The following is a 56201-nucleotide window of genomic DNA, read 5'->3' on the forward strand; positions in this document are numbered from 1 at the left end:
AGCCGGAGACCCCGACGCCGCCCCGGCCCGAGCCGGAGCCACAACCGGAGCCGCCCGTTGTCCCGCCGCAACCGGATGAGTCCCCGCCGCCGACCCCGGTGGAGCAGCCGGTCGAGCGCCCCCAAGAGGTGCCGCAGCCCCCTCCCGAGGCCATCGCCACCCCCGCGCCCATGGAAATCCCCGATGATCTGCCCGCCGCTGCTCCGCGCGCGGGCTTTCTCGGTCGGCTTCTGGGGCGCGGCGAAGAGCGGGTCGTCACCCGCCGCGCGCTCGACGATGACATGTTGGAGCGCCTCGAAGAGCTGCTCATCACCGCCGACATGGGCGTCGAGACCGCGATGCGTGTGACCGCCAATATGGCCGAGGGGCGGATGGGCAAGCGGCTGTCGTCACAGGAAATCAAGGAATTGCTGGCGCATGAGATTGCCCGGATCATGGAGCCGGTGGCGCGCCCGATGCCGATCTATGCCAAGCGACCGCAGGTGGTGCTGGTGGTCGGCGTGAACGGGTCGGGCAAGACCACGACCATCGGCAAGCTTGCCAGCCAGTTCAAGGCCGCCGGAAAATCGGTGGTGATCGCGGCGGGCGACACGTTTCGCGCGGCGGCGGTCGAGCAGTTGCAGATCTGGGGCGAGCGCGCGGGCGTGCCGGTGCTGACAGCACCCGAAGGGTCGGACCCGGCGAGCCTTGCCTTTGACGCCATGACCAAGGCCGAGGCCGATGGCGCGGACCTTTTGATGATCGACACGGCGGGCCGCTTGCAGAACCGGGCCGACCTGATGGAAGAGCTGTCCAAGATTGTGCGCGTGATCCGCAAGAAGGACCCGGATGCGCCGCATAATACGCTGTTGGTGCTCGATGCCACGACCGGGCAGAACGCATTGAGCCAGGTTGAGATTTTCCAGAAGCTCGCCGATGTCTCGGGCCTGGTGATGACCAAGCTCGACGGCACCGCGCGGGGCGGTGTGCTGGTGGCTTTGGCTGACAAATTTGGCCTGCCGATCCACGCCATCGGTGTGGGCGAGCAGATCGACGATCTGGCGCCCTTTGATCCCGAGGAATTTGCCGCCGCGCTGACCGGTCTTGATGCGTGATGGCCGTTGGACCGGCCCGGGGCCGTGCTATTTTTCGACCAGCCGGATCACGTAGAGCACAAGCAGAACGATCCCCGTTGCCATCGCGGCCAACGGCATCTGCCCCGAGCCGCAGGCCAGGCCGATCGCGCCTGCCATCCACATGGACGCGCCCGTGGTGATATTGTGCACTTGGCCGCCCGAGGTGAAAATGGTTCCGGCGGCCAGAAAGGCGACCCCGGCGGTCACCGCTTCGATCAGGCGCAGCGGATCGACCCGCATCGCGTCCTCTGCGCCGAACGGCAGCGCGGCGAGTTGCTGGCTGACCAGAATGAAGAGACAGGCCGCCATAGACACCAGCATGTGCGTGCGCAGGCCCGCTGGCTTGTGCTTGCTCTCACGCTCGGCCCCGATCACGGCCCCGAGGGCGAGCGCCGCCAAAAGCCGGGTGGCGGCAACGAGCGGTGGCACGGCGCTGAATGTGCCCGAAAGCTCGTCAATAATGGTGTCCACCACGTGTTGTTCCATGCTGTCTGCCCCTCATTTTGTAGCTTACCCTAGCACGATCCTGCGCGGCGTCGCGAGACGCGTGGCATGAGCGACTGGCTGATCTCGTTGGAGGGCACCGAGGCGGGGCGGCACCTTGCCATGGTGCTGGCGCTGGCCGCCGCATTTTTGCACGCGGTCTTTGGCGCATTGCAGAAAGGTCGGCACGATCCGTGGCTGAGCCGGGGGGCGATCGACCTCAGTTACTGCTTCATGGCTGCGCCCTTCGCGCTATTCGTCGTGCCCTGGCCCGAGGCGCAAATGTGGCCGATCTTTGCAGGCGCGGTGGTGATTCACGTTGTCTACAAGATATTGCAGGCGATGGCCTACACCAAGGGCGCCTATACGGTCGTCTATCCGGTGGTGCGCGGCACCGGGCCGCTTTTCACCGTGATCGGCGCGTGGCTGATTTTCGGCGAGTTGTTCACGCCGCTGCAATGGGCGGGGGTGGCGGTGCTGCTCTGTGGCATTTACGGGCTTGCGGTCTATAACCTGCGCACGCTGACGCTGGATCGCGAGACCATGCCGCTTGCGCTTGGCCTTGCCGTGGCGACGGGACTGTTCGTGGCGCTCTATACCACCTATGACGCTTACGGCATCCGCGCGGCAGCCGATCCCTTTACCTTTCTGGCGTGGTTCTTCTTTCTCGACGGGATGAGCATCCTGCCGATTGCCGGGCTGCGGTGGCGCAACATGGCGGCGCGGCCCGCGATTGGCCCGCTGGTATTGCGAGGCGTGGCGGGCGGGCTGGTGGCGTTCTTTTCCTTCGGCTCGATCATGCTGGCCACGCGGCTCGACAAGGTGGGCGAGGCGGCAGTATTGCGCGAGACCTCGACCGTCTTTGCCGCCCTCATTGGCTGGCTGGTGCTCAAGGAGACCGTGGGGCCGCGCCGGATCGCGCTGATGGGGTTGATTGCCACCGGGGCGGTCATAGTTGAATTCGGCGGATGAACGCGCGACAAGCGCGCAGAACAACAGGCAAGGCGAGTGCGATGACAGAGAAAACCCCGCCCAAATGGGTCAAACCGGTTCTTGAGTTCGGGCCGATACTGGCCTTTTTCGCCGCGTATATGTGGCTCAAGGATCGCAGTTTTGCAATTGGTGGCACCGAGTATGACGGGTTCATCGTTGTCACCGCCGGGTTCATTCCGGTCTTTCTGGTCTCGATGGCGCTGTTGTGGAAGCTGACGGGGCATCTGTCACGGATGCAGATCATGACGGCGGTGCTGATCGTGGTCTTTGGCGGGTTGAGCGTATGGTTCAACGACCCGCGCTTTTTCAAGATGAAGCCGACGATGATCTACCTGCTGTTCGGCGGGGTGCTCGGGATTGGCCTCTTGCGCGGGCAGTCCTGGTTGCAGGTCGTGATGGAGGGCGTGATGCCGCTGACCGATCAGGGCTGGATGATCCTGACGCGGCGGCTGATGCTGTTTTTCTTTGGCCTGGCTGTGTTGAACGAGGCGATCTGGCGCACGCAGAGCGAGGAAATCTGGGTCTATTTCAAGACTTTCGGGCTGACGGCGGCGATCTTTGTGTTCTTCATGTCGCAGGGCAGCCTGTTTCGTGATCATGGCACGGAAGAGGACGACAAGGGGGCGTGAGAGAAGCGGCCTTGAGCTGCCGTTCGTTCGACAGACCCGGCGCGGAACAAGGCCGAAGGCCGCCGCGCCATCGGTCATGCCGGAGGCATGCTTTCAGCATGACCCGCCCCCACGGACTGGCGATTTGTCTAAGTCAGCGCATCGATTAGAGTTTTTCGGATTTGGCTGATATAAAGCGCCCTGAAGCAGCGTTGGATCGCCAGCCCGCGGCCTGGCAATGGCGCGGCTCATGGTAACGGCAGAAACAGGCCACAGCGCCCCCGTGCTCTCACTTTTTCGCCGTCGGGTCGCGCCGTTTGTCGGCATGCAGCGCGCGGCCGCGTTGCACGCCATCCCGCGCGCCCACGACCTCCAGCCAGCGGGCGAAATGCGGCTTGTCGTCGAGCGTCTGCTGCTGCCCTTCCCATAGCGAACACCAGCCCCAGAGCGACATATCGGCGATGGAATAGAAATCACCCGCCACATATTCGTTATTCGCCAACCGCCGGTCCAGCACACCATAGAGCCGCGCGACTTCGCCCCGGTAGCGGTCCTTGGCATAGGGGATGTCTTTGGGCGCGAATTTCAGGAAATGATGCGCTTGGCCTGCCATCGGCCCGATACCGCCCATTTGCCACATCAGCCACTCCTCGACGGCGATGCGCTCTCGCTCGGTCTCGCCATAAAAGCGCCCGGTCTTGCGCGCCAGATATTGCAGGATCGCCCCCGATTCGAAGATGTTGATCGGGGTGCCATCGGGGCCATCGGGATCAGTGATCGCGGGGATGCGGTTGTTGGGTGACACGGCCAGAAATGCGGGTGCGTGCTGCTCGCCCTCGCCGATGTTGATCAGATGACAGCGATAGGGCAGGCCCATTTCCTCGAGCGCGATGGAGATTTTCCAGCCGTTCGGGGTGGGCCAGTAATAAAGGTCGATCGGGGCCTGCATGGCGTCCTCCTGCCTGTTCCGTCAGCACGTCAGGATGACAGTTTTCGCCCCGATGGCAAGGGCAGGCGCATCTCTGGCAGCGACATCAGGCGCGACCAGCGGGGGGCGGGGCGGTCGGGCAGGGCGGCGCGCAATTGTGCCAATGGCAACTGCTCGGTATTGCGCAGCAGCTTTTGATACATCGGAAACACACCGGGCCGGGTGTAGGGCGACCAGTGACAAATCCGGGCCGTGGGGTTGGCCACCTCGAAACCTGCGCGTCTCAGGGCGCGGAGCGTGCCGGGATGATCCATTTGCAGGTTGAGCACATTCGGGCCTTTTGGCAGGGCAAGCCCGAGGCTGCGGTCGCCGCGGGCCGGTGCGGGAATGAGGCATTCCAGAAGGAAATCGTAGAAATCGTTCTCGCGGCTGGTGACGTTGATCACTTCGGCGCTGCGGCCCGCCGGGGTTTCGAGTGCCTCGGCGGCGCGGCGTCCGAACTCGGCGCCGGCCAGCAGGATGAGCCGCCCGAGCGTGCCGGCCTGAAGGTGGGGCAACGCGGACAGCACCACGCGTGCGCCCAGCGAATGCGCCACAGCGTGAATCGGTCGGGCCGGTGCCAAGCGGCGGATCAACGTGACAAGCTGGGCGAGCCGTTCGCCCGCGCGCGCCGCCTCGGCATAGGCCTGCCAGAGGGTGCCGCGCGCGTGCCAGCCAAAGCTGATGCCAAGCCCTTCATCGCGGGTCTCCTGGCCGAATCCGAGGCCGGCGGGCCAACTGATCACCTTGAAGCACTCGCGTTCTGGCGAGAGCGAGAGAATGTGCCGGTGCGGGCATTCATGGGCATGGCCGGGTGCGTATTTGAAGCCGTGAATCATCAGGATCACCGGGCCTTTGCCAACCAGTAGATCCGGCAGCATCTCGCCCAGAGTTCCCGGCAGGTCATGCAATTCGGGTGCGTCTGTCCCGGCATCGACATGAATGAGCGGCATGCCCCTGATCCCCACTACATCTTGTGGATGGGATGTAGGGACGACATACGAAGCCATGGTGACGTTTCCGTTAAACCTGCGTGACAGTGTTGACGAAACCCGCCCGCAGGAGTAAGCGACCCGCGTGGCGATTTGTTACCGGATTGCGGGCCACGTAAAACACAACCGCTAAAGAGGTCAGGAGAAAGCCCCCTTTCGCTTGGCCGCGTCGGGGCTTTTTTTATGGGCGAATGCGCCCGGAGGACGGGATATGAGCGACAGTTGGCAGAAACGCACCAAGCTGGTGCATGGCGGCACGCGGCGCAGCCAGTATAATGAGGTGAGCGAGGCGATCTTTCTCACGCAAGGATTTGTCTACGAGAGCGCCGAGGCGGCCGAGGCGCGGTTCATCAAGGCGGGTGACGACGAGTTCATCTATGCCCGCTACGGCAACCCGACCGTGGCGATGTTCGAGGACCGGATTGCCGGTCTCGAAGGCACCGAGGACGGCTTTGCCACGGCAAGCGGCATGGCGGCGGTGTCGGGCGCGCTGACGTCGATGCTGCGGGCGGGCGATCACGTGGTGTCGGCGCGGGCGCTCTTCGGCTCGTGTCTTTATGTGCTGGAAGAGGTGCTGACGCGCTTCGGCGTCGAGGTCACGTTTGTCGATGGCACCGATATCGAGCAGTGGCGCGCTGCGATCCGGCCCGACACCAGGGCGGTGTTCTTCGAGACGATTTCCAACCCGACGCTCGCCGTGGTCGATATCGGCGCGGTGGCCGAACTGGCCCATGCTGTAGGCGCGACGGTCATCGTCGACAACGTCTTTGCCACGCCGGTCTTTTCGCGCGCGGTGGAGCAGGGCGCGGATGTGGTAATCTATTCCGCGACCAAGCATATTGACGGGCAGGGGCGCGCGCTGGGCGGTGTGATCCTTGGTACGCGCGAGTTCATCCGTGGCACGGTCGAGCCCTACATGAAACATACCGGCGGCTCGATGTCGCCGTTTACCGCCTGGGTCATGCTCAAGGGGCTGGAGACCATTGACCTGCGGGTGCGCGCGCAGAGCGCGACCGCACTCAGGATCGCGGAGGCGCTGCACGGCGATCCGCGTCTGGCGCGGGTGATCTATCCGGGCCATCCGAGCCATGCACAGCATGATCTTGTGACGGATCAGATGGGGGAGGGCGGCACTGTTCTTGCGCTCGACCTCAAGGGCGGGCAGGAGGCCGCGTTCCGGTTTTTGAATGCGCTGGAGATCGTGATCATCTCGAACAACCTCGGCGATGCAAAATCCATCGTGACGCATCCGGCAACGACCACTCATCAGCGTCTACCGGCGGAACAAAAGGCCGCGCTCGGAATCACGTCCGGTCTGGTGCGGTTCAGTGTTGGGCTTGAAGATGCCGATGACCTGATCGCCGATCTTGAGCGCGCGCTTGCCGCGTCGGAGTGACCGCCCAAAAGTTTTCAGTCGTTTCCGTAGCTTGGAATGATCCGTTTTGCCGTTTTTGTCGTAAATCCCTACGATAATGGCAATTTCTGCAGAAACGCCTTATGTAAGGGTTTGGCAGAGCGGATAGGGAACCGTTGTGATGAATGTGCATCCGTCAGAGATGAAGCCCGTGCCGGACCGGGACGAGGCCCGCGAAGCGCTTGCGCTGTTGCGCGACTGGGCGCGTGCCGCGTCGCCCGAAGAGGTGGCCGACCTCGATCCGGCCATCGCGCGCCTGCTGCCATCGGGTGAGCTGTCGAACTATCCTGTGCTGACGCGGGACTACCCCGAAGATTTCGCGGTGGACGCGGCCTACCGGGCGAGCCTGCCGGATCTGCAGAATGGGCCGGCGTCGCTCATTCGGGGCACCAAGCAACAGTTGCAGCATGTCGGGATCTCCAACTTTCGCTTGCCGATCCGGTACCACACGCGTGACGAAAGCGATCTTACGCTGGAGACGTCCGTGACCGGCACGGTCAGTCTGGAAGCGGGCAAGAAGGGCATCAACATGTCCCGGATCATGCGCAGCTTTTACAAACATGCGGAAAAGACCTTCAGTCTTGAGGTCATGGAAGCGGCGCTGGCGGATTATATCGCCGATCTGGACAGTGTTGATGCGCGGTTGCAAATGCGGCTGTCCTATCCGGCGCGGGTGCAATCGCTTCGGTCGGGTCTGGCGGGGTTTCAATACTATGACATCGCGCTGGAATTGGTCGAGCAGGCCGGCGTCAAGCGCAAGTTCATGCATCTCGATTATGTCTATTCCTCGACCTGCCCCTGCTCGCTGGAACTGAGCGAGCATGCGCGCGCCGCGCGCGGTCAACTGGCCACGCCGCACTCGCAGCGTTCGGTTGCGCGCATTTCGGTGGAACTGATCGAGGGTGATTGCCTGTGGTTCGAGGATCTCATCGAACTGGCCCGCCGCGCGGTGCCGACCGAAACGCAAGTGATGGTCAAGCGCGAGGACGAGCAAGCCTTTGCGGAGTTGAACGCGGCCAATCCGATCTTTGTCGAGGACGCCGCGCGCCTGTTCTGCGCGCAATTGCTGGCCGATCCGCGGATCGGCGATTTTCGGGTGGTGGCGAGCCATCAGGAGAGTTTGCACAGTCATGATGCGGTCAGCATCCTGACAGAAGGCGAGACGTTTGCGGCGCACAGCCTCGATCCGAAACTCTTTCAGACATTGGTGCATGGTCGGTAGCCTCGGTTTCGGGCAGATTGCGCAGATTTTGAGCAAGGTTCCGCGCGGCGCCTGTAATTTGATTTGACCTTTGGTCACTTTGCTGCGACGCGGCATGAAGAGCGTTATGCTCCTGTCATCTGCCTGTGGTAGCCGCAGGCTCGCACTTGTTGAAGAGGACGAAACCATGCTTGCTCCTGACCTTCCGCTCAAATTGTCCGCTGCCGGGATCCGATTGACCGGGTACATGATTGAAAAACAGTTGCGCGTGGCGCAGGTGTTTGGCGAGGCGGCGTTGAAGTCGGGGCCGTTCGCGCATGGGTTTGGCGCTGCGGCGTCCACGACCAAACCGAAAGCGGCGACAGCCAAGCCGCGCAGCACAACGCCGGTTAAACGGACACCGGCCAAACGGGCGACATCCAGCGCTCAAAAGACAGCGACAGCAACGCAGAGCCCGGCACCGGCAGCCACGCCAAAAGCGGCACCGGCGACCAGGAAAAGCACGTCTGCACGTGCGAAGACCGAAAGCTCTGTCTCGAAGAGCACGGCCAGCACCCCGAAGCGCACCGCAGCGGCCCCGAAGAATGCGGCCGCCCCGGCCAAGACGGCAACGACGGCGCCCAAAAGCGCGACGCCCGCGACTGAAGAACAGTCTAAATCCAAGGCGCCGACCCAGTCTGCGCCGCAGTCCGCGCCTCAGCCTGCACCCAAGCCCGAGACCAGATCGGACGCGGCCTCGAAGGCAACAACGTCGGATGCCAGGCGCACACGCGCGCCATCCACGCCGCCGGCCATGCCTGCTTCGTCGACCAAGGCGAAGACCGACTGACAAAGAGCGGTCGGGATGCGTTTGACGCAACCCGGCCATTCCGGTTTGGCGATGGTAATGTAAGCGCAGTTGACCTATTTATCAGTCAGGGAGGGAACCGAAGCACAACCGAAGTGAGGTTTCCAAATGGCTAATATAGCAACGAATATTTCCGCGTCGCCGCTGCGTGACACGTGGAAGCGGTTTACTGCGGCTCTGGTGCGGGGCATCGAAGCACAGCACAACGTGACGGCCCGCCGGAACCGTATTGACGCCCTCGAGGCGAAATCCGATGAGGAGCTGGCCAAGATGGGCCTGCGCCGCGAAGACATCGTATACCACGTCTTCAAGGATCTGTTCTACGCCTGAGCGCCGGTGTTTGGATGGTGCCATAGTCTTGCCCCGGCCGCTGCGCCGGGGCGGTCTGTTTGGCAGGTTGCTGAGTCTCGGCTATTCGTCGAGCGAGCCATGGATCGCGAATTGCTCGAGGTCCGCCTCCTGCGCCTCGATCATGCTGTAGGTTTCGCGCACGCCGCCCTCGGTCAATTCACGCAGGACGGTCAGTAGCGTATTGGGCGCGTGATCGTCACACAGGTCCCCCATATGCGCCAGTTCATCGCGCGCCACGGGCAGCGCCGCCTCGGGCGAGGGCGCGCCGTAAAACTCGACAAAATGCTGAGCAAGGGTTTGGGCCAGTGTCTCGACCTCGGCCTGCTCGATCTGCGTCACCGCAACGAAGGTCACCCGGCCAAAGGTCTCCAGCCCGAGCCAGCCATTGGCGAATGCCTGTCGGGATTTGCCTGTCAGATCAGCCTCGGACCAGTTGGAAAACTCGAATCCGCCCGAGATGCACCATTCGCCGGTGCGCGCGGGGCTGTGATAGACGCGTTGGTCGCTTTCGTCGAAATGGATCGCGCGGGCGAGTTTCATTGCGGGGTCTCCAGGCGGGTGCTGAGGGGGATGAGATGTGTGGTATCGTTGTCACGGATGAGAATGCCAAAGCGGTCGTCGACGCCGAGATAGGTGCCGCTGTGGCCGTCAATGGTGATGTCCTCGCCGATGCCATGGGCCAGACCGCGCCATTCGGCATGCAGCACCTTGGGGCCGCCGTCTTCCCACCGGTTGATCCAGACCAGCGTGTGCCGGGCCCAAGCCTCCAGCAATCCCACGGGATCGACCTCGGCGCAGCCCTCGTCATAGAGCGCGGTCTGATCGGGCGCGTCGCCGGGCCGCTCGGTGATCTGGATCAGCGGCAGTTCAAGGCCGACGACGAGCCAACCGGGCTCTGCATCCGGTGCGGTACCACCCGCCGCGACGCGCAGCCGTCCGCAGGCGGCACCATTGACGCGCAGCCCGCCTGACCATTCCAAGTGCACGGCCACTTCGGGCGGAGCGAGCGCGCCGAGCGCGTTCTGGAAGCCGACGCCGCAGGCGGGCAGCATCGCCATCGCGTCTTCGAGCGGGACCTCGGGGGCCATGACGATGGCGGCCAACAGGTGATTGGCCGTCACGTTATGCACGATAAGCCCCGCGTCACAGCCCAAGGCGGCCATGGCGCAGGCCTTCTCGAACGGGTCGATCGCGCCCTCGACGGCGAGGCCGGACATGAGCGGTGGAAAGCTCGGCTCGCTCATGCAATGCCCTGTGCTATCAACTGGCGGGCCACGTCGCGAAACGCCTGTGCCTGCGCGCTCTCGGGCTTTGAGACCACGATGGGCGCACCGCCATCCGAGGCGAGGCGAATATCGAGATGCAGCGGAATTTCCGCCAGCAACGGCACGCCAAGCTTCTCGGCCTCGGCCTTGACGCCGCCATGGCCAAAGACGTGTTCCTCATGGCCGCAATTGGAGCAGATATGCGTGCTCATGTTCTCGATCATGCCCAGTACCGGCACGTGCAGCTGGGTGAACATGTCGATCCCCTTGCGGGCATCCAAGAGCGCCACGTCCTGCGGCGTGGAGACGATGATCGCACCGTCTACTTGCGCCTTTTGCGCCAGCGTCATCGAGACGTCGCCGGTGCCGGGCGGAAGATCAACGAGCAGGCAATCGAGCGCGCCCCATTGCACCTGCATCAGCATCTGTTGCAGCGCCCCCATCAGCATCGGGCCGCGCCAGACCACCGCCTGACCCTCGTTGGTCATCAGGCCGATGGACATCATCGTCACGCCGTGGTTGCGCATCGGCAGGATGGTCTTGCCATCGGGGCTGGCGGGGCGGCCCGACACGCCGAGCATGCGCGGCTGCGAGGGCCCGTAGACATCCGCATCCAGCAGCCCCACGCGCCGCCCCTCGGCGGCGAGCGCGCAGGCGAGGTTGGCCGAGACGGTGGATTTGCCGACGCCACCCTTGCCCGAGGCGATGGCGATCAGGTGATTGACGCCGGGCACCTTTTCAGGGCCTTTCGGCTCGGCGGTCTTGGCGGGTTTCAGGTCGGGCGGGGCCTTGGCGGAATGGCCGGTCAGCACGACCGAGACGGTCTCGGCCCCCGGCAGCGCCTTGACCGCCGCTTCGGCCGCGTCGCGCACCGGATTGTAGGCCTCGGCCTTGGCCGGGTCGATCTCGAGCACGAACCGCACCGCGCCGCCCTCGACGGTCAGCGCGCGCATCACACCCGCCGCCACGATATCCGATCCGCTCACCGGATCGGTGATGTCTTTCAGCGCCGCAAGGACGCCATCCCTTGTCAATGCCACGTCAGTCCTGCCCTTTGATCTTGCCGGTCACGGTATGTTCGACATCGAGACCCTCGACCGTCAGCACAACCTTGGCCTCGAATTCCTGCCCGGCGGTGGCGCCTTTCTTGCGCAGGCCCTCCTCGATGGCCTGTTGCGAGGTGACGCCCACCTGCTTGAGGAATTTGCGCATCGACATGTTGAAATCGTCGCTCATCGGTTTCTCCCTTCATGGTTCAGAATGCTTGACGCCGATATAGGCGTTTTCCTAGGTTTGGGTATGCGTGGAGTGATCTCTCATCTTGCAAACCGTCTGTGGATCGTGGTTGCGGCTCTTGGCCTCCTGCTTGGCGTGGATCAAGCCCGCGCCGATGACAAGAGGTTTCGGCTGAGCGCGCCTGCCGTCCTCGTCGATAGCGGGTTGCTCGATTACCTGCTGCCGCGGTTTTCGCTCAAGACCGGGGTGCGGATCGAGGTCGTCGGTGTGGCCGATGAGGCGGATGTCACGCTTGGCCGTGAAACGGGGCGTGCCGTCTTCAAGGGGGAGGGTGCCGTGTGGCGCATGGCGCGTGCGGGCGATCATCCGGGGGCGGCGCGGTTTGCTGAGTGGCTGACCTCCGAGATCGGGCAGCGCACTGTCACCAGCTACGAGGTTGCGGGGCGCGCGCCCTTTACGCTGCCGGAGGTGGCCGAAGAGGCCGAGGCCGTACCCGACTTTGATGGCGACGCTTCCGAGGGCAAGCGGGTGTCGCTGACGCAATGTGGGCGCTGTCATGTGGTAGCGCCCGAGAACCGGATGAACGCCATGGGCTCCACACCGTCTTTTGCCGTGCTGCGCACAATGCCCGACTGGGCGGCGCGGTTTCAGAGCTTTTACGCGCTCAGGCCGCATGCTGCCTTTACCCAGGTCGAGGATGTGACCGCGCCGTTCCCGATCAACCGGCCCTCGCCCATCGTGCCCGTCGAGGTGACGCTCGACGAGGTGGAGGCGATCCTGGCCTATGTGGCGGAGATGGCCCCCGCCGATCTGGGCGCGCCGATTCAATTTCAGTGATCCTTACGCTTGCTGAGGTAATCCTCGGTGGTGCGCACGCGCGGGCGCGGGCCTGCGGCGAACGGATTGTCGCCCGAGTGGAACTGCGCGTTGATCCGGCAGCCTTCGCACATCTGGATCATCCTTGCGGCATCCGAGGTGGCGAACATCGAATGCTTGCCCGCCAGTTTCTCGGTGATCCGCTCAATGGTGGATTTTGAGCCGAAAAGCACGCCGCATTCGATGCAGGCGAACGGCTCTTCCTCGTTGAGCACCACTTGGGTGAGGGCGCTGTCGTCGAGATTCATCTGCGGCTCCAGCGTGATCGCCTTTTCGGGGCAGATCGTGGCGCAGATGCCGCATTGCAGGCAGGCATCCTCTTGGAACCTAAGTTGCGGCAGGTCCTCATTGTCCATCAGCGCGCCCGAGGGGCAGAGCGACACGCAGGAGAGGCAGAGCGTGCAGGCATCCTGATCGACCAGCACCGCGCCATAGGGGGCGGCACCGGGCAGGGGCAGGGTGCCGCCATCGGTGTTGAGCGCGCGGGCCGCGAGGCGGGCGACCTGACGGCGGCTGCCCATCGGCAAGACCGGCTCGGACAGCGCCGGGGCAGGTTCGGCGTCATAGAGCGCATCGCAGAGCGCGTCGGGATCGGCGAGGTCGAGCATCCCGACAGGCGCACCGCCTGCCATCGCTTGTGCGAGCGGCACCTCTTGGTCGAGCGCGTCGCGCTCGGTGCGCGGCGACAGCAGGACCCATACGGCCCCAAAGCCCGAGGCGAGGGCGGCGAGGATCTCGGCATGGCCAAAGCCCGAGAGCGCCGACACTTCCAGCGGGATCACATCGGCGGGCAACCCGCGCCCATGGCGCGCGGCGAGGCGGATCATCTCGGACCCGTGGCTCGCGTCATGCACCAGCAGGCGCGGCGCCTCGCCGCCAGCCTTGCGATAGGCCGAGGCGAGCGTCTGGATGCGCCGAAACGTCATGTCGGGCGGCGGCGCGTCATAGGTGATCGCGCCTGAGGGGCAGCGCGCGGCGCAGGCGCCGCAGCCCGCGCAGATCATCGGGTCAATGCTGACATGATCGCCATCGGGTGAGATTGCGCCAGTGGGGCAGATATCAAGACATTTGCTGCACCCGGTCTGCTCGGCGCGGCTATGCGCGCAAATCAGCGGCTCGAGCGCCACGTAGAGCGGTTTCTCAAACGTGCCGATCATCTGCGCCGCCTCGAAGACCGCGTCCGAGACCGCCGTCAGACTGCCGGGATCGGCGCGCAGATAGCCCTCGCGTTTCTGCGGGGCGGGGAACATCGGCGTGCCCCCCGTAAGGTCGAGAATGACATCGCATTGCGTCTGCCCGCCGTCACGGGGCGCGGTCCAGCGCAGCGCGCCGCGCCCGCCGGGATTGACCTGTTGCAGCGCGTCGAGGCGTAACTCGAACTGGCCCAAGGACCCGCTTGCCTGCGTGATACGGCCCCGAATGGCGTCGAACTCACGCGCCTCGGGTGGGTCGGTGTCATCTGTCAGCAGCACCGTGACCCCCAGAAGCGGGGCCAGTTTTTCGGCGGCGGGCAGCACCACGTCGGAGGCTCCGACGATCAGGCAGAGCCCTTCGGAAACCACGTCGAGGGTCTTTTCCGGGGGTGTCGGCAGCGCCGCTTCGGCCAGCAATGCGGCCATTTTGGGTAGTTTCGGGGCCGGATCGTCGGACCAGCCGGCCCGGTCGCGCAGATCGACAAGGGCGGGGGTGTCGGCCTCCAGATCGGCGGCCAGCTCCTCGAAGATCCGGGCCTCCTGCGCGCAGCAAATAATTGCCTCGCCGCCCTCGATCGCCTTGGCCGCCGACCCGATCTCGTCGGTGCAAAGCGCGCTGTGCAGCCGCGAGCAGGGCAGACCGGTGGCCGTCTCCAGCCCGTCGGCGTCAAGCGTTTGTGACGCAGAACAGTCACACAATATCAGTTGCTTAGGCATTTTCACCCCGGGTGTTTTGCACGGCTGGGAAGGCGACGTTTTCCGTCTGTTCGGCGTAAGAGTAGGCACGATTCGAAGCCCTCGTAAACAGCAATTCGAATCACGATGTTCGGCCAGAGGGCACCTTGAGCGGATGATTTTAATCCCGATTGATTCTGTTTGGATTCAGTGTCTTGCAATGCGGCGTTGCAGCATCGAACGGGCCGATGTGGACAATTTGACCATCCGGGGTCTGGTCGGGTGTCATGCCGGTCCAAAATGTCCGCCTGTGTTTCAAAGTGGACCGTTGCACACAAAAAGGGCTTTGCGCGGTCAGGAAACTGGACCAATCTGGTGTCAACGCAGCAAGGGGATGGCACGACGCGTGACCCATAGCCACGAAAAAGAGGTGACGATGCCGGTGGGGATCGTGATCCGAAAGTCGCCCGGTGTGACCCGGTGGGCGGCGTGGTCTTGGCGGGCTGTGGCGCTCTTGCCCGGGGCCGGTCCTGCCGAGTGGCGCGAATTGCGCCGCGAGGGCGAGGCGGTGGAGTACCATGCCGCGACCGTGCAGGTCGAATTGCACCACACCCAGACAGAAGCGTATCTGCAAGGCCTTTCGGCCAAGGTTCCCGCCGTTTACGTGGTGATGCGCAACGGGGCGGCGGCGCATCGTGACGGCGCGCCGCTCGATGTGGTGCTGGCCACCGCGTCACCGTTTGAGGCGCAGGATTATGCCGATACCGGCGAAGAGATCGTCGAGAAGGTGCCGATGCCTGAAGGTCTGGTGGCGTGGGTGCGTGATTTTGTCGAGGCGCATCATCAGGACGAGGAATTCAAGAAACGCCGCCGCGACAAGCGGACGATCGGCGATGCGCAGGATGGCATCGGCGATCCGCGCATTCCGCAGATGAGCGACGTGTATCGCGCGCCGGTGATGGCGCGCAAAGGGAGGCTGCATTGAGCCGGGGCGGCGATTTCTGGTCGCGCCGCAAGGCGCAGGTCGAGGCGGAGGCCGAGGCACAGGCCCGCGCGACGGAGGCCGAGGCGCGCGCCGTGCAGGACGCGGAGCAGGCAGAGAAAAGCGATGCCGAGCTGTGCGAAGAACTGGGCCTGCCCGATCCCGATACCTTGCAGCCCGGTGACGATTTTCGCGCCTTCATGGCAAAAGCGGTGCCGGACCGGTTGCGCCGCCGGGCGCTGCGGCGTCTGTGGCTGAGCAACCCGGCGCTCGCCAATCTCGACGGGCTGCTCGATTATGGCGAGGATTTCACCGACAGCGCCACCGTGATCGAGAACATGCAGACCGCCTATCAGGTCGGCAAGGGCATGACCGCTCATGTCGAGGAAATGGCGCGGCAGGCCGAGGCCGAGGCGCAGGCGACGGAGGAGCCCGAGGCGGAAGACATTCCGGCAGAGGCCGAAGACGAAACCCCGCAGGTCGCGGAGGCCGAGGCGCCGCAGGAGATGGCAGAGCCCTACGCCTGGGCCGAAAGTCCCGAGGCCGAGGAAGCCGCACCGCCGCGCCGCCGCATGCGGTTCGAATTTGATGACACTGCCGGAACATCGGCATGACCCAGCACGAGGCCCTTATGCAAGACCAGACCGCCACGCCGGAGATCACCGAAGAGGACGCGCTGCGCGCCGATCTCTATGATTTCCTCGCCGCCCTTCTGGCGCGCCCGCCGGGGCAGGACCTGCTCGACAAGACCGCCGCGCTGAGCGGCGATCAGAGCGACATGGGGCAGGCCATCGCGGCGCTGGCCCGCGTTGCGCGGGTCAGTAAGCCCGGGGCGGTCGAGAGCGAGTTCAACGCGCTTTTCATCGGGCTGGGCCGGGGCGAGCTTTTGCCCTATGCCAGCTACTACCTGACCGGCTTTCTCAACGAAAAGCCGCTCGCCGGTCTGCGCCGGGACATGGCCGCGCGCGGCATGACGCGGGCCGAGAATGTCTATGAGCCCGAGGACAATATCGCGTCCTGCATGGAGATGATGGCAGGGCTGATCCGGGGCCGGTTCGGCAAACCGGCGACGCTGGCCGAGCAACAGGTGTTCTTTGCCAAGCATGTCGGCCCATGGGCCGGGCATTTTTTCAGCGATTTGGAGGCCGCGCGCAATTCGGTTCTCTATGCCTCGGTCGGCGCTGTCGGCCGGGTGTTTATGGAGATCGAGGCGCAGGGCTTTCGGATGAGCGCGGGCTGATCCCGCGCCTTAACCGGTGGGCAGCCGCCTGCCATAACCAGAGGAGGGGAACCTTCATGACCCGGAAACCCGAGGATGGCAGCAGCCGCCGCGATTTCCTCAAAATGGCCGCCACCGGCGCGCCCGCTGTCGCGGTCGCAAGCGTGGTGACCACGGGCAAGGCCGAAGCCGCCGAGCCCGACCTGACATCCGACAAGATGCAGGACACCGCGCATACCCGCGCGTATTTTGACAGCGCCCGGTTCTAAGTTCCGGACGCCGTCCCACACCGCTGACGACTGGTTGCGTGACGCCCGACTGTCAGGGGAAACCGCAGTACCCAGCCTGAATTCAGGCCCAGGGAGGAGAGAGAAACATGCTTAGGAAAAAGACCAACGGGGTTGCGCGACGCCCCCAGCGGACCAGTATCCTGTCTGAGGTCGCCGATGCATCGGTCGACCGCCGCGCGTTCCTGCGCGGCAGCGGTCTGGCCATCGGTGGCCTGGCTGCCATCGGGGCCATGGGTGGCACCGTCACCCGCGCGAATGCCCAAAGCGCCGCCGTCGAGGCGGTGCAAACCGTGAAATCCGTCTGCACCCATTGCTCGGTCGGCTGTACGGTCGTGGCCGAGGTGCAAAACGGCGTCTGGACGGGTCAGGAGCCCGGCTGGGACAGCCCCTTCAACTTGGGCGCGCATTGCGCCAAGGGCGCGTCGGTGCGCGAGCACGCGCATGGCGAACGCCGCCTCAAGTACCCGATGAAGAAAGAGGGCGGAGAGTGGAAGCGCATCAGCTGGGAACAGGCGATCGACGAGATCGGCGACGGCATGATGAAGATCCGCGAAGAGAGCGGCCCGGATTCGGTTTATTGGCTGGGCAGCGCCAAGCACAATAACGAGCAGGCCTATCTCTTCCGCAAGTTCGCCGCCTATTGGGGCACCAACAACGTGGACCATCAGGCGCGGATCTGTCACTCGACGACCGTGGCCGGCGTTGCGAATACATGGGGCTACGGCGCCATGACCAACAGCTACAACGACATCCACAATTCCAAGGCGATCTTCATCATCGGTGGCAACCCCGCAGAGGCGCATCCCGTCTCGCTCCTGCATGTGCTGAAGGCCAAGGAAGAGAACAACGCCCCCCTCATCGTCTGCGACCCGCGCTTTACCCGCACGGCCGCGCATGCCGATGAATATGTGCGCTTCCGTCCCGGCTCGGACGTGGCGCTCGTCTGGGGCATCCTGTGGCACATCTTCGAGAACGGCTGGGAGGACAAGGAGTTCATCCGCACACGTGTCTGGGGCATGGATCAGATCAAGGACGAGGTCGCCAAGTGGACGCCCGAAGAGGTGGAGCGGGTGACCGGTGCGCCAGGCAGCCAGCTGCGCCGCGTGGCGCGCACGCTCGCCAACAGCCGTCCCGGCACCGTGATCTGGTGCATGGGTGGCACGCAGCACACCAACGGCAACAACAACACCCGCGCCTACTGCATCCTGCAACTGGCGCTCGGCAACATGGGCACCGCCGGTGGCGGCACCAACATCTTCCGCGGCCATGACAACGTGCAGGGCGCGACGGACCTTGGCGTTCTCAGCCACACCCTGCCGGGCTATTACGGCCTTGCAAAAGGGTCCTGGGCCCATTGGGGCCGGGTCTGGGGCGAGGATATGGAGTGGCTCGACGCCCAGTTCGCCACGATCAAGGGCAAGGATGGCAAGGACCAGTCGCTCCAGCAATTGAGCGGCATCCCGGTCAGCCGCTGGATCGACGGCGTGCTTGAAGACCCCGACAACATGGACAACCCCAACAAGGTGCGGGCCATGGTGCTCTGGGGGCATGCGCCCAACAGCCAGACGCGCGGCAAGGAAATGAAGACCGCGATGGAGCAGCTCGACATGCTGGTCGTGGTCGATCCTTATCCGACCGTCTCTGCGGTCATGCATGATCGCACCGATGGCGTCTATCTGCTGCCGGCCTGCACCCAGTTCGAGACGCGCGGCTCTGTCACCGCCTCGAACCGCTCGCTCCAGTGGCGGGACCGCGTGGTCGAGCCTCTGTTCGAGAGCAAGCCGGACGAGGTCATCATGGCCAAGTTCGCCAACAAGTTCGGCTGGGCTGATCGGTTCTTCCGCAATATCGAGATGGACGACGCCGAGACGCCGAATGTCGAGAGCATCACCCGCGAGTTCAATCGCGGCATGTGGACGATCGGCTATACCGGGCAGAGCCCTGAGCGGATGAAGCTGCACATGGCCAATCAGCATACCTTTGACCGCACCACGCTGCGCGCGGTCGGCGGGCCTGCGGATGGCGAGACCTACGGTCTGCCTTGGCCCTGCTGGGGCACGCCTGAAATGGGGCACCCGGGCACGCATATCCTCTATGATATGTCCAAGCCGGTCTCCGAGGGTGGTCTGACCTTCCGCGCGCGTTTCGGCGTCGAGCGGGATGGCGACAACCTGCTGGCCGAAGGCGTCTACTCGGTGGGCTCCGATATCCAGGACGGGTATCCGGAATTCACCATGCAGATGCTGATGGATCTGGGTTGGGACAGCGAGCTGACCGACGAGGAACGCAGTGCGATCGACGCGGTCGCGGGCGCAGGCACCAACTGGAAAACCGACCTCTCGGGCGGCATCCAGCGGGTGGCGATTGACCATGAATGCGCCCCGTTCGGTAATGCCAAGGCGCGTGCCGTGGTCTGGACCTTCCCCGACCCGGTGCCGATCCACCGCGAGCCGCTCTATACCAACCGGCGCGATCTGGTGGCGGATTATCCGACCTACGAGGACCGGCACGCCTATCGCCTGCCGACCATGTATGCCTCGATCCAGAAGAACGACTTCTCGAAGGATTACCCGATCATCCTCACCTCCGGCCGTCTGGTCGAATACGAGGGTGGCGGCGACGAGACGCGTTCGAACCCGTGGCTTGCGGAATTGCAGCAGGACATGTTCGTCGAGATCAACCCGCATGATGCCAACGATATCGGCGTGCGGGACGGATCGCAGGTCTGGGTCGAAGGGCCCGAGGGCGGAAAGGTCAAGGTCATGGCGATGGTGACCGAACGTGTGGGGCGTGGCGTGGCCTTCATGCCGTTCCACTTCGGTGGTCATTTCGAGGGGCGCGACCTGCGGGAGAACTATCCCGACGGGGCCGATCCATACGTTCTGGGCGAAGCTACGAACACCGCCCAGACCTATGGCTACGACTCGGTCACGCAAATGCAGGAGACCAAGGCCACTCTCTGCAAAATCGTTGCAGCATAAGGAGATACTGATATGGCAAGAGCAAAGTTTCTGTGCGACGCCGAACGCTGCATCGAATGCAACGCCTGCGTCACGGCCTGCAAGAACGAGCACGAGGTGCCGTGGGGGATCAACCGCCGCAAGGTGGTGACGATCAACGACGGCAAGCCGGGTGAGCGCTCGATCTCGGTCGCGTGCATGCACTGTTCGGACGCGCCCTGCATGGCCGTCTGTCCGGTGGATTGCTTCTACCAGGACGAGGAAGGCGTGGTTCTGCACTCCAAGGACCTGTGCATCGGGTGCGGCTATTGCTTCTACGCGTGCCCGTTCGGTGCGCCGCAATTCCCGCAGGCGGGCAACTTCGGCAGCCGTGGCAAGATGGACAAGTGCACCTTCTGCAAGGGCGGCCCGGAAGAGAACCACAGCCAGGCCGAGTTCCAGAAGTACGGGCGCAACCGGATCGCCGAGGGCAAGCTGCCCATCTGCGCCGAGATGTGTTCGACCAAGGCGCTTTTGGCCGGTGATGGCGATGTCGTTTCGAGCATCTACCGCGAACGCGTCGTGGCGCGCGGCTTTGGCTCGGGCGCCTGGGGCTGGGGTTCGGCCTACGGCCAGCAAAGCGGCGGCTAATTCCGTCACGGACCGGCCGGGCACTGTCCCGGCCGGGGGCCGATGCCGGGTGCTCCACGGGGGCCCGGCATCGGAAACTTTAAAAGTTTCCGATCCGATTTCCTTGAAGGAAATCGGAGCCTTATACAATGATCGAGGATATGATGCGCGCTTTACTCAGCATGGCTCTATGTCTCCTGCTCGCCCTGCCCGCTGCGGCACAGGACACGCCCGCCCCGTCCGGCCCAGACCGCTCGGCCACCGGCGGAGCGCAGACGCTTGAAGATATTCTCGCCCGTCAGCGCGGTGAGCCGGTCGATGACAGCTTTCGCCGCAATGCCACGGGCGGCGATGATGCCGCGGGCATGGCCGGGCAGTTGGGGTCGCTTGGTGGGGCGTCCGATTCCGAGGTCTGGCGCGCTTTGCGTTATGGTCTTGATGACGTCAAGGTGTCGTCGGGCGGGCCCGAGGCGCGCGTGCTCATTCAGGATGGCGGCATGTCCTGGCTGGCGTTTCGCCAAGGACCGCTCGCCACTTATGGGGCTTATCTCCTGGGCGGCACGATTGCGCTGCTGGCGCTCTTTCTCCTGATCCGGGGCCGTATTCGCATCGACGGTGAAAAGACCGGCCGCACGGTCACCCGGTTTCAGGCCGTCGAGCGGTTTGGCCATTGGCTGATGGCGGGCTCGTTCGTGGTGCTGGCGATCACCGGGCTTGTGGTGCTTTTCGGTCGGATGGTGGTTATCCCGCTTCTGGGGCATGAGGCGTTCTCGACCATCGCCGTGGGGTCGAAATGGGTGCATAACAACATTTCCTGGGCCTTCATGCTGGGCCTCGTGATGGTGTTCTTCATGTGGGTTCTGCACAACATTCCCAACCGAACCGACCTGAAATGGCTCGCTGTCGGCGGGGGCATCTTCACCAAGGGCGTGCATCCGCCCGCCAAGAAATTCAACGCCGGGCAGAAGATGATCTTCTGGGCGACCATCGTGTTTGGGGCGTCGATCTCGGCCTCGGGCCTGTCGCTGCTGTTCCCGTTCGAGTTGCCGATGTTCGCCAAGACCTTCGCCATTCTCAACGACACCGGCCTGCCGCAGGCCGTGGGTTTCGGTGTACTGCCCGAGATGCTTGCCCCGCATGAGGAAATGCAGCTGGCGACGCTGTGGCATTCGATCATGGCATTTGTGCTGACGGCGATCATCCTCGCGCATATCTATATCGGCTCTGTCGGGATGGAGGGCGCGTTCGATGCCATGGGCTCTGGCGAGGTCGAGGAACAATGGGCACGTGAGCACCACGGTTTGTGGCTCGAGGAGTTGCAGGAGAAGGGCCACGCGCCCGACCCCGGCCCAAATCGCACCAAGGCCGGCACGCCCGCGGAATAGCCATGCGCGCGCTGGTGCTCGGTCTCTGGCTCATGGGGCTGGCGGGGGTCTCCCCGCTGGCGGCGCAGGAGTTCACCACGCTCAAGGGGCATGGCGGGCCTGTGATGGGGCTGAGCGTCTTGCCGGGCAGCGGTCAGGTGGTGTCCGCCAGTTTCGACAATTCGGTGGGCCTCTGGCAGGGCCGCGCGCCGCGCTGGTTCGAGGGGCACGCGGCGGCGGTCGTGACGGTGGAGCCTTTGGACGAAGATCGCGTCGTCAGCGGTGGCGATGATTTCACGGTCATTGTCTGGGATCGGACTACCGGCGAAGGCCAGCGACTTGAGGGGCATCAGGGCAAGATCGCCGCACTCGATGTCTCGCCCGATGGCGCGTGGATCGCCTCGGCCAGTTGGGACGGCTCCATCGGCCTCTGGCCGGTGGCAGGGGGCGAGGCGTGGTTTCTCAAGGGGCATGATGCGGCGGTCACCGACGTGGCGTTCAGTGAGGATGGCCGCCTGCTCTATTCCTCTTCCGCCGATGGCACCCTGCGCGAATGGCAGTGGCGCGAGGCGGGCGCGCCGCCGCGCGAATTGCTCAATCAGGGTTTTGGCATCAACCGCATCGTGCTGGGGCCGGGGGATACGTGGCTGGCCTATGGCGCGGTCGATGGTGCGACGCGGGTCGTGGACCCGGCAACGGGGCGCGAGATTGCCGATTTCACGCTCGACCGCCGCCCGGTCCTGTCGCTCGCGTATCACGCAGAGACAGCGCAATTGGCGGCCGGCGACGGGCACGGCTATATCATGGTGATCGACACCGAAGACTGGAACATCGCACGGGATTTCCAGGCGATGGCGCGCGGCCCGGTCTGGGCGCTCGAATTCTCGCCCGATGGTGGGATGATCTACGCCGGTGGCCTGAGCGAGGTGATCTATGGCTGGCCGGTGGACCTGCTGGACGACTATGACCCGGCGGGTGCTGTTGAGCACAGCTTTCTGCGTCCGGCGGACGAGATGGAAAACGGCGAGCGGCAATTCATGCGCAAATGCTCGATCTGCCACGCGCTGACGCCGCCGCCCTCGCGCAAGGCGGGGCCGACATTGCACGGGATCTTCGGACGTCGCGCCGGAACGTTGCCCGGCTATGCCTATTCCGACACGCTGGACGGTGCCGATATCGTCTGGAGTGAACAGACCATAGACGCGCTGTTCGACCTTGGGCCGGATCACTACATCCCCGGCTCCAAGATGCCGATGCAACGGATCACGGCCCCCGACGACCGGCAGGATATGATAGACTACCTGCGCCGGGCCACTGCAACAGAAGGGAACTGAGAGATGAAAGTGATGATTGTGGCCTTCGTGGCCTGCGGGATTATCACCGCCGCCGCACCCACGGTGCTGCACGAGTTGGGCTACACTTCCGAGGCCAAGCGCGCGGGCGATGCTGTCCGGTTGGGTGACCCGGCTGAATGACGGCCAGGCCCGCGCCCGACGAGACCCGCGATGACTATGGTGAGAACCTGTCGCGCGCCGCCGTGCTCATCATCGACGATGAGCCGGGGATGCGGAATTTTCTGATCAAGACGCTTGGGGCCCGGTGCAAACGGGTGGAACAGGCGCGCTCTTGCGGTGAGGCGAGTGAAATCCTCGATCAGGTGCATTTTGATCTTCTGATCCTTGATAATATCATGCCCGACAAGACCGGGCTTGATTGGCTCAGCGAGCAGCGTCGGGTCGGGCTTTTTGCCGATACGATCCTGATCACGGCCTATGCCGATCTGGATACGGCCATTCAGGCGCTGCGCGCAGGCGTCACCGATTTCGTGCTCAAACCGTTTCGCGCCAACCAGATCCTGAATGCCGTGGCGCGGGCGCTGGACCGGAAATATCTGGCGCGGGAAAATTACCTGCTACGTCACGAATTGTCCGAGGGTGGGCAGGCCGCGCGCGGGCGGCTTCTGGGTAATTCTCCGGCCATACAGGCGGTGCGCGACATGTTGGCCAAGCTCGCCCCGATGCCGACCTCGGTCCTGTTCACGGGGGCGAGCGGCAGCGGCAAGGAGATCGCGGCACGGACGTTGCACGGGCTGTCAAGCCGGGCTGAAAAGCCGTTTGTCGCGGTCAATTGTGCCGCCATTTCCGAGGACCGGATTGCCGAAGAGCTGTTTGGCGTCGTTGAGGGCGGGCGTGCGCGCAAGGACGGGCTGTTGATGCATGCCGATGGTGGCACGCTGCTGCTCGATGAGGTCGCGCAATTGCCAGAGCACGTGCAAGCCGCGTTGTTGAGGGTGCTGGAGGACAAACGGATCAGACCGCTTGGATCGGAGCGCGAGATCCCTCTTAATCTGCGGTTCCTGTTCGCCACTAATGCCGATCTGCAGGAGGCCGTGCGCGCGGGCCGCTTCAGGGCTGACCTTTATCACCGGATCAATATCGTGAATGTCGAGATGCCCGGGCTTAGCGAGCGCAACGAAGATATTGTCGAGCTTGCGGCGTTGTTCATGAGCGAGTTTTCCCGTGCCCTCGGCATGCCCGCGCTGGAATTGAACGAAGAGGTTCTGCTCAAACTCAGCCGCTACGACTGGCCCGGCAATGTGCGCGAGTTGCGCAATCTGATTGAGCGGTCCGTCATTCTGGGGGCTTTTCCCGAGGAATTCGAGGGCACGGGGCGGGTGACGGGCCAGCCTGCGATCGAGACGCTTGAATTGGTTGAACAGCGGCACATCATGGCGGTGCTTGATGCCTGTGGTGGCAACCGGGCAGAGGCGGCGCGCAGACTTGGTGTCGCGCGCAAGACGGTGGATCGCAAATGCGCGGCCTGGGGGATATGATAGGGGCGAGGTTGGCCCGGAGCGGACCTATGATCGAAGCAGTCGCGCGGAAACGAGGGCGAAGCCCGCCACGGCGATCTGGCTAGCATAAAGTGCCCCAGAACCGGTGTTGGATCGCCACCACGCGCGTCGGCCATGCGCGGCTGACCCAAGGGGCAGCGACAGGCCAATCCGCCTTTGCTCAGTTCTCTTGAGCGGGCAGCCACACGGTAAATTCAGCGCCACCTTCATCGCGGTTGCGGACGGTTATCAAACCGCCCGCCTGACGAATGAGCGTCTGGCTGACCGACAGGCCGAGCCCTGTGCCCTCGCCTTGTTTGGTCGTGTAGAACGGATCGAACACCGCGCTCAGCTTTTCCGGCGCAATGCCCGGCCCGCTATCGGCCACAATGAGAGCGGCGCCTGCGCGGCCAGAGTGCTGCGCGGGGCGGGTGGCAATGACGAGCTGGCCGCGTTTCTGCACCGCCTGCACGGCATTGGTGAGCAGATTGATGATCACCTGCTGCAATTCGCCGGGATTGATGCGCACCGGGGGCGTATCCGGGGCGGTATCGATCGTGACTTGTAATTCGGCCTTCGAAATCACGTGATCGACCAGCACAAGGCAGTCTTTCAGGACTGTCGCGATGTCGACATCTTCTTCGAACGTGCCGAAATCCGAGGGCCGGGCGAATTGCAGCAGTTTCGAGACGATGGCGCTGATCCGCCCGACCTGCCGGTCGATCAGCTCGATCTCGGTCATGACAGGTGCTGCGCGCGGCCCGAGCGTATGGCGGATCACGTCGAGATTGCCCTGGATCACCGCCGCCGGATTGTTGATCTCATGTGCAACACCTGCCGTGATCTCGCCGATGGAGGCGAGTTTTTCGGACATCACCAATTGCTGATAGGTGCTTTCGAGCTTGGCGTTGGCCTCGCGCAATTCTGCCGTGCGCTCTTCGACACGGGTGTTCAGGGCGTCGTTCCATGCACGCAGGGCGCGGTCGCGTTCCTGCACCTGATCGAGCAGGCTGTCGAGATGGGCCGCCACGGTGCCGATCTCGTCACGCGCCGCCACCGGCCCGATGCGCGCATCGAGATGGCCGGCCTCGACCCGTTCCATGGTCTGCGTCATCCGTTCGAGCGGCGCGAAGATGGTGCGCGCCAGTCGCAGGAATAGCGGAGAGCTGACCCCAAGCACCAACAGGAAGGCGGCCAGCACGAGCAGATATGCGTTGCGTTTTGCAGCATCGAACGGCGCCTGGAGAAATCCGACATAGAGCATGCCCACCCTCTCGCCGAAACTGTCGATGAGAGGTTGATAGGCCGAGATGTACCAGTCGTTGACCACAAAGGCGCTGTCCAGCCAGGTGCGGCCCTCGTCCAGCACCGCGCCGCGTACCGCCGCCGACACACGTGTGCCAAGGGCGCGCTCGCCTTCGAAGAGGCGCACATTGGTCGAGATGCGCACATCTTCGAGAAACAGCGTTGCGGTGCCCTGCCGGTCACCGGGCGCACCGGTGTCCTGATAGACAAGCGCGTTGATCGTGTCGATGAAATCCAGATTCCGGTTGAGCAGGATGCCTCCGACCAGAACGCCCTCGCGGCCCGGTGTGGCCAGAGGTGTCGCGGTGTGCACGACCATGCCACGATCCTCGGTATCGCGATGGGTGGGGACTGCCGCGCGGGTGGAGACCAGTGGCAGGCGCGCGCGCTCTGCCAGATCCGCGCCGGTGCCGGGCAGCCCGCTCAGATCACTATGCGAGAAAATATCAATCTCGGTGGCCGGGCGGCCCTGCGCGGCGACCCCGATCACCGGCCACTCGGCGCCCCGGGCGCGCGCCGCCTGCATGGGCAGGTAGTAAAGAAAATCGAGGCCGAGCGTGCGGCGGCTCTTGTCCAGGAAATCGGGCAAATCCTCGGGGGTGTCCTGGGCCATCTCGCTCAGCTTTTGCGAGCGGGCGAGGCTTGTGACATCCGAGCCGGTGGTCGAGAGAATGCGTTGCAGATACTGATCGGCAATCCGCAGGTCGCTCTCGACATTGGTGATCAGCAGGCTGTCATAATTGGCGGACCAGCGGTTGATCGCCACCAGCAGAAGCAGCGGCATCAACACCACGAGCGGCAGCAGGGCAAGGATCAGCAGTCGCAGCCGGACGGATGTCATGAAAATGTCGGGTCCCGTGATACGAGCCCGACATTAGGACATTCAATGGTCCTGTGCAATTCGGCGCGACGGGGCTGAGCCGCCGCGCGCGCAATCAATCCCAGCCGACCGTGTTGAAGATCGTCTGCGCCGCTGCGGCGTGCTCTTTGAAGGACGATGTCGGCGTCGTGCTGTCGGGAATGAAGATTCCCATCTTGGCCAGCGCGTCGTTCATCGGCACCCCTGCGAGGACCGGATATTCGTTGTTGGCATTGGCGAATTGCGCCTGTGCCGTTTCGCTGGCGAGGAACTCGAGCAGCGTATGCGCCTCGTCCTTGTTGGGGGCATTGGCCGCGATGCCCGCTGCGACGAGGTTGACATGCGCGCCACGGCCGCCCTGGTTGGGCCAGACCCAGCCGATGCCGTCGATCCCGCTGGTCAGACCGTCGACCTCGCCCGACAGTCCGCGTGCGAAGTAATAGGTATTGGCGACCGCGATATCGCATTCCCCGGACACGATGCCGCGCAGCTGATCGGTGTCACCGCCCTGAGGCGCACGGGCCATGTTGTCGACGATGCCTTGCGCCCAGTCCTCGGTCGCCTCGGCGCCGTGCACCTCGATCATCGAGGCGACGAGCGATTGGTTGTAGATATTTGTGGAGGACCGGATGCAGACCTGACCCTCGTATTGCGGATCGGCCAGATCTTCATACGTCCGGGGCGGATTGTCGACACGGTCCTTGGAATAGAAGATGATCCGCGAGCGCTGCGACAGGCCGGTCCAGAGATTGTCGGGATGGCGCAGATGCGGCGGCACGTTGGCCTCGATCAGATCGGACGAGAACGGCTGCAAGAGCCCGGCATCCTCGGCGCGGGCGATCCGGCCCACATCGACGGTCATGAACACATCCGCCGGGCTGTTGGCGCCTTCGGCTTCCATGCGCGCGATCAGCTCGTCGGCCTTGGCCTCGATGCGGTTGATGGTGATGCCGGTCTCTTCGGTAAAGGCCGCGTAGAGCGCAGCGTCAGAGTCGTAGTGACGGCTGGAATAAAGGTTGACCTCCTGGGCCAGTGCCGGTGCGGCCATTGCCACGAGGGCGGTCACGCTCAGTGCGGCTTTGATCGGGTGCATCCTGTGTCCTTTCGAGTATCCGAGTGAATTTCTCGGATATGGGTCGTATTTCTGACTGAAAGAGTCAATAGAGTTTTCTGACTGTTTCAGTCAGATGCCTTGGCGTTAACGCCTGACACCGCCCACGAGCGCGGTCGCCGCAAAGATCAACGCCGCGACGCAGACGATGGTTGGCCCGGTCGGGGTGTCGAGGCGGAACGACAGGTACAACCCCCCGAGTGCCGCGGCGGCGGCTAGAAGGGTTGCCGTGACCGCCATGCGTTCCGGCGTCGTGGCGAGCGGGCGCGCAGCGGCGGCGGGGACAATCAGCATCGCGGCGATAAGCAGGACGCCGACAACCTTGATCGCCACCGCGACGACGACAGCCAGCGCGAGTGTGAGCACCAGTTGCTCGCGCCTTGGGTCGATCCCGGCCGAGTAGGCCAGATCGGGGCTGAGCGTCGAGGTGAGAAGCGCCTGCCAACGCCATGTGAGCAACCCCAGAACCAGCGCGGCACCGCCCCAGATCACCGCCAGATCGCTACGGCTCACAGCCAGGATATCGCCGAAAAGATAGGCCATCAGGTCGATGCGCACCCCCGACAGGAGCGATACGGCAACAAGGCCGAAGGCCAGCGCGGAATGCGCCAGAACGCCAAGCAACGTGTCCATGGCAAACCCGCGTCCCGACAGGGTTGAGACGGTGGTGGCCATGATCAGCGACATCGCGAGCGCGCCTGCAAAGACCGACATGGAAAAGGCCAGCGCGATTGCCACGCCGAGCATCGCGGCATGCGCCGTTGCATCGCCGAAATAGGCCATGCGGCGCCAGACCACAAAGCTGCCCAAAGGTGCGGCGGCGACAGCCACGCCAAGCCCCGCAAGCGCCGCGCGGACGAGAAAATCATCCAGGATCATTCAGCGGCCTCGTGGCTATGGGGATGGTCGTGCCCGTCGTGATCGTGCCCATGGTCGTGGTCATGCCGATAGAGGGCGAGCGCGCCTTGCGTGCCGGTGCCAAAGATGGCGCGATATTCTTCGGCTTGGGCCACCACCTCGGGCCGACCTTCGCAACAGACATGGCCATTCAGGCAGATCACACGGTCACTGGCGCTCATCACCACGTGTAGCTCGTGGCTGACCATCAGGACGGCACAGCCCATCTCCTGTCGGACCTCCTCGATCCGGCGGTAAAAGGCGGCGGAGCCGGGTTGATCGAGACCTTGCGTCGCCTCATCGAGAATCAGCAGGTCGGGTTTCTCCAGAAGGGCGCGTGCGAGCAGTACTCTCTGAAACTGCCCCCCCGAGAGATCGGCCATCTGACGATCGGGCAAATCGGGCAGCCCCGCCTGTTCGAGCGCGGCACGCAGATCCGCCGCCGGGTGGCGGCGCGGCAGGCCAAGAAAGCGTGTGACGGTCAGCGGCAGGGTCGGGTCGATATGCAGTTTTTGCGGGACATAGCCGATCCGCAGCCCCGGCGCGCGGATGATCCGGCCACCTGTTGGACGCAGCGCGCCTATGATCGCGCGCAAGAGGGTCGATTTGCCGGATCCGTTGGGTCCGACAATGGTGACGATCTCGCCGCGCTCCAGCGACATGTTGACATCGTGCAGAACGGTCGAGCGGCCAAACCCGATAGTCAGGCCGCGGGTCTCGATCAGGGGCATGGCAATGCGCCTTTGCGGCATTGTGGGCACAGGCCGATCGCCTCGACCACCGCCTGTTCGATGAAAAACCCGGTTTCGGATGCGACCCGGCCCAACATGCCCTTGGAGGGTTCGGCATGGGCCTCGGCGACGGCATCGCAGCTGCGGCAAATGAGGAAGGCGGGGGTATGCGTTTCGCCCGGATGGGTGCACGCGATGAAGGCATTGAGCCGCTCAACCTTGTGCGCGAACCGGTGGCTGACGAGGAAATCCAGGGCGCGGTAGGCGACGGGGGGCTGCGATCCCAGACCTTCGTCGCGCAGCACGTCGAGGATTTCATAAGCGCCCATGGCGCGATGCTCGCTCAGCAAGATTTCCAGAACGCGGCGGCGCACTGCGGTGAATTGCAGCTTGTGCGCGGCGCAATGCGCCTCAACCGCCGAGAGCGCACCCTTGACGCAGTTTTTATGGTCATGCTGTTCGAATCCGATCGTATCCATGCCGGGTCTCCGCTTCGGCTGATTTCGGGGTTAATATGTTATAGAATTACAATTATCAAGCTCCGTGTTCTGTGATGATATCACATAGAAGGGAGATGTTGATGTTGATCTGATACATTGCAACGCCGAGCATCAGTATTTCGAAACCCGTTTCGTTATCGCCGCCGCAGGGGCCACCGCCCTCGGGGATGCCGCAGATCCCGGCCCCGCGCTCTATTCGGAGGTGCCGCATCGCATGACACGCGCGCTGATCGAGTGTCTTGGCTCGCAGGGCTGAAACCGGATCCGAGCCTGCCGAAAACGCAGCGTAAAACTTGCGCCGCCTCTCAATCCCGCACATTCTGTCGCGCAACGGAGACCCGCGCGGGAGAGGCGGGGCATTAAGGGAGGACAGACCGATGGCTTTCACATCGCGGCAGGATGCGCTCGACATTCAGAACGAGATGCCTTGGGAGGCGCGTGACAGACCGGCGACGCTTTACAAGATGCTCAGTGAAACCGCGCGCGCCTTTCCGGATCGTCCGGCGCTCAGCTATCAGTTGCTATCGGGGGCCACCGACAAGGCGCAGACCCTGACATGGCAGCAGTTTCACGATCAATGCTGTCAGGCGGCCAATCTGTTCCGCAGCCTGAAACTTGCCGAGGACGATGTCATCGCGCTGGTCCTGCCGAATTGTCTGGAAACGGCTGTGGCCACCATCGGCGGGGCGACCGCCGGGATCGTTAACCCGGTCAACCCGCTGCTGGAGCCCGAACAGATCGGCGCCATCCTGCGTGAGACCGGGGCCAAGGTGGTGGTCACGCTCAAGGCGTTCCCGAAGACCGACATCGCGCAAAAGACCGCCGAGGCAGTGCGCCACGCGCCCGATGTGCACACGGTCTACGAGATTGACCTCAACCGCTATCTGACCCCGCCGAAAAGCTGGATCGTGCCGCTGGTGCGCCCCAAGAACCCGACCGGACACCATGCCGATGTGCTGGATTTCAACAAGGCGATGGCGGGGCAGAGCAAGACCCTGACTTTCGCCGATAGCGCCGGCGACCGGGTTGCCGCCTATTTCCATACCGGCGGCACCACGGGGATGCCCAAGGTCGCGCAGCATAAGTATTCGGGCATGATCTATAATGGCTGGATCGGTCACACGCTGCTCTTCACCGAGGACGACAACGTGATGTGCCCGCTGCCGCTGTTTCATGTCTTTGCCTGCCACGTGATCCTGATGGCCTGCATCAAATCCGGCGCGCATGTGGTCTTTCCCACGCCCGCGGGATATCGCGGCGAGGGCGTGTTCGACAATTTCTGGAAGCTCTGCGAACGCTGGAAGATCAGTTTCGTGATAACCGTGCCGACCGCCGTCTCGGCGCTGATGCAACGCAAGGTCGATGCCGATCTCAGCACCGTCAAGAACGCGTTTTCCGGCTCTGCGCCGATGCCGATGGAGCTGTTTACCCGGTTCGAGAGTGCCACCGGTATGACCGTGATCGAGGGCTACGGGCTGACCGAGGCGACCTGCCTTGTGTCGGCCAACCCGCCCGAGGGGCAGAAGAAAGTGGGCTCTGTCGGGGTGCCTTTTCCCTATACGGATGTGCGCATCTACAAGGTGGTGGACGGGCAGCCGGTGGAATGTGACACCGACGAGGTGGGCGAAATCTGCATTTCCAACCCCGGTGTCTTTGCCGGCAACACCTATACCGAGGCCGCCAAGAATGCCGACCTCTATCACCACGAAACCTACCTGCGCACCGGTGATCTGGGGCGGATCGACGGTGATGGCTATCTGTGGATCACCGGCCGTGCCAAGGATCTGATCATCCGGGGCGGGCACAATATCGACCCGGCGGATATCGAGGAGGCGCTTATGGCGCATCACGACGTGGCCATGGCCGGGGCGATCGGGCAGCCCGATATCTATTCGGGCGAAATGCCCTGCGCCTATGTCGAACTGGTCGAGGGCGGCACGGCGACCGGCGCGGACCTGTTGGAGCATTGCAAGGTCCATGTGCATGAGCGCGCGGCGATCCCGAAATATGTCGAGGTGCTGGACGAATTGCCCAAGACCGCCGTCGGCAAGGTCTTCAAGCCCGAGCTGCGCAAGCATGCGATCACCCGCATCTACAATGCCGCGCTCGATGAGGCGGGTATTGCCGCGCAGGTGACCTCGGTGGTGGATGACAAGAAACGTGGTCTGGTCGCACAGGTCAGCCGCACCGGCGAGGCGGATGAAGAGGCCATCGGTCACGTGCTCGGGCAATTCGTGCGGCCTTGGGAATGGGCGGAGTAAATCCGACCGCACCCCGGATGATACTCAGGCCCGCCCGCAAAGCCCGAGCCGTGCGAGGCGGGTAATCTCCGACATGTAAAGCTCCTGCGGCCAGCCGCAGAGCCGCGTGAGATGCTCCCATGTCGGGATCGAAAGCACCGTCCATAAGAGGTCGGTCGCCTCGCGCTCATCCATGACCAATGCCCCGTCCCGCGCCAGAGCCGCTACCGCAGCGGCACAGCCCTCGCGCATGTCGGCCATGCGCTCATTCCACGCCTTTGCCGCATCGGTATCGGTCTCGCTCATGACCAGCAGGGTCTTGGCGACGCCGAAAATGCGCGGAATGTAATTGCCCCAGGCGGTGATGAACGCCTGCAACCGCGCCTCGCCGGTTTCTGCGGCGCGGCTCTCCGCAAGCATGTTCTGCACGCCGAAGACCGCATCCTGATGCCGTGTCACGGCAATGAACAGTTCCGTCCGATTCGGAAAATGCAGGTAGAGTGCCTGACGGCTGACGCCTGCAGCCTTGGCGATATCCGACATGCGCGCGGCGACACCAGGGTTTGATTCCAGCAGGGTCCAGGCGGCGTTGAGAATACGGTCGCGGGTTGTGAGATTTTCGCTTGACATAGAGTAAACCTTTCGCTTATTTACACAGTGTCAATTTACACAATGTAAAGTCAATGGAGAATCGACATGACCCGCAAGGTATTCATCTGGGTGGCCCATCCTCGCGCCACCTCATTCTGTTCCGCACTCGCCGATGCCTATGAGGCCGGAGCGTCTGAGGCCGGGGCCACAATCCGGCGCATGGATCTCAACGCCATGCGCTTCGATCCGCATTTCGAGGGCTATGGCCCGGACATGCCCGCACTGGAGCCTGACCTCGCGGAATGGCAGGAGAACATCGCCTGGGCCGATCACCTGCTGATCGTGCATCCCTATTGGTGGGGGGCGATGCCCGCGCGGGCCAAAGCGGTGCTCGACCGCGCGCTGACCTCGGGCTTCGGCTTTAAGTATCACCGGCGTGGCATGGGCTGGGACAAATTACTGACCGGCCGCACGGCGGATGCGATCCTCACCTCGGACACGCCGACGCTGATCGACACGCTTCTCTATCTCAAGCCGCCGCGTCGGGTGATCCGCAATCAGGTGCTTAAATTTTGTGGGATCAGGCCGCGCAAGGTCGTGCAGTTCGGCTCGGTCAAGCTGTCGGACGCGACCAAACGCACCCGCTGGATCGAGCGCGCGCGTGACATGGGCCGCACGGCGGCCTGAGACCCCAATACTGGAACAGGAGACAACGATATGACAAATCTAGTGGAACTGATCGTCTTTGGTGGCACCGCGCTCGCCATGGCGTTGGTGGCGGGGGTGTTTCTCGCCTTTTCCGATTTCGTGATGCGTGCGCTCGGGCTGGCGCGGGGCGTGGCCGGGATCAAGGCGATGCAGGTAATCAATCGCGAGGTTTATGGCTCGGCTTTCCTTGTGGCCCTCTTGGGGCTGGCCCCGGTGGCAGTGGCCCTTGGGCTCTACGCGCTTGCCCGTGTCGAGGGGGCGGCGATGGTCTGGATCGTCGCGGGGGCCGCGCTCTATGTGATCGGTACCGTGCTGGTGACGATGCTGGGCAATGTACCGATGAACAAGCGGCTGGATATGATGATGACCGATGCGCCGGATACGCTGATCTATTGGCGGCATTACGTGCGGCGGTGGACGATGTTCAACCACCTGCGCACGGCGGCCTCGGTCCTTGCAGCGGGGGCGTTTGTGGTGGGCACCACGCTCCTCGTCTGAGGTGTGCGCCCCCGCCGCGCTACGGCCGGCGGGGGCGCGATTGACTGGCGTCAGGAGACGTCCTTGTAGCTGACTTCGCGCTTGTCCGCCCCGGTCTTTTCGCGCTGGACGAGCAGCCGGTTGAGCGCGTGGACATAGGCGCGGGCGCTGGCCACGACGGTGTCGGTATCGGCGGATTGCCCGGTCACGATGCGGCCCTCTTCCTCCATCCGCACGGACACGGTGGCCTGCGCGTCGGTGCCCTCGGTCACGGCGGCCACCTGATAAAGTTGCAGCCGCGCCTCATGCGGAAAGAGCGCCTTGACCGCGTTGAAGGTGGCATCCACCGGGCCGTCGCCGGTGGCCTCGGTCGATTGCTCCGCGCCGTCGATCACCATGGTGAGCGTTGCCTTTTGCGGCCCGTCGGTGCCGCAGATCACCTGCAAGTGCTTGATCTGAAGGCGATCGCTTTCATCGTCGAGACCGGCATTAACCAATGCGATCAGGTCCTCGTCATAGACCTCTTTCTTGCGGTCGGCGAGTTCCTTGAACCGCACGAATACGTCGCCCAACTGATTGTCGGCAAGATCATAGCCAAGGTCATGCAGCTTGGAGCGAAGTGCTGCCCGGCCCGAATGCTTGCCCATGACGATATTGGTGGCGGCAAGGCCCACATCCTCGGGGCGCATGATCTCGAATGTTTCGGCGTTCTTGAGCATGCCGTCCTGATGGATGCCCGACTCGTGCGCAAAGGCGTTCTTGCCGACGATGGCCTTGTTGTATTGCACGGCAAAGCCCGACACGGCCGCCACCCGGCGCGAGATGTTCATGATCTTGCGGGTGTCGATACCGGTCTCGTAGGGCATGATGTCGCCGCGGACCTTGAGCGCCATCACCACCTCTTCGAGGGCGGTATTGCCAGCGCGCTCGCCCAAGCCATTGATCGTGCACTCGATCTGCCGCGCGCCGCCTGCGACGGCGGCGAGGGCGTTGGCCGTGGCCATGCCAAGGTCGTTGTGGCAATGGGTGGCAAAGACGATCTCATCCGCGCCCGGCACGTCGTTGATCAGGCGGCGGATCAGATCGGCGCTCTCGACCGGGGCGGTATAGCCCACGGTATCGGGGATGTTGATCGTGGTGGCGCCCGCCTTGATCGCGATTTCGACGACGCGCTTGAGATAGTCCCATTCGGTGCGTGTGGCATCCATCGGCGACCATTGCACGTTGTCACACAGGTTGCGCGCATGGGTCACCGTCTCTTGGATGCGCTCGGCCATCTGGTCCATGTCGAGATTCGGGATGGCGCGGTGCAGCGGCGAGGTGCCGATGAAGGTATGGATGCGCGGGGAATTCGCGTGTTTCACCGCGTCCCAGCAACGGTCAATGTCCTTGAGGTTGGCACGGGCAAGGCCGCAGATCGTGGCATCCTTGGACTGTTTGGCGATCTCGCTGACGGCGCGAAAATCTCCCTCAGAGGCGACGGGAAAGCCCGCCTCGATGATATCGACGCCCATTTCGTCGAGCATCGACGCGATTTCGAGCTTTTCGGCGTGGGTCATGGTCGCGCCGGGCGACTGTTCGCCATCGCGGAGGGTGGTGTCAAAGATCACCACTTTATCTTTGGTTTGATCTGTCATGTCGGGTCTCTTTCAATGAATCCTAAGCCTGGGGCGCGAAAACGGCACATCCTCTGAGCGGTCGCGCCATGACGGCACGCTCAGAGGCGGCTTAGGCCTAGCAGAACAGCCCGGAGGCCGCGCCGAGGGGCGCGGGGCAGGCGGGCGATATGGTTCTGCATCAACATGGCGAAAACTATAAGAGCGGCGCCCGCCGATGAAAACCCCGAAATTTTGCGGCGCGGGCGGATCGGGCTTGAAGCGGCTGTGCAGCCGGCTAGCTCTGCGATCATGAATGAAGCATTGATCATAGGGGCCTCTGGTGGCATCGGGCGGGCCGTCTCCGAGGCGTTGAGCGCGCGCGGCGCGGCGGTCACCGCCCTGTCGCGCAGCGCAGACGGGCTCGACGTGACCGACGAATCCTCCGTTGAGACGGCGTTGGGGCGGCTTGACGGGTCCTATGACCTGATCCTCGTGGCGACCGGCGCGTTGGAGATCGACGGCGCGCGGCCCGAAAAGGCGCTCAAGCAGGTGACGCCCGAGGCGATGATGGATCAGTTCGCGCTGAATTGCGTCGGGCCGTCACTGGTTTTGAAACACGCCGTGCGGCTCTTGCCGCGTGACGGGCGTTGCGTGTTCGCGGCCCTCTCGGCGCGGGTCGGCTCGATCGGGGATAACGGCTTTGGCGGCTGGTACAGCTATCGCACCGCCAAGGCGGCGCTCAACCAGATGATCCACACCGGGGCTATAGAGCTGGGCCGCAGCCACCGCGAGGCGATTTGCGTCGCACTGCATCCCGGCACCGTGCAGACGCCCTTTACCGAGAAATACCTCGGTCGACATCCGTCGGTGCCGCCCGAAGAGGCGGCGCAGAACCTGCTGTCGGTGATCGACGATTTGACGGTCGAGGATAGCGGGCAATTCTTTGACTGGCAGGGCGCGCAGGTGCCATGGTAGGGCGTCTTGTCCTCGTGCTGGGCGATCAGCTGAGCCACGGATTGGCGGCGCTGCGCGAGGCCGACAAGTCCCGCGATATCGTGGTCATGGCTGAGGTGATGGAGGAGGGCACATATGTCCCCCATCACCCCAAGAAAATCGCGTTGATCCTGTCGGCCATGCGCCATTTCGCGCACGAATTGCGCGAGGATGGCTGGCAGGTCGCCTATACTCGGCTGGATGATCCCGAGGCCAGCAAGAGCATCGTCGGCGAGTTGATGCGCCGCGGGCAAGAGCATGGCACGTCGGAGATGATCGCCACGCAACCCGGCGAATGGCGGCTGATCGAGGCGCTTGAGAACGCCCCGCTGACCCTGACGCAACTGCCCGACGATCGCTTCATTTGCAGCCTTGACGAGTTCGACCGATGGGCCGAGGGCCGCAAGGAACTGCGGATGGAGTATTTCTACCGCGAGATGCGACGCAAGACGGGTCTGATGATGGAGGGCGACACACCGGCGGGCGGCAAGTGGAACTATGACCACGACAATCGCAAACCGGCGAAACCCGGCATGCTGCGCGCCCGCCCGATGCGGTTCACCCCGGATGCAGTCACCGAGGAGGTGCTCGATCTGGTCGAGGCGCGCTTTGGTGATAATTTCGGGGATCTGCGCCCGTTCTGGTTCGGGGTGACCTCGGCGCAGGCCAAGCGCGGACTCGATCATTTCGCCAAAAACCTGCTGGCGGGGTTCGGCGATTATCAGGATGCGATGCTACAGGATGACCGGTTTGTACATCACTCGGTCATTTCAATGTATTTGAACATCGGATTGCTCAATGCTGTGGATATCTGCCACCGTGTGGTTGAGGAATGGCAAGCAGGACGCGTGCCGATCAATGCCGCCGAGGGCTATATCCGGCAGGTGATCGGCTGGCGCGAATACATGCGCGGGATCTATTTCCGCGAGGGGCCGGGCTATACGGCGCGCAACACGCTGGGCCAGACCCGTGATTTGCCCTGGTTTTATTGGAGCGGCGAGACAAGGATGAACTGCGTCGCGCAAGCCGTTGATCAGACGAAGGAAGAGGCTTACGCGCACCATATCCAGCGGCTGATGGTGACGGGCAATTTCGCGCTGCTGGCGGGCATTGACCCGGGCCAGGTGCATGAGTGGTATCTGGCCGTCTATGCCGATGCGTTCGAGTGGGTCGAAGCCCCCAACGTGATCGGGATGAGCCAGTTCGCCGATGGCGGCATCATCGCCTCCAAGCCCTATATCTCATCGGGCAATTACATCGCAAAGATGTCGGATTACTGCGCGTCCTGCGGCTATTCGGTGAAGCAGAAGACGGGCGAGGGGGCGTGTCCCTTCAATCTGCTTTACTGGGATTTCCTGATCCGTCACCGCGACCGGTTCGGGCGCAATCCGCGCATGGGGCCGGTCTATCGCACATGGGACAAGATGGACGAGACGCGCCGCGCGGCGGTGCTGGAGGGGGCCGCGCAGGTGCTTGACGATCTCGACGCGGGCCGCCCGGTTTGACTCCTGATGCCTGATCACTCGGTCCGGGTCGTGTTTTCGGTCAGCGCGCCGTCTTCCCATGTTCCGCTGGCTTCTTGGCCGCTGGCGTAGCGCATCGTGCCCTCGCCTTGACGTTTGCCCGCGCGGAACGTCCCCTCGTAGACATCGCCATTGGTGTAGGTGGCCACGCCCTGACCCGAGATTTCGCCGTCGCGCCATTCGCCCTCGTAGACGAATCCGTCGGGCATGGTGATCTTGCCTTGCCCGTGACGCTGACCTTCGGCGAATTCGCCCACATAGATCGTGCCGTCGGGATAGGTGGCGGTGCCCTGCCCGTGACGCTGACCATTCTGCCATTCGCCTTCATAGCGATAACCATCGGGATAGGTCATCACGCCCTGGCCATGATTGCGCGCGTTCTCGAATTCGCCCTCGTAAACCAGTCCGTTGGGATAAGTTGCGCGGCCTGATCCCTCGATGACGCCCCCCACCCATTCGCCCTCATAGGTCGAGCCGTCCGGATAGGTGATGCGCCCCTCGCCATTGGCCAGATCGTCGCGAAATTCGCCTTCGTAGACCGAGCCATCGGGGTATGTCACGCGCCCCTCGCCCGAGATCTTGCCCGCGACCCAATCGCCTTCGTAAACATAGCCATCGGTTCCGGTAAACTTGCCCTCGCCGTGGCGGCGGTCATCTTTGAACTCGCCCTCGTAGACGTCGCCATTTTCATAGGTCACGCGGCCCGTTCCCTCGCGGCGCCCGGCAACCAGATCCCCCTCGTAGATATCGCCGTTGGGTTGGATCAGCTTGCCCTCGCCGTCGATCTCGCCGGCTTGCCACGTGCCTTCGTAGATCAGGCCGTCGGGCATGGTCAGCTTGCCCTGACCCTCGCGCGCGCCACGCGCGACTTCGCCTTCGTAGATGGCACCGTCCGGATAGGTGATCGTCGCCATGCCCTCCTTGACGCCATTCACCCAATCCCCCTCGTAGACATAGCCGCCGGGGCTCTCCATGCGGCCGCGCCCGTGGTGCATCGCGTTGAGGAAGCCGCCCTCGTACCGCACCCCGTTGGCGTAAATGGCGACGCCCTGACCGGTGATCTTGCCGTCATTCCATTCACCTTCATAGGTGCCGCCATCGGTGAACACGATCTTGCCGATGCCATTGGGTTTGCCGCGGGCAAACTCGCCTTCATAGACGGAGCCGTTGGGAAAGCGCGCCACGCCGCGACCCTTGATTTCGCCCTCGACCCATTCGCCGGAATACTCGTATCCGTTGGGCAGCGTATAGGTGCCGGTCCCATGTTGCAGCCCGTCCTTGAACGTGCCCTCATAGATGCCGCCATCGTCGTATTGCTTGGTCTCGACCTCCCCGTCCTGCGCCGCAGCAAGGGAGGCGCAGCCAAGAGCGGCGATCAGAAAAGTGGATCTTGTCAGCGAAAATTTCATATCTGCCCCGATGCCCGATGCCGCCAGATTGTGCGGAGTCTGCGCAAATCTAGAGGACGGGACAAAGACTGACAACGGGTTTTGGCCAAATCGGCTTTCCCTCCGGCGGCGATCTGCTACATCAGGCGCGTGGAATTGCAAGGGGCAACGGCATGGTTGACAGGTTTCGCCTGACGCTGGCGCAGCTGAACCCGACGGTGGGCGATCTGGCGGGCAATGCGCGCGCGGCGCGCGCCGCGTGGACCGAGGGGCGTGAGGCCGGCGCCGACATGGTAGCGCTGCCCGAGATGTTCATCACCGGCTACAATCCGCAGGATCTGGTGATGAAACCTGCGTTTCATCAAGCTGCAATTGCCGAGATCGAGGCGCTGGCGCGCGATTGTGCGGACGGACCCGCGCTCGCCATAGGGGGCCCCGCGCTGGAGGGCGCCGGGCTCTACAATGCCTATTACGTGCTGCAAGGCGGCACGGTGCGGGCCTGTGTGTTGAAGCACCACCTGCCGAATGAAACCGTGTTTGACGAGGTTCGTCTCTATGAGAGCGGCCCGGTTGCAGGACCCTATACCGTGAGCGGTGTGCGCATCGGCAGCCCGATCTGTGAAGATGCCTGGCACGAAGACGTGCCCGAGACGCTGGCCGAGACCGGGGCCGAGATGCTGCTGGTGCCGAATGGCTCGCCGCATTACCGCGACAAGATGAATACCCGTCAGAACCTGATGGTGGCGCGCGTGATCGAGACCGGTCTGCCGTTGATTTACCTCAATCTTGTCGGTGGGCAGGATGATCAGATCTTCGATGGCGGCTCTTTTGTCCTCAATCCGGGCGGTGGTTTGGCGTTGCAGCTGCCGATGTTCGAAGAAGTTGTGGCGCATGTCGATCTGGGGCGCGGGCCGGAGGGCTGGCGCGCCGTGCCCGGTGCGTTGGCGCAGGTGCCGGATGATTTGGAGCAGGATTACCACGCGATGGTCCTGTCGCTGCGCGACTACCTGCGCAAAGCGGGGTTTTCCAAGGTCCTGCTCGGGTTGTCCGGCGGGGTGGATAGCGCGATCGTCGCGACGATCGCGGCGGACGCGCTCGGGCCCGCGAATGTCCGTTGCGTGATGCTGCCGTCGGAATACACCTCGGAGGACTCGCTGGAGGATGCGAGGGCCGTGGCCGAGAACCTTGGCTGTCGGTACGATTTCGTGCCGATTGCCGAGGGCCGCGCGGCGATCACCGCGACGCTTGCGCCGCTCTTTGAGGACACAGAGCCCGACCTCACAGAGGAAAATATCCAGTCGCGGCTGCGCGGTCTGTTGCTGATGGCGTTGTCGAATAAATTCGGCGAGATGCTGTTGACCACCGGCAACAAATCGGAGGTCGCCGTGGGCTATGCCACGATCTATGGCGACATGGCGGGCGGCTACAATCCGATCAAGGATCTGTACAAGACGCGGGTCTTCGAGATCTGCCGCTGGCGCAACGCCCATCGTCGCGGCTGGATGCAAGGGCCCGCTGGAACGGTCATCCCGACGCGGGTCATCGACAAGCCGCCAAGTGCGGAGTTGCGCGCCGATCAGAAAGACAGCGACTCGTTGCCCGACTACCCGGTGCTGGACGGTATTCTGCACATTCTTGTGGATCAGGACGGCTCGATTTCCGATTGTGTCGCGGCAGGCTATGATGCGGCGGATGCCGAGAAAGTCGAACACCTGCTTTATGTCAGTGAATACAAGCGGTTTCAGGCCGCGCCTGGCACACGGCTCAGCAAGCGCGCGTTCTGGCTGGATCGGCGGTATCCGATCGTCAACCGCTGGCGCGACGGTGCGCGGGGGCACTGAGCGGGGCTATTCGGCGGCAGGCCGCTTTTCAGAGGTCGTATAGGGCGTGCCGCGTGCGAGCAGGCGTTCGACATATGCGATCAGGTCAGCCTTGCGCAGGGGCTTGCCGAGAAATCCGTCCATCCCCGCCAGCTGCGCATCCCGGCGATGGTGGTCGAGAACGTTCGCGGTGACAGCGACCACATGCGCCGACACAAGGTCATGAGCGGCCTCATGGGTGCGAATGAGCCCGGTGGCCTGATAGCCGTCCATGCCCGGCATTGAGACGTCCATCAAGACCAGGTCGGCGGGCTCGTCGCCGTAGAGCGCGACCGCGTCCGTGCCGCTGTGCGCCAGCCGCAGCCGCGCCCCGGATCGGGAGAAATATCGCTCAAGAAGCAGGCGATTCGTGGCGTTGTCATCGGCGGCGAGGATGTTGAGACCAATGGCCCAATTGTCCGTCCGTCCGGTCGCCGTGCTGTCTGTCGCAGTGGGTGCCTCGGCCTTGCCGGTGCCAAGAACCGCGCGAATTGCATCCAGCATTTGCCGTTCGCGCAGCGGCTTGCGCAAGACCGCACGGACGTGATCGCCGACGGGATGGGCCCTGTCGGACATGAGAATTCGGGGAATCTCGTCTGGCAGGTCGGTTTCGGGGCTTTCGATATCGCGCAGGATCAGGTCCGGTGGGTCCGCGTCGGGGCCGACGGGCAAGGCATCCGGTGCCGCCGCGTCGAGCACGCGCGCGCCAAGATGGGTCAGCGGTGCGGCAATGCCGGCGCGGCGGTCCGGGCACGGGTCGAGCAGCCAGATCACCGGTGACGGGTGAGATGGCCGGGCCAGCGGTTCCGCCCGCAACCCGCGCCCGCCGTGTTCCTGTGGCACCAGCGGCAGGGTTATGTCGAACCGGGTGCCGTGGCCCTCTTGCGAATGCAGCGCGACCGAGCCCCCCATGAGCGAGACCAGCTGGCGGCTCACCGCGAGGCCGAGACCCGTCCCACCAAAGCTGCGAGCGTTTGTATTGTCGGCCTGTTCGAACGCGCGAAAGACTTTGTCGTGCTGATCCTCGGAGATGCCCAGGCCACTGTCGACGACGCGAATGAGGAATTGTTCGTGGGCACCCGGCCTTGCATGAATCGCGACATGACCCTGCATCGTGAACTTTACCGCGTTGCCGACGATATTCATCAATATCTGGCGCAGCCGCCCGGCATCGCCAAGAATCATATCGGGCAGGTTCGGTGCCACATCGGCATAGAATGTCAGCCCCTTGCGCGCCGCCAGCGGTGCAAGCAGCTGGGTCACGTCCTCGATGATTTCGCGCAGGCGGAAGGCTTCGTTCGACAAGGTGAGTTTACCCGCCTCGATCTTGGAGAAATCGAGAATATCGTTGATGATCGTGAGGAGCGCGTCGCCAGAGCGCATGATCGTGCTCACATAGCAGTCCTGCTCGGGGGTGATATCGGTCTCGGAGAGCATGTCGGCCATGCCGATGATGCCATTCATAGGCGTCCGGATTTCATGGCTCATCTTTGCCAGAAAGTCAGATTTTGCCTCGTTCGCGCTGACCGCGATTTCGCGGGTTTCCTCTAGCCGTGAGATAAGGCGGTTGAGCGGCCGGCCAACGATCACGCGAAACGAGATCCAGTTGGCCACGGTCGCGATCAGGATGCCGCCGGCCAGCACAAGAACCAGAAAATCCCGCTGATAGCGTTTGACCGTGGCGATCTCGCGCTCGTCGAAGCGCGTGACAAGTTCTGTGATCGGCCACGAATATATCTCATATGGCAACGACAGGGCGCTCTGTGCGCCGGTGCAGCCAAGACCCTGAGGCACCACGGCCAGCCGCTCGCGGCTTTTCGGGTCAACCAACTCGACGCATCTGATTGCCGGGTCACCGAGCAGCGTTTGCATCAGGTCGTACACGTAGGGTGCGGACCAATCGGTGGGGCCATCGCTGAGGTCACTGAACCGTTCCAGCGCACCGCCCAGCCGCGCGGTCGCGTTTCCGATCCGCATCGCCATTGCCTCTTCGCTGCGCAAAAGGTTTTTCTCGCTGAGCCAGACCAGACCCGTCCCGGCGAAGAGCAGGAATGTGGGGACCATCACGGCCGTAAGCTTGAGATAGAGGCCCAGCGTCGGGGTGCGCGGGTCGGCGGTATCGGTCAGTGCCATCTGGTCATTCCAGCCGTTCGGCGCGGCCCGATTCCATCAGCGCGTGCAGTGGTGCGCGATTGTCGATCTCGGTGCGGATGACGCCAAAGCGCCCTTCGCCATGCGTGATGTAATAGTCCACTGGTGCCTCTCGACCATCCTTTGTCACCAGCGTCGCGCACATCACGTAGACATCGCCCAGCTTGAGGATCACCTCATGGTTCTCGGTCGGGTAAAACCGGGTGAGCGAACCAGTCTCAAGATCAAGATGTGGCAGCGCGCCGCCGAGCATCGAACGGCTGAGGCTGCGCTGCAAGGCGGCCTGCAACCTGGTTCGCAATTCTGTCAGTGATTGAGCCTCGGCACCCGTTCCGGTGAAGATGCTCAGGCTCAGGAGCGCTAGAAATACCAAGCGTATCATACCGGCCAATGTCCTCTCAGCGTGGGCTCCAGCCCATCCAATGCCACAAGGGTTACCAAACCCTTGGCGGCGGCCGCCTCGGTGATCACAAGGCCGTGATCCGCTGTCCGGCGCCACGCTGTTGTGACTTGTATTCACCCGTGTCCCGGGCGCAGGCTGTGGCCGAACAAAAACGGAGCCGGACATGAGACACCTTTCTGTCATTGCCGCGGTATGCGTGCTCTTGGGTGCGGGTGTCGCGTCCGCATGTGGCGCGGATACCGATTGTCGCATCGGAGACCGGCATTACCGTATCGCCATGCCCGACGGACAATCACAGGTCCCGGTCGGTGCGGTCGTGTTTGCCCATGGCTATCGTGGATCGGCGGCGGCGGTGATGCGCAATGGCAACCTTCGGCGCGTGGTGTCGGATATGGGCCTGGCGCTTATCGCGCTCAAATCCGCCGATGACGATTGGGTCATTCCGGCGTCTCCCAGCCATATGGAGGCCGACGGATCGGTCGAGTACACCTATGTCGAGGCAGTGATCAAGGATGCGGCAGATCGTTTTTCCATTGATACGGCACGGCTCATGGCGACCGGGTTCTCGGCGGGGGGCATGATGGTCTGGAACCTTGCCTGCACCATGCCACAGCGCTTCGCGGGCTTTGCAGCAATTGCCGGCACGTTCTGGAAGGGTCCGCCTGATGATTGTGAGACACCGGCGGCGAGCCTCGTTCATATCCACGGGCGCAGCGACCCCACGGTGCCGCTCGACGGACGACCTATAAGAGAGACCTGGCAGGGCAAGGTCTCTGAGTCCATGGACATGTACGAACGCATCGGGGGCTTCAGCCCGGCGGGCGACCTGACCGAGGGAGACCTCGAATGCCAGAGCAGCCGCAATCCGCGCGGCGAGATCCTAGAGCTGTGCCTGCACCCTGGCGGGCATTCGTTCCGCAGCAGCTATGTCAAATTCGCCTGGGAGCGACTGCACACGGCGGGGCAACTCTGATCGGGTCCCGATTCCTTTATGGACCAAATACTCCGGGGGTCCGGGGGCCGCGCCCCCGGCGGGTCGGATGGCGTCAGCCATCCGAAACGGGAATGCCTCATTCCCACCAGCGGTCGATCGAAGCGATATCGGCATCCGACCAGCCGAGGTGATGGGCAAACTCATGCACGACCACATGGCGCACCAGATCGGACATGCGCACGTTTCCCCGGCCCTTCCATTCCGCCAGGATAGGCGCGCGAAAGAGCCAGACCGTATCGGGGCCGAGCGGCTGGTCGAAGCTGGATTTCTCGGTGAGCGGGATGCCTTCGTAAAGCCCGGTCAGATCGAGCGGGTCGTCGATCTCCATCTCTTGCAGGATATGCTGGGGTGGCCAGTCCGTCACGATCAGTGCCACGTCCCGCGTGGCGCTGCGGAACGCCTCGGGCAGTTGCGCGAGGGCGCGCCGCGCCATGTCGTCGATCTCTTCGAGGCTGGGGTCCGGGTCATGCATCCCGGCGATATGGGGCGCGGGGGCGGGAAAGTAAATCCGCCCCCGCCCAACTGTCACAGCATCAGCTGATAGCTGGTCGGCTCGTAAACGAAGCCGTCGCCCCTGGCCGAGACATAGCCTGTGCCGGGCCAGGGCATGTGATAGCCGACAAAGGGGATCTTGTCGGCGGCCAGCATGCCAAGCAGACGGCGGCGAGTTTCGGCGGCCTTGGCCTTGTCCATGTCGAACTTCACCTCCCAATCCGGATAGCCCAGCGACCAGACATAGTGATTCGCGAAATCCGCCGCGATCAGAAGCTGGCTGCCGCCGCTCTCGATCATGTAGGCCGTGTGGCCGGGCGTGTGGCCATGCGCGGCCATTGCGGTGATGCCCGGGGCGACGCTGGCCCCGTCGCCGATCATCCCGGTCTGTTCGGCCAGCGGGCGCATCTTGGCATCAAAGGTTCCGTTGTCCATCGCCGCCCAGGCGTCGAATTCGGTGCTCGCGGTCACATAGCGGGCATTGCCGAAGGTCGCGCCACCGTCGCCCATCAGCCCGCCGATATGGTCGCCATGCATATGCGTGATCACCACCACATCGATCTGATCGGGGGTGTAGCCTGCCGCCTCCAGCGCGGAAGTGATCCCCTCGGGGTTGAGCCCGGTGTCGAACAACACTAGCTCGCTGCCGGTATTCACCACCGTCGGGGTGAAGAAGAATTGCGCCTGATCGGTGGGGATGTTGGCCGCGGCGGAGGCCTCGTCGAAGGTTGCCTTGTCCACATTGAGGCCGAAGATCGAATGCGGGTCGGGGCGGGGCGTGGTGGCGGCCAGAAGCGTCGTCACCTCGAAATCGCCAAGCGTCACGCGGTTGAAGCGCGTGGTGCCCGCGCCCATCATCGGCGCTGTGGCGCGCGCGGATGTGGCGGCGACACCGGCCAGCGGCAGGGCTGCGGCCGAGCCCAGAACGGCGCGGCGGGTGAGAGTGGTGCGGGACATGAAAAACCTCCTGTTTCTGTGTTCCTGACAAACCTTAGCGCAGTTGCATGTAGCGCGATTGACGGTCACGCAAATTTGAGATGCTTGCACGGGACAGGTCACCTCTTTCAGATGACCTGCGCCGAAGGTATCTTAACGGCATGTTGACCCTGTTCCAGAACCGCGATTATGCACGCCTGTTCGCAGCACAGGTCGTGGCGCTCGTGGGCACCGGGCTGCTGACCGTGGCGCTTGGCCTTCTGGCCTATGATTTCGCGGGGGATCGCGCGGGGCTGGTGCTGGGCACGGCCTATACGATCAAGATGGTGGCCTATGTGGGGCTGTCGCCTATTGCACAGGCACTGGTGCAGCGGCTGCCGCGCAAGGCGGTGCTGATCGGGGCCGATCTCATTCGTGCGGGCGTGGCGCTTTGCCTGCCGTTTGTCAGCGATCTGTGGCAGGTCTACGGGCTGATCTTCGTGTTGCAGGCCGCCTCGGCCACCTTCACCCCGGCCTATCAGGCGGTGTTGCCCGATGTGCTGCCCGACGAGCGCGACTATACCCGGGCGCTGTCGCTGTCGCGCATGGCCTATGATCTGGAGAACCTGACAAGCCCGGCATTGGCCGGTCTCTTGCTGACGGTGATGAGCTATCACTGGCTGTTTCTGGGCACGGTGGCGGGGTTTGTCGGGTCCGCGCTTCTGGTGGCGGTGGCGGTGATCCCCGCGCTGCGCGGCACGACCGCCGCACGCCCGTTCCGCGAGCGTCTGTCGCGGGGTTTGCGCATCTATCTGGCGACGCCGCGCTTGCGCGGGCTGCTGGCGCTCAATCTTGCTGCGGCTTCGGTCGGGGCCTTCGTGCTCGTGAACACCGTGGTTATGGTCCGCGGCGATTATGGCGCGGGCGAGACCGGTCTGGCGATTGCGATGGCGGCTTTTGGCGCGGGCTCTATGGCGGCGGCGCTGATCCTGCCGCGCCTGCTCGAGCACCTGCCGGATCGGCGGGTGATGATGGCGGGCGCGCGCGGCTTGATTGCCCTGGCGTTGCTGATGGGCGCGCTGATCTGGCTAGAGGGGCTTCCGGGTTGGGGTGTGTTTCTGCTGGTCTGGACGGCTATCGGTTTTCTCTATTCCAGCATCCTCACGCCCTCGGGGCGGCTGTTGCGGCGCTCGGCCCATGCCGAGGACCGCCCGGCGATCTTTGCCGCGCAATTTGCGCTGAGCCATGCCTGCTGGCTGCTCACGTACCCTCTGGCCGGTTGGGCGGGGCAGGCGATGGGCATGGGGCCGGCCTTGATGTTGCTCGCTTGCGTAGCGACGCTGGGGCTGGTGACGGCGGCGCGGCTCTGGCCCGCCGGTCTGCCGGAAGCACCCGAGCATGAACATCCGGACCTGCCCGAGGATCACCCGCATCTGCGCGCCCATGGCGGGCGGCGGCACGCGCATGCCTTCGTGATCGATGACGAGCATCACGTCTGGCCCACCCACGGCTAAAGCGCCGCAATCTGGACAATCGCCCGCGCCTGTGACAAAGCCCGCGCGACAGTCAGGAGACGCCCATGACCACCACCCGTTTCGCCCCGTCGCCCACCGGCTACATTCATGTGGGCAACCTGCGCACCGCGCTGATGAACTACATGATCGCCGCCAAGGCGGGTGGTACGTTCATCCTGCGCATCGACGACACCGACCCGGAGCGCTCGCGCGAGGAATATGTCGACGCGATCAAGTACGATCTCGACTGGCTGGGCCTGCATTGGGACCGGGTCGAGCGGCAGTCCGAGCGCCTCGACCGCTATGCCGATGCGGCCGACCGGCTGCGCGATATGGGCCGGTTCTACGAGGCGTTCGAGACGCCGACGGAGCTTGACCTCAAGCGCAAGAAGCAGCTCAACATGGGCCGCCCACCGGTCTATGACCGCGCCGCACTGAGCCTCACGGACGAGGAAAAGGCGGCCCTGCGCGCCGAGCGCGGTGACGGCGTCTGGCGCTTCAAGCTTAATCAGGAGCGGATCATCTGGCAGGATGGTATTCTGGGCGAGATTTCCATTGATGCGGCCTCGGTCTCGGACCCTGTGCTCATTCGCGGCGACGGGCAGGTGCTCTATACCTTGGCCTCGGTTGTGGATGACGTCGAGATGGGCGTCACCCATGTTGTGCGCGGCTCGGACCATGTGACCAACACCGCGACGCAAATCCAGATCATCGAGGCGCTTGGCGGCTTGGCCCCGCAATTCGCGCATCACTCGCTTTTGACCGGTCCGCAGGGCGAGGCGTTGTCAAAACGGCTCGGCACCCTCAGCCTGCGCGACCTGCGCGCGCGGGGGGTGGAGCCGATGGCACTGCTGAGCCTGATGGCGCGGCTTGGATCGGCCGACCCGGTGGAGTTGCGCAGCGACATGGCCGAGTTGATCGAAGGGTTCGATATCGAACGGTTCGGTGCCGCGCCGACCAAATTTGACGAGAACGATCTCTTTCCGATGACCGCCCGGATAATCGCCGCGCGGCCCTATGAGGCGGTGGCCGGGATCATTGCCGCGCTTGGCGTGCCCGACGATCTCGGCCCGCAATTCTGGGAGGTGACGCGCGAGAATATCTCGACGCTCAATGATCTTGAGGCGTGGTGGGCCGTGTTCCGCGACGGGGCCGAGCCGGTGATCGACGAGGACGACCGGGCCTTCATCGCCGAGGCGATGGCGCTCCTGCCCGAGGGGCCGCATGACAACGAGACCTGGGGCACGTGGACGACGACCGTAAAAGAGGCCACAGGGCGCAAGGGCAAGAGCCTCTTCATGCCGCTGCGTCTGGCGCTGACCGGTCAGGCGCGCGGGCCTGAGATGGCGAAAGTTCTGCCGCTTTTGCAGGTGATCAAGGCAAGAAACTGATCCCGCCGGTCGCGTCGCGCAGGCGCTTGCGCTCGCGGTCGAGCGGCAGCGCCGCGTCGGCATAATCGAGCGCGCGCGCCGACATGTCGCGCGCGGCCTCGGCCAAGTCTGTATCCGGAGCATCCGCGATTCGCCCGAGCGCGTCGCGCAGCCGCAGTGCGACCTCGATCTGATCTGCCCCGTCGCGGGCGGCGCCGGCAAAGGCGTTCTCGATCATCGCGTGGCGCGAGGTGTCGGGCAAGAAAATGCGCGAGAAAAGCGGCGCTTTCTCCTGTGGCTCGGCATGCGCCCAGTCGAGCAGCAGCTTTTCCTGACGGCAGATCACCGCGATCGCGGTGCCCGGATCGTTGATTCCCTGCGAGAGCGCGCGCGAGGCGGTTTCCGACAGCACCAGCAACCCGTAGGAGGCATCCTGCTCGAAGGTGCGATACCGGCCGATGGTCAGATGGCGTGCGATGGCCTTGATCCCGTCGTCGTCGAGGCCGATCGCATGTCCGATGGTCTGGTCCTCGATCACGTAATCGCCGGGACGGGCATAAAGATAGACCCGCGTCTGATCTGATTTCAGCCGCTCGCTGATGCCCGGCATATCGATGAACTGCACATAGCCCGTCGCCGGGGCCGTGAGCGGGCTGGCCTGTCCGGGAATGGCCGTCTCCTGCGTCATCACCACCCCACCCAGAGAGGGCAGGCGGCGGGCGCGGATAAGACAGGCGCGCGCGGCGGCCTCGGTCGCCTCGAGCGTGGCGTCCATGCTGCCGAGATCGCTGAGGTGATGAATCCAGCGCAAGAGCGCCAGCACGACCAGCACCACGACGGCCACGGTGAAGCCGAGAACCAGTACGCTCGAGCCTTCGGGATAGACATTCGACTTGATCAGGATGATCGAGCTGAGCGCATAGACAAAGGCCCCGATGAAGACCGCAAGCGCGGTATGGGTGGTAGTGTCGGCCAGCAGGATGCGGTGCACGCGCGGGGTGGTCTGCTGCGCCGCCGCGTTATGCGCCGTCACCATGACATTGAGCGAGAAGGTGCTGACCGCGAGCATGCCGGAGGCCAGGATCGACAGGATCGGCATCACCGATTCGGTGGTGAAGCGGTCTTTCAGCGCCGTGGGAATATTGTCTTCGAGCAGGATGGAAACGGCCGCCGCCAGTACGGCGAGCAGGGCGAAAAGGCTGACCCGCAGCCAGAGCTTGCGGCTCAGCCGCAAGAGGGTCATGGCCCATGTCGAGAGGAAATGGAACTTCACCGCACGTGCCCCCTGTCACCGATATGAGCCACGATCGTGGCGCGCCTGGCGGGTCCTGTCGATGGGTGGTCGCGAGTCATATCCGTGCCGCGATGATCGGCGGGCCGAGCCGGGCGAGGTGCATATCGGTCAATCCGCGCTCGTCATCGTCCAGTGCCTGATGGCGCGGATAACGCGGGGCGGCGCGGTCATCGAGAATGGGGGCCTCCCAGCCTTGGGTGGTCTCGAAAAATCGCGCCACCCCGGCCTCGCCGAACTCGCGAAGATAGCCCTGCACCACTACATCGACATAGCTGAGCAGGATGGGATGTGCCTCGGTCGGTGCGCCGTGATGACCGTCTGGGATGGTATAGACCGCGATCTCGGGCTCGTGGGGCAGGGCGTGGCGTACCTGATGCGCGGCGGGCGCGCGGATATAGGCGGCCTCGCGCGCATCGAGCGCGGGCCAATCGGCACCGGGCACCGGCGCGATCAGCCCGTCGATCTCGGCAGTCTCATCCGGCACCACCGTCAGATAGGCCACGGGCCGCAGATCAGTATGCCGCCAGATGCGCCGCCAGCCCTTGAGATGCGCCGTCTGCGCGCCCTCGAACACATGGGTCGCGCGGTTCACAAGGCTGCCATAGCCGAAGAAATATGCATCCTGCATGAAGGTTTTGCCGCTCCTTTGATCTGAATCATGGTTTTTCATCAGTCTCGGGGCAATCCTCGCCGAATTCAAGCAAGGGAGCCGGACACCATGCGGATCACAAAACGCACCAATATCGCAATCAGGCTGCTCATGTTCTGCGCGGCCAATGAGGGGCGGCTGGTTACCAAATCCGAGATCGCCGAGCGCTGCAACACCTCCGAGAGCCATCTGGCGCAGATCATCAACAAACTGGGTCAGCTTGGGTTCCTGCACACGCAGCGCGGGCGCACCGGCGGCGTGACCCTGGGCCGTCCGATGTCAGAGATTCGGGTGGGCGAGGTGTTTCGAAAGTTGGAGGAAAATACACCAGTTGCAGAGTGCTTCGCAGATGTGGACAACACCTGCCCGCTGACCTCGGCCTGCCGTTTGCGTGTCGCACTCGTGGATGCGGTCGAGGCCTTCTATGCCCATCTCGACGAGGTGACGCTCGATGCGCTGGTCTGCGACAACGAAGCGCTTTTCACGATCTTTTCAGCTGTGCCTTGCATGAAACGGGCTTGAAGGCGCGCGCGCGGTATACTAGCGTGCACCCATCTGGACAGGGAGAACTGGCACTGCCAGTGCCGAAGGAGCAACCGCCCCGGAAACTCTCAGGCATCAAGGACCTGCCCGGCCAAATGAACTCTGGAGAGACCCTGCGGAATGTGGCGGGGCGCCGAAGGGATAGCGATCTCAGGCGAAAGGACAGAGGGGGCATCGCGGCGCGGCCATGTGGCTTGCGTCCTGTCGGTGCCGGAGCGATCAGCACATGATCCGGCCCGGATGGATAGGGAAGGATGCCGATGGCTGATCTGGAGATCACACCGCTGAACGCGCTGCACCGCGAATTGGGGGCCAAGATGGTGCCCTTCGCGGGTTATGACATGCCTGTGCAATATCCCATTGGCGTGATGAAGGAGCATCTGCATTGCCGCGCCAGCGCGGGGCTGTTCGATGTCAGCCACATGGGGCAGGTGATCCTGCGCGCGCCGGGTGGTTATGCCGATGTGGCCCGCGCGATGGAGGCGCTGGTGCCGGTCGACCTGCTGGGTCTGGGCGTGATGCGGCAGCGTTACGGTTTTTTCACCAATGAGGATGGCGGCATTCTCGATGACCTGATGCTGGCCAATCGCGGCGATCACATGTTCGTCGTGGTCAATGCCGCCTGCAAGGCCGACGATATCGCGCATATGCGGGCCGGGTTGTCCGGCGTCGAGGTCGAGGAGATCACCGACCGCGCATTGCTGGCCCTTCAGGGGCCTGCCGCCGAGGCCGTTCTGGAGACCGTTGCGCCGGGCGTGGCTGCGATGCGATTCATGGATGTCGGCATCATCGACACCGACTTCGGAGAGTTGTGGATCTCGCGCTCGGGTTATACCGGCGAGGATGGCTATGAGATTTCGGTGACCGAGGATCAGGCCGAGCCATTGGCCCGCACGCTGCTGGGGCATGAGGCGGTGGCACCCATCGGTCTTGGCGCGCGTGACAGTTTGCGGCTGGAGGCGGGGCTGTGCCTCTATGGCCACGATATCGACACCACCACTAGCCCGGTTGAGGCGAGTCTCAACTGGGCCATCCAGAAGGTGCGCCGTTCGGGCGGCGACCGTGCAGGCGGCTTTCCGGGGGCCGCGCGTATTCTGGATGAGTTGCGGGCCGGTGCCTCCTGCGCCCGCGTAGGCCTGCGCCCCGAGGGACGCGCGCCGATGCGTGAGGGCACGCCGCTTTTCGCCGCCGCCGAAGGCGGCGATCCAGTCGGCCATGTCACCTCCGGTGCGTTTGGCCCGACCATCGAGGGGCCGATGTCGATGGGCTATGTCCCCGCCCAAATGGCCGCCGAGGGAACGGAGCTTTTCGGGGAGGTGCGCGGCAAGCGCCTTCCTGTCCGGGTGGCACGTCTGCCCTTCATCCCCGCCAATTTCAAACGCTGAACCAGCATCAGGGAGCAAAGAATGAAATTCACCGAAGAACATGAATGGCTGCGCGACGAGGACGGTGTCATTGTCGTGGGCATTACCGAACATGCCAGCGAACAGCTGGGCGATGTGGTCTTTGTCGAACTGCCCGAGGTCGGCACGCAGGTCACCAAGGATGACGAGGTGGTCGTGATCGAGAGCGTCAAGGCGGCCTCGGACATCCTCGCCCCCATCGACGGCGAGATCGTCGAGGTCAACGAGACGCTCACCGATGAACCCGGCAAGGTCAATGACGACCCGCAGGGCGATGCGTGGTTCTTCAAGATCAAGCCGAGCGAGCCCGGCCAGATGGACGATATGATGGATGAGGCCGCCTACAAGAAATACATCGGCTGAGGGTTCGCCCTCAGACAGAGTATTTCTGGAAAGATGAAGCAGGGGGCCGGCGCGCGCCGCCCCCGGATGCGATGAGGACATGACCATGCCGTTCAAAGCGACCGATTATCTGCCCTATGATTTCGCCAATCGCCGCCATATCGGACCCTCGCCCGAGGAGATGGGCGAGATGTTCGAGGTGCTGGGCGTCGAGACGCTTGAGGCGCTGATCGACGAGACGGTGCCGAAATCCATCCGGCAGGACGCCCCGCTCGATTTTGGCAAGCCCAAGTCGGAAAGCGATTTGCTGCATCACATGTGGCAGACAGCCTCAAAGAACAAGGTGCTGACCTCACTGATCGGGCAGGGCTATCATGGCACCGTCACGCCGCCCGCGATCCAGCGCAATATCTTTGAGAACCCGGCCTGGTACACCGCCTACACCCCCTATCAGCCCGAGATCAGTCAGGGACGGCTGGAAGCGCTGTTGAATTTCCAGACCATGGTGAGCGACCTGACCGGGCTGGAGATTGCCAATGCCTCGCTTCTCGACGAGGCGACGGCGGCGGCCGAGGCGATGACCATGGCGCAGCGTGTCGCCAAGTCCAAGGCGCGGGCGTTCTTTGTCGATGAGAACTGCCACCCGCAGAACATCGCCGTGATGCGGACCCGAGCAGCCCCTCTGGATATAGAGGTGATCGTCGGTGCGCCCGAGGAGATGGAGGCCGACAAGGTGTTCGGCGCGATCTTCCAGTACCCCGGGACGCATGGGGGGCTGCGCGATTTCAGCGCCGAGACCGCGGCATTGCACGAGGCGAAGGCCATCGGCATCGTGATCGCCGACCCTTTGGCGTTGACGCTGCTGAAAGAGCCGGGGGCCATGGGGGCCGATATTGCCGTGGGTAGCACACAGCGGTTCGGCGTGCCGGTGGGCTATGGCGGCCCGCACGCCGCCTACATGGCCACGAAAGACGCCTATAAGCGCGCATTGCCGGGCCGCATTGTGGGGGTGAGCGTGGACAGCCACGGCAACCGTGCCTACCGCCTCAGCCTGCAAACCCGCGAACAGCATATCCGCCGCGAGAAGGCCACGTCGAATGTCTGCACCGCGCAGGCGCTGCTGGCGGTCATGGCGTCGATGTATGCCGTTTTCCACGGGCCCAAGGGCTTGCGCGCCATTGCGCAGCGTATCCACCGCAAGACGGTGCGGCTGGCCAAGGGGCTGGAGGCGGCGGGCTTTCACGTGGAGCCGGGTGATTTCTTTGACACGATCACCGTCGATGTGGGTCTGTTGCAACGCGGCGTGCTGCAATCGGCGGTGCGCGAGGGTGTGAACCTGCGCCGCGTCGGCGACACCAAGATCGGCATCACGCTTGATGAGCGCACCCGCACCGCGACCGTGGAGGCGGTCTGGCGCGCCTTTGGCATCATCATGGAGGACAGCGATTTCACGCATGAGTATCGCATCCCCGAGGCATTGCAGCGCGCGAGCGCGTACCTGACCCATCCGGTCTTTCACATGAACCGGGCCGAGACCGAGATGATGCGCTACATGCGCCGTCTGGCGGATCGCGATCTGGCGCTTGACCGGGCGATGATCCCGCTTGGCAGCTGCACGATGAAGCTCAATTCCGCGGCCGAGATGATGCCGGTGAGCTGGCGCGAGTTCGCGCTGTTGCATCCCTTTGTGCCCGCCGATCAGGCGTTGGGTTACAAGCAGATGATCGATGATCTGTCGGCCAAACTGTGTGACATCACCGGCTATGCCGCGATTTCGATGCAGCCCAATTCCGGTGCGCAGGGGGAGTATGCGGGGCTGTTGACGATTTCTGCCTATCACCGCGCGCAGGGGCAGGGGCATCGCAAGGTGTGTCTCATCCCGGTCAGCGCCCATGGCACCAACCCGGCAAGCGCGCATATGGTGGGCTGGGATGTTGTCGTCGTGAAATCCGCCGAGAACGGCGATATCGACGTGGAGGATTTCCGCGCCAAGGCCGAGAAACACTCGGACAACCTTGCCGGCTGCATGATCACCTATCCCTCGACGCATGGGGTCTTCGAGGAGACTGTACGCGAGGTCTGCGACATTACTCACACGCACGGCGGGCAGGTTTATATCGACGGGGCAAACATGAACGCGATGGTGGGTCTGGCGCGGCCCGGTGACGTCGGCGGCGATGTGAGCCATCTCAATCTGCACAAGACCTTCTGCATCCCGCATGGCGGCGGCGGCCCCGGCATGGGCCCGATCGGCGTCAAGGCGCATCTGGTGCCGCATCTGCCGGGCCATCCGGAGACGGGGGGCGAACAGGGCCCGGTCAGCGCCGCGCCCTATGGCTCGCCCTCACTGCTGCCGATTTCATGGGCCTATTGCCTGATGATGGGCGGTGCGGGCCTGACGCAGGCGACGCGGGTGGCGATCCTCAATGCCAACTATATCGCCAAGCGGCTGGAGGGCGCCTATGACGTGCTCTACAAGGGGCCGACGGGCCGGGTGGCGCATGAGTGTATCCTTGACACCCGCCCGTTCGAGAAAAGCGCGGGCGTCACCGTGGACGATATCGCCAAACGGCTGATGGATTGTGGCTTTCACGCGCCCACGATGAGCTTTCCGGTGCCCGGCACGTTGATGGTGGAGCCGACGGAGAGCGAGACCAAGGCCGAGTTGGACCGCTTTTGCGAGGCGATGCTGGCCATCCGGCAGGAGATCCGCGAGATTGAGGAGGGGCGCATGGAGGCCGAGAACAACCCGCTCAAGAACGCGCCGCACACGATGGAGGATCTCATTCGCGAGTGGGACCGGCCCTATAGCCGCGAACAGGGCTGTTTCCCGCCGGGTGCGTTCCGGGTGGACAAGTACTGGCCGCCGGTCAACCGT

The 56201-nt window shown here is 63.8% G+C and carries 54 protein-coding genes and 2 riboswitches (1 of these 56 running past the window's edge); of the genes, 30 read left to right on the forward strand and 24 right to left on the reverse strand.

Features of this window, described 5'->3' with window-relative positions:
* A partial coding sequence (ftsY, locus tag Q0X85_RS00005) for a signal recognition particle-docking protein FtsY (protein ID WP_297767308.1) occupies window positions 1-1094 on the forward strand: 1094 nt, incomplete at its 5' end.
* A 27-nt stretch (window positions 1095-1121) separates the two neighbouring features.
* Here ftsY and Q0X85_RS00010 read toward each other — a convergent pair.
* Window positions 1122-1601 carry an MgtC/SapB family protein gene (locus Q0X85_RS00010; RefSeq protein ID WP_297767311.1) on the reverse strand — a complete coding sequence of 160 codons (480 nt, stop codon included), beginning with the start codon at window positions 1599-1601 and terminating at the stop codon, window positions 1122-1124.
* A gap of 66 nt (window positions 1602-1667) precedes the next feature.
* Here Q0X85_RS00010 and Q0X85_RS00015 point away from each other — a divergent pair, with 66 nt between their 5' ends.
* Window positions 1668-2570 (forward strand): EamA family transporter, encoded by a 903-nt coding sequence (locus tag Q0X85_RS00015; protein WP_297767314.1) that lies wholly within the window; start codon window positions 1668-1670, stop codon window positions 2568-2570.
* 41 nt (window positions 2571-2611) lie between these two features.
* A complete protein-coding gene (locus tag Q0X85_RS00020; protein ID WP_297767316.1) occupies window positions 2612-3220 on the forward strand; it encodes an inner membrane-spanning protein YciB in 609 nt (202 codons plus the stop codon).
* Between the two features lie 268 nt (window positions 3221-3488).
* On the opposite strand, the gene Q0X85_RS00025 is transcribed toward Q0X85_RS00020, so the two are convergent.
* Together Q0X85_RS00025 and Q0X85_RS00030 are read right to left on the reverse strand one after the other, a co-directional pair.
* Complete coding sequence (locus tag Q0X85_RS00025; protein WP_297767319.1) at window positions 3489-4148, reverse strand: glutathione S-transferase N-terminal domain-containing protein; 660 nt, start codon at window positions 4146-4148, stop codon at window positions 3489-3491.
* 29 nt (window positions 4149-4177) lie between these two features.
* Window positions 4178-5119, reverse strand: coding sequence for an alpha/beta fold hydrolase (locus tag Q0X85_RS00030; RefSeq protein WP_297767322.1), 942 nt, complete (start codon window positions 5117-5119; stop codon window positions 4178-4180).
* Between the two features lie 114 nt (window positions 5120-5233).
* Window positions 5234-5312: riboswitch (SAM riboswitch) on the forward strand.
* 57 nt (window positions 5313-5369) lie between these two features.
* On the opposite strand from Q0X85_RS00030, the gene metZ reads away from it, so the two are divergent.
* Together metZ and folE2 are read left to right on the forward strand one after the other, a co-directional pair.
* Window positions 5370-6554 carry an O-succinylhomoserine sulfhydrylase gene (gene metZ, locus Q0X85_RS00035; RefSeq protein WP_297767324.1) on the forward strand — a complete coding sequence of 395 codons (1185 nt, stop codon included), beginning with the start codon at window positions 5370-5372 and terminating at the stop codon, window positions 6552-6554.
* Window positions 6555-6693: 139 nt separating this feature from the next.
* A complete protein-coding gene (gene folE2 / locus Q0X85_RS00040; protein WP_297767327.1) occupies window positions 6694-7794 on the forward strand; it encodes a GTP cyclohydrolase FolE2 in 1101 nt (366 codons plus the stop codon).
* A gap of 405 nt (window positions 7795-8199) precedes the next feature.
* Here folE2 and Q0X85_RS00045 read toward each other — a convergent pair whose 3' ends face one another.
* On the reverse strand, window positions 8200-8397 hold the full coding sequence (locus Q0X85_RS00045) for a hypothetical protein (protein WP_297767329.1): 198 nt from the start codon (window positions 8395-8397) through the stop codon (window positions 8200-8202).
* 331 nt (window positions 8398-8728) lie between these two features.
* On the opposite strand from Q0X85_RS00045, the gene Q0X85_RS00050 reads away from it, so the two are divergent.
* Entirely contained in the window at window positions 8729-8950 is a 222-nt protein-coding gene (locus Q0X85_RS00050; RefSeq protein WP_297767332.1) for a hypothetical protein, read from the forward strand.
* A gap of 81 nt (window positions 8951-9031) precedes the next feature.
* Here the strand turns inward: Q0X85_RS00050 and Q0X85_RS00055 are convergent, their stop codons facing one another.
* The 4 genes from Q0X85_RS00055 to Q0X85_RS00070 are packed head-to-tail and all read right to left on the reverse strand — an operon-like array spanning window position 9032 to window position 11472.
* Complete coding sequence (locus tag Q0X85_RS00055; protein ID WP_297767335.1) at window positions 9032-9511, reverse strand: DUF6505 family protein; 480 nt, start codon at window positions 9509-9511, stop codon at window positions 9032-9034.
* The gene (locus Q0X85_RS00060; protein ID WP_297767337.1) at window positions 9508-10215 is read right to left on the reverse strand and encodes a biotin/lipoate--protein ligase family protein; all 708 of its coding nucleotides are present in this window, start codon (window positions 10213-10215) and stop codon (window positions 9508-9510) included. Before Q0X85_RS00060 ends, Q0X85_RS00055 begins: the two co-directional genes overlap by 4 nt.
* Window positions 10212-11276, reverse strand: a complete 1065-nt coding sequence (locus tag Q0X85_RS00065; protein ID WP_297767339.1) for an Mrp/NBP35 family ATP-binding protein — start codon at window positions 11274-11276, stop codon at window positions 10212-10214. Before Q0X85_RS00065 ends, Q0X85_RS00060 begins: the two co-directional genes overlap by 4 nt.
* 1 nt (window position 11277) lies before the next feature.
* Window positions 11278-11472: a DUF6494 family protein gene (locus Q0X85_RS00070; protein ID WP_297767340.1), complete on the reverse strand. Its 195-nt coding sequence runs from the start codon at window positions 11470-11472 to the stop codon at window positions 11278-11280.
* Window positions 11473-11535: 63 nt separating this feature from the next.
* On the opposite strand from Q0X85_RS00070, the gene Q0X85_RS00075 reads away from it, so the two are divergent.
* On the forward strand, window positions 11536-12309 hold the full coding sequence (locus Q0X85_RS00075) for a hypothetical protein (RefSeq protein ID WP_297767342.1): 774 nt from the start codon (window positions 11536-11538) through the stop codon (window positions 12307-12309).
* Here Q0X85_RS00075 and Q0X85_RS00080 read toward each other — a convergent pair.
* On the reverse strand, window positions 12303-14258 hold the full coding sequence (locus Q0X85_RS00080) for a 4Fe-4S binding protein (protein ID WP_297767345.1): 1956 nt from the start codon (window positions 14256-14258) through the stop codon (window positions 12303-12305). The two genes, Q0X85_RS00075 and Q0X85_RS00080, sit on opposite strands and share 7 nt — an antisense overlap.
* A 352-nt stretch (window positions 14259-14610) precedes the next feature.
* Here Q0X85_RS00080 and Q0X85_RS00085 point away from each other — a divergent pair, with 352 nt between their 5' ends.
* The 10 genes from Q0X85_RS00085 (at window position 14611) to Q0X85_RS00130 (ending at window position 24473) form a co-directional block, all read left to right on the forward strand.
* Window positions 14611-15201, forward strand: a complete 591-nt coding sequence (locus Q0X85_RS00085; RefSeq protein WP_297767349.1) for a DUF3305 domain-containing protein — start codon at window positions 14611-14613, stop codon at window positions 15199-15201.
* Entirely contained in the window at window positions 15198-15812 is a 615-nt protein-coding gene (locus tag Q0X85_RS00090) for a DUF3306 domain-containing protein (protein WP_297767350.1), read from the forward strand. Before Q0X85_RS00085 ends, Q0X85_RS00090 begins: the two co-directional genes overlap by 4 nt.
* Window positions 15809-16438 carry a molecular chaperone TorD family protein gene (locus tag Q0X85_RS00095; protein WP_297767352.1) on the forward strand — a complete coding sequence of 210 codons (630 nt, stop codon included), beginning with the start codon at window positions 15809-15811 and terminating at the stop codon, window positions 16436-16438. The genes Q0X85_RS00090 and Q0X85_RS00095 overlap by 4 nt, the downstream gene beginning before the upstream one ends.
* Before the next feature lie 56 nt (window positions 16439-16494).
* Window positions 16495-16686, forward strand: coding sequence for a ubiquinol-cytochrome c reductase iron-sulfur subunit N-terminal domain-containing protein (locus Q0X85_RS00100; RefSeq protein WP_297767354.1), 192 nt, complete (start codon window positions 16495-16497; stop codon window positions 16684-16686).
* Window positions 16687-16793: 107 nt separating this feature from the next.
* The gene (locus Q0X85_RS00105) at window positions 16794-19688 is read left to right on the forward strand and encodes a formate dehydrogenase subunit alpha (protein ID WP_297767356.1); all 2895 of its coding nucleotides are present in this window, start codon (window positions 16794-16796) and stop codon (window positions 19686-19688) included.
* 12 nt (window positions 19689-19700) lie between these two features.
* On the forward strand, window positions 19701-20297 hold the full coding sequence (fdh3B, locus tag Q0X85_RS00110) for a formate dehydrogenase FDH3 subunit beta (protein ID WP_050664169.1): 597 nt from the start codon (window positions 19701-19703) through the stop codon (window positions 20295-20297).
* A gap of 140 nt (window positions 20298-20437) precedes the next feature.
* Entirely contained in the window at window positions 20438-21661 is a 1224-nt protein-coding gene (locus Q0X85_RS00115; RefSeq protein WP_297767466.1) for a formate dehydrogenase subunit gamma, read from the forward strand.
* Window positions 21662-21663: 2 nt separating this feature from the next.
* On the forward strand, window positions 21664-22974 hold the full coding sequence (locus Q0X85_RS00120; protein WP_297767361.1) for a c-type cytochrome: 1311 nt from the start codon (window positions 21664-21666) through the stop codon (window positions 22972-22974).
* A 3-nt stretch (window positions 22975-22977) separates the two neighbouring features.
* A complete protein-coding gene (locus Q0X85_RS00125) occupies window positions 22978-23115 on the forward strand; it encodes a hypothetical protein (RefSeq protein WP_297767364.1) in 138 nt (45 codons plus the stop codon).
* On the forward strand, window positions 23112-24473 hold the full coding sequence (locus Q0X85_RS00130) for a sigma-54 dependent transcriptional regulator (RefSeq protein WP_297767365.1): 1362 nt from the start codon (window positions 23112-23114) through the stop codon (window positions 24471-24473). The genes Q0X85_RS00125 and Q0X85_RS00130 overlap by 4 nt, the downstream gene beginning before the upstream one ends.
* A gap of 181 nt (window positions 24474-24654) precedes the next feature.
* On the opposite strand, the gene Q0X85_RS00135 is transcribed toward Q0X85_RS00130, so the two are convergent.
* The 6 genes from Q0X85_RS00135 to Q0X85_RS00160 all read right to left on the reverse strand — a co-directional run bounded on the left by Q0X85_RS00135 (window position 24655) and on the right by Q0X85_RS00160 (window position 30195).
* A complete protein-coding gene (locus Q0X85_RS00135) occupies window positions 24655-26619 on the reverse strand; it encodes a cache domain-containing protein (protein ID WP_297767368.1) in 1965 nt (654 codons plus the stop codon).
* 94 nt (window positions 26620-26713) lie between these two features.
* Complete coding sequence (locus Q0X85_RS00140; RefSeq protein ID WP_297767371.1) at window positions 26714-27730, reverse strand: extracellular solute-binding protein; 1017 nt, start codon at window positions 27728-27730, stop codon at window positions 26714-26716.
* Between the two features lie 105 nt (window positions 27731-27835).
* Window positions 27836-28627 carry a metal ABC transporter permease gene (locus tag Q0X85_RS00145; protein WP_297767374.1) on the reverse strand — a complete coding sequence of 264 codons (792 nt, stop codon included), beginning with the start codon at window positions 28625-28627 and terminating at the stop codon, window positions 27836-27838.
* On the reverse strand, window positions 28624-29376 hold the full coding sequence (locus tag Q0X85_RS00150) for a metal ABC transporter ATP-binding protein (RefSeq protein ID WP_297767376.1): 753 nt from the start codon (window positions 29374-29376) through the stop codon (window positions 28624-28626). The genes Q0X85_RS00145 and Q0X85_RS00150 overlap by 4 nt, the downstream gene beginning before the upstream one ends.
* Window positions 29367-29855 carry a transcriptional repressor gene (locus Q0X85_RS00155; protein WP_297767379.1) on the reverse strand — a complete coding sequence of 163 codons (489 nt, stop codon included), beginning with the start codon at window positions 29853-29855 and terminating at the stop codon, window positions 29367-29369. Before Q0X85_RS00155 ends, Q0X85_RS00150 begins: the two co-directional genes overlap by 10 nt.
* Before the next feature lie 55 nt (window positions 29856-29910).
* Window positions 29911-30195 (reverse strand): hypothetical protein, encoded by a 285-nt coding sequence (locus Q0X85_RS00160; RefSeq protein WP_297767382.1) that lies wholly within the window; start codon window positions 30193-30195, stop codon window positions 29911-29913.
* Between the two features lie 58 nt (window positions 30196-30253).
* Between Q0X85_RS00160 and Q0X85_RS00165 the strand changes: the two genes are divergently transcribed.
* Window positions 30254-32137, forward strand: a complete 1884-nt coding sequence (locus Q0X85_RS00165) for an acyl-CoA synthetase (RefSeq protein ID WP_297767384.1) — start codon at window positions 30254-30256, stop codon at window positions 32135-32137.
* Window positions 32138-32161: 24 nt separating this feature from the next.
* Here Q0X85_RS00165 and Q0X85_RS00170 read toward each other — a convergent pair whose 3' ends face one another.
* Window positions 32162-32746 carry a TetR/AcrR family transcriptional regulator gene (locus Q0X85_RS00170; RefSeq protein ID WP_297767386.1) on the reverse strand — a complete coding sequence of 195 codons (585 nt, stop codon included), beginning with the start codon at window positions 32744-32746 and terminating at the stop codon, window positions 32162-32164.
* 66 nt (window positions 32747-32812) lie between these two features.
* Here Q0X85_RS00170 and Q0X85_RS00175 point away from each other — a divergent pair, with 66 nt between their 5' ends.
* Both Q0X85_RS00175 and Q0X85_RS00180 read left to right on the forward strand, forming a co-directional pair.
* Window positions 32813-33394 carry an NAD(P)H-dependent oxidoreductase gene (locus Q0X85_RS00175; RefSeq protein WP_297767389.1) on the forward strand — a complete coding sequence of 194 codons (582 nt, stop codon included), beginning with the start codon at window positions 32813-32815 and terminating at the stop codon, window positions 33392-33394.
* 30 nt (window positions 33395-33424) lie between these two features.
* Window positions 33425-33913, forward strand: coding sequence for an anthrone oxygenase family protein (locus Q0X85_RS00180; protein WP_297767391.1), 489 nt, complete (start codon window positions 33425-33427; stop codon window positions 33911-33913).
* A 50-nt stretch (window positions 33914-33963) separates the two neighbouring features.
* Here Q0X85_RS00180 and Q0X85_RS00185 read toward each other — a convergent pair whose 3' ends face one another.
* The gene (locus Q0X85_RS00185) at window positions 33964-35529 is read right to left on the reverse strand and encodes a 2-isopropylmalate synthase (RefSeq protein ID WP_297767394.1); all 1566 of its coding nucleotides are present in this window, start codon (window positions 35527-35529) and stop codon (window positions 33964-33966) included.
* 270 nt (window positions 35530-35799) lie between these two features.
* On the opposite strand from Q0X85_RS00185, the gene Q0X85_RS00190 reads away from it, so the two are divergent.
* Together Q0X85_RS00190 and Q0X85_RS00195 are read left to right on the forward strand one after the other, a co-directional pair.
* Window positions 35800-36465: an SDR family NAD(P)-dependent oxidoreductase gene (locus Q0X85_RS00190; RefSeq protein WP_297767396.1), complete on the forward strand. Its 666-nt coding sequence runs from the start codon at window positions 35800-35802 to the stop codon at window positions 36463-36465.
* Window positions 36459-37988 carry a cryptochrome/photolyase family protein gene (locus Q0X85_RS00195; protein ID WP_297767397.1) on the forward strand — a complete coding sequence of 510 codons (1530 nt, stop codon included), beginning with the start codon at window positions 36459-36461 and terminating at the stop codon, window positions 37986-37988. Before Q0X85_RS00190 ends, Q0X85_RS00195 begins: the two co-directional genes overlap by 7 nt.
* 14 nt (window positions 37989-38002) lie before the next feature.
* On the opposite strand, the gene Q0X85_RS00200 is transcribed toward Q0X85_RS00195, so the two are convergent.
* The gene (locus Q0X85_RS00200; RefSeq protein ID WP_297767400.1) at window positions 38003-39415 is read right to left on the reverse strand and encodes a 2-isopropylmalate synthase; all 1413 of its coding nucleotides are present in this window, start codon (window positions 39413-39415) and stop codon (window positions 38003-38005) included.
* Between the two features lie 152 nt (window positions 39416-39567).
* Between Q0X85_RS00200 and Q0X85_RS00205 the strand changes: the two genes are divergently transcribed.
* A complete protein-coding gene (locus Q0X85_RS00205) occupies window positions 39568-41235 on the forward strand; it encodes an NAD+ synthase (RefSeq protein WP_297767403.1) in 1668 nt (555 codons plus the stop codon).
* A 6-nt stretch (window positions 41236-41241) separates the two neighbouring features.
* On the opposite strand, the gene Q0X85_RS00210 is transcribed toward Q0X85_RS00205, so the two are convergent.
* Together Q0X85_RS00210 and Q0X85_RS00215 are read right to left on the reverse strand one after the other, a co-directional pair.
* On the reverse strand, window positions 41242-43386 hold the full coding sequence (locus Q0X85_RS00210) for an ATP-binding protein (protein ID WP_297767405.1): 2145 nt from the start codon (window positions 43384-43386) through the stop codon (window positions 41242-41244).
* Window positions 43387-43390: 4 nt separating this feature from the next.
* Complete coding sequence (locus Q0X85_RS00215; RefSeq protein ID WP_297767408.1) at window positions 43391-43786, reverse strand: hypothetical protein; 396 nt, start codon at window positions 43784-43786, stop codon at window positions 43391-43393.
* Window positions 43787-43970: 184 nt separating this feature from the next.
* On the opposite strand from Q0X85_RS00215, the gene Q0X85_RS00220 reads away from it, so the two are divergent.
* Entirely contained in the window at window positions 43971-44780 is an 810-nt protein-coding gene (locus Q0X85_RS00220) for a prolyl oligopeptidase family serine peptidase (RefSeq protein ID WP_297767411.1), read from the forward strand.
* A gap of 97 nt (window positions 44781-44877) precedes the next feature.
* Here Q0X85_RS00220 and Q0X85_RS00225 read toward each other — a convergent pair whose 3' ends face one another.
* Together Q0X85_RS00225 and Q0X85_RS00230 are read right to left on the reverse strand one after the other, a co-directional pair.
* Window positions 44878-45273: a metallopeptidase family protein gene (locus tag Q0X85_RS00225; protein ID WP_297767414.1), complete on the reverse strand. Its 396-nt coding sequence runs from the start codon at window positions 45271-45273 to the stop codon at window positions 44878-44880.
* Between the two features lie 53 nt (window positions 45274-45326).
* Entirely contained in the window at window positions 45327-46250 is a 924-nt protein-coding gene (locus Q0X85_RS00230) for an MBL fold metallo-hydrolase (protein WP_297767416.1), read from the reverse strand.
* Window positions 46251-46390: 140 nt separating this feature from the next.
* Here Q0X85_RS00230 and Q0X85_RS00235 point away from each other — a divergent pair, with 140 nt between their 5' ends.
* Together Q0X85_RS00235 and gltX are read left to right on the forward strand one after the other, a co-directional pair.
* The gene (locus Q0X85_RS00235) at window positions 46391-47722 is read left to right on the forward strand and encodes an MFS transporter (RefSeq protein WP_297767418.1); all 1332 of its coding nucleotides are present in this window, start codon (window positions 46391-46393) and stop codon (window positions 47720-47722) included.
* Window positions 47723-47787: 65 nt separating this feature from the next.
* Entirely contained in the window at window positions 47788-49113 is a 1326-nt protein-coding gene (gene gltX / locus Q0X85_RS00240; protein WP_297767420.1) for a glutamate--tRNA ligase, read from the forward strand.
* Here gltX and Q0X85_RS00245 read toward each other — a convergent pair.
* Together Q0X85_RS00245 and Q0X85_RS00250 are read right to left on the reverse strand one after the other, a co-directional pair.
* A complete protein-coding gene (locus Q0X85_RS00245) occupies window positions 49097-50365 on the reverse strand; it encodes a DUF2254 domain-containing protein (RefSeq protein ID WP_297767423.1) in 1269 nt (422 codons plus the stop codon). The two genes, gltX and Q0X85_RS00245, sit on opposite strands and share 17 nt — an antisense overlap.
* 76 nt (window positions 50366-50441) lie before the next feature.
* Window positions 50442-51014, reverse strand: a complete 573-nt coding sequence (locus Q0X85_RS00250) for a gamma-glutamylcyclotransferase family protein (protein ID WP_297767425.1) — start codon at window positions 51012-51014, stop codon at window positions 50442-50444.
* 90 nt (window positions 51015-51104) lie between these two features.
* On the opposite strand from Q0X85_RS00250, the gene Q0X85_RS00255 reads away from it, so the two are divergent.
* The 4 genes from Q0X85_RS00255 to gcvP form a co-directional block, all read left to right on the forward strand.
* The gene (locus tag Q0X85_RS00255) at window positions 51105-51557 is read left to right on the forward strand and encodes an Rrf2 family transcriptional regulator (RefSeq protein WP_297767427.1); all 453 of its coding nucleotides are present in this window, start codon (window positions 51105-51107) and stop codon (window positions 51555-51557) included.
* 29 nt (window positions 51558-51586) lie between these two features.
* A riboswitch (glycine riboswitch) is annotated at window positions 51587-51673 on the forward strand.
* 165 nt (window positions 51674-51838) lie between these two features.
* Complete coding sequence (gcvT, locus tag Q0X85_RS00260) at window positions 51839-52963, forward strand: glycine cleavage system aminomethyltransferase GcvT (RefSeq protein ID WP_297767431.1); 1125 nt, start codon at window positions 51839-51841, stop codon at window positions 52961-52963.
* Between the two features lie 21 nt (window positions 52964-52984).
* Window positions 52985-53344, forward strand: coding sequence for a glycine cleavage system protein GcvH (gene gcvH / locus Q0X85_RS00265; RefSeq protein WP_297767436.1), 360 nt, complete (start codon window positions 52985-52987; stop codon window positions 53342-53344).
* A gap of 85 nt (window positions 53345-53429) precedes the next feature.
* A protein-coding gene (gcvP, locus tag Q0X85_RS00270) for an aminomethyl-transferring glycine dehydrogenase (protein WP_297767438.1) crosses the window boundary here: on the forward strand, window positions 53430-56201 show its 5' portion. The gene runs 78 nt beyond the window's last position; the window shows 2772 of its 2850 coding nt (coding positions 1-2772); its start codon is at window positions 53430-53432; its stop codon lies off the right edge, out of view.

The organism is uncultured Roseovarius sp., assembly GCF_947259555.1.
Lineage (GTDB): Bacteria > Pseudomonadota > Alphaproteobacteria > Rhodobacterales > Rhodobacteraceae > Roseovarius.

Coding starts and splice junctions, on each gene's coding strand:
- Q0X85_RS00105 (WP_297767356.1), top strand. CDS start 16,794: ATGCTTAGGAAAAAGACCAACGGGGTTGCGCGACGCCCCCAGCGGACC.
- Q0X85_RS00055 (WP_297767335.1), bottom strand. CDS start 9,511: ATGAAACTCGCCCGCGCGATCCATTTCGACGAAAGCGACCAACGCGTC.
- Q0X85_RS00060 (WP_297767337.1), bottom strand. CDS start 10,215: ATGAGCGAGCCGAGCTTTCCACCGCTCATGTCCGGCCTCGCCGTCGAG.
- Q0X85_RS00020 (WP_297767316.1), top strand. CDS start 2,612: ATGACAGAGAAAACCCCGCCCAAATGGGTCAAACCGGTTCTTGAGTTC.
- Q0X85_RS00050 (WP_297767332.1), top strand. CDS start 8,729: ATGGCTAATATAGCAACGAATATTTCCGCGTCGCCGCTGCGTGACACG.
- Q0X85_RS00120 (WP_297767361.1), top strand. CDS start 21,664: ATGCGCGCGCTGGTGCTCGGTCTCTGGCTCATGGGGCTGGCGGGGGTC.
- Q0X85_RS00200 (WP_297767400.1), bottom strand. CDS start 39,415: ATGAAATTTTCGCTGACAAGATCCACTTTTCTGATCGCCGCTCTTGGC.
- gcvT (WP_297767431.1), top strand. CDS start 51,839: ATGGCTGATCTGGAGATCACACCGCTGAACGCGCTGCACCGCGAATTG.
- Q0X85_RS00135 (WP_297767368.1), bottom strand. CDS start 26,619: ATGACATCCGTCCGGCTGCGACTGCTGATCCTTGCCCTGCTGCCGCTC.
- Q0X85_RS00220 (WP_297767411.1), top strand. CDS start 43,971: ATGAGACACCTTTCTGTCATTGCCGCGGTATGCGTGCTCTTGGGTGCG.
- Q0X85_RS00215 (WP_297767408.1), bottom strand. CDS start 43,786: ATGATACGCTTGGTATTTCTAGCGCTCCTGAGCCTGAGCATCTTCACC.
- Q0X85_RS00255 (WP_297767427.1), top strand. CDS start 51,105: ATGCGGATCACAAAACGCACCAATATCGCAATCAGGCTGCTCATGTTC.
- Q0X85_RS00165 (WP_297767384.1), top strand. CDS start 30,254: ATGGCTTTCACATCGCGGCAGGATGCGCTCGACATTCAGAACGAGATG.
- Q0X85_RS00025 (WP_297767319.1), bottom strand. CDS start 4,148: ATGCAGGCCCCGATCGACCTTTATTACTGGCCCACCCCGAACGGCTGG.
- Q0X85_RS00195 (WP_297767397.1), top strand. CDS start 36,459: ATGGTAGGGCGTCTTGTCCTCGTGCTGGGCGATCAGCTGAGCCACGGA.
- gltX (WP_297767420.1), top strand. CDS start 47,788: ATGACCACCACCCGTTTCGCCCCGTCGCCCACCGGCTACATTCATGTG.
- Q0X85_RS00230 (WP_297767416.1), bottom strand. CDS start 46,250: ATGTCCCGCACCACTCTCACCCGCCGCGCCGTTCTGGGCTCGGCCGCA.
- gcvH (WP_297767436.1), top strand. CDS start 52,985: ATGAAATTCACCGAAGAACATGAATGGCTGCGCGACGAGGACGGTGTC.
- metZ (WP_297767324.1), top strand. CDS start 5,370: ATGAGCGACAGTTGGCAGAAACGCACCAAGCTGGTGCATGGCGGCACG.
- Q0X85_RS00115 (WP_297767466.1), top strand. CDS start 20,438: ATGATGCGCGCTTTACTCAGCATGGCTCTATGTCTCCTGCTCGCCCTG.
- fdh3B (WP_050664169.1), top strand. CDS start 19,701: ATGGCAAGAGCAAAGTTTCTGTGCGACGCCGAACGCTGCATCGAATGC.
- Q0X85_RS00160 (WP_297767382.1), bottom strand. CDS start 30,195: ATGTGCGGGATTGAGAGGCGGCGCAAGTTTTACGCTGCGTTTTCGGCA.
- Q0X85_RS00180 (WP_297767391.1), top strand. CDS start 33,425: ATGACAAATCTAGTGGAACTGATCGTCTTTGGTGGCACCGCGCTCGCC.
- Q0X85_RS00085 (WP_297767349.1), top strand. CDS start 14,611: ATGGCACGACGCGTGACCCATAGCCACGAAAAAGAGGTGACGATGCCG.
- folE2 (WP_297767327.1), top strand. CDS start 6,694: ATGAATGTGCATCCGTCAGAGATGAAGCCCGTGCCGGACCGGGACGAG.
- Q0X85_RS00125 (WP_297767364.1), top strand. CDS start 22,978: ATGAAAGTGATGATTGTGGCCTTCGTGGCCTGCGGGATTATCACCGCC.
- Q0X85_RS00030 (WP_297767322.1), bottom strand. CDS start 5,119: ATGCCGCTCATTCATGTCGATGCCGGGACAGACGCACCCGAATTGCAT.
- Q0X85_RS00080 (WP_297767345.1), bottom strand. CDS start 14,258: ATGCCTAAGCAACTGATATTGTGTGACTGTTCTGCGTCACAAACGCTT.
- Q0X85_RS00190 (WP_297767396.1), top strand. CDS start 35,800: ATGAATGAAGCATTGATCATAGGGGCCTCTGGTGGCATCGGGCGGGCC.
- Q0X85_RS00010 (WP_297767311.1), bottom strand. CDS start 1,601: ATGGAACAACACGTGGTGGACACCATTATTGACGAGCTTTCGGGCACA.
- Q0X85_RS00250 (WP_297767425.1), bottom strand. CDS start 51,014: ATGCAGGATGCATATTTCTTCGGCTATGGCAGCCTTGTGAACCGCGCG.
- Q0X85_RS00095 (WP_297767352.1), top strand. CDS start 15,809: ATGACCCAGCACGAGGCCCTTATGCAAGACCAGACCGCCACGCCGGAG.
- Q0X85_RS00130 (WP_297767365.1), top strand. CDS start 23,112: ATGACGGCCAGGCCCGCGCCCGACGAGACCCGCGATGACTATGGTGAG.
- Q0X85_RS00225 (WP_297767414.1), bottom strand. CDS start 45,273: ATGCATGACCCGGACCCCAGCCTCGAAGAGATCGACGACATGGCGCGG.
- Q0X85_RS00155 (WP_297767379.1), bottom strand. CDS start 29,855: ATGGATACGATCGGATTCGAACAGCATGACCATAAAAACTGCGTCAAG.
- Q0X85_RS00075 (WP_297767342.1), top strand. CDS start 11,536: ATGCGTGGAGTGATCTCTCATCTTGCAAACCGTCTGTGGATCGTGGTT.
- Q0X85_RS00100 (WP_297767354.1), top strand. CDS start 16,495: ATGACCCGGAAACCCGAGGATGGCAGCAGCCGCCGCGATTTCCTCAAA.
- Q0X85_RS00070 (WP_297767340.1), bottom strand. CDS start 11,472: ATGAGCGACGATTTCAACATGTCGATGCGCAAATTCCTCAAGCAGGTG.
- Q0X85_RS00170 (WP_297767386.1), bottom strand. CDS start 32,746: ATGTCAAGCGAAAATCTCACAACCCGCGACCGTATTCTCAACGCCGCC.
- Q0X85_RS00140 (WP_297767371.1), bottom strand. CDS start 27,730: ATGCACCCGATCAAAGCCGCACTGAGCGTGACCGCCCTCGTGGCAATG.
- Q0X85_RS00145 (WP_297767374.1), bottom strand. CDS start 28,627: ATGATCCTGGATGATTTTCTCGTCCGCGCGGCGCTTGCGGGGCTTGGC.
- Q0X85_RS00015 (WP_297767314.1), top strand. CDS start 1,668: ATGAGCGACTGGCTGATCTCGTTGGAGGGCACCGAGGCGGGGCGGCAC.
- Q0X85_RS00235 (WP_297767418.1), top strand. CDS start 46,391: ATGTTGACCCTGTTCCAGAACCGCGATTATGCACGCCTGTTCGCAGCA.
- Q0X85_RS00205 (WP_297767403.1), top strand. CDS start 39,568: ATGGTTGACAGGTTTCGCCTGACGCTGGCGCAGCTGAACCCGACGGTG.
- Q0X85_RS00175 (WP_297767389.1), top strand. CDS start 32,813: ATGACCCGCAAGGTATTCATCTGGGTGGCCCATCCTCGCGCCACCTCA.
- Q0X85_RS00210 (WP_297767405.1), bottom strand. CDS start 43,386: ATGGCACTGACCGATACCGCCGACCCGCGCACCCCGACGCTGGGCCTC.
- Q0X85_RS00185 (WP_297767394.1), bottom strand. CDS start 35,529: ATGACAGATCAAACCAAAGATAAAGTGGTGATCTTTGACACCACCCTC.
- Q0X85_RS00150 (WP_297767376.1), bottom strand. CDS start 29,376: ATGCCCCTGATCGAGACCCGCGGCCTGACTATCGGGTTTGGCCGCTCG.